This is a genomic window from Kribbella monticola, from assembly GCF_003261635.1.
Lineage (GTDB): Bacteria > Actinomycetota > Actinomycetes > Propionibacteriales > Kribbellaceae > Kribbella > Kribbella monticola.
Window position 1 is genome coordinate 115,344 of sequence record NZ_QFXK01000018.1, and the last position, 49,905, is coordinate 165,248.

The window sequence follows — 49,905 nt, forward strand, 5'->3', positions numbered from 1 at the left end:
CGGCGTGGACGGCGTACTGCGAACGGCTTCGTTCGGGTCGCGGAGCGCCGAGCGCCTGCGCACTCTGAGGGCTCACCAGCCGACCGGACCCTTGATGTGCATGGAGTTCTGGGACGGCTGGTTCGATCACTGGGGCGGTCCGCACCACACGACCTCGGTGGCGGATGCGGCCGCCGAGCTGGACGCGCTGCTGGCGGCCGGCGCATCGGTCAACGTCTACATGTTCCACGGTGGCACGAACTTCGGGCTCACCAGTGGAGCCAACGACAAGGGCGTCTACCGGCCGACCATCACGTCGTACGACTACGACGCTCCGCTCGACGAGGCGGGCCATCCGACCGCGAAGTACGAGGCGTTCCGCGACGTGATCTCCCGGTACGCCGAGGTGCCGGCCGCGACCCCGCGACCGGCCGTACCGGCGCCGGCGTTCCGGGTGACGCTCGGTGAACCGGTCCGGTTGCTGGCCAACCCGGGCCTCTGGGGAAGCTGGAGTGATCACCGCGAGGCGCCGTCGCTGGACGAACTCGATGCCCGGCTGGCGCTTTTCCGGACCGAGATCGACGTCGACGGTGCCACGATGCTCAGCGTCGGCGAGGTCCGGGACCGGGCGCAGGTGTTCCTGAACTCCGATCCGGTCGGCATTCTCGATCGCGAGCAGCACGATCAGGCGATCATGCTGCCGCGCGGACGGGGCCGGCTCGAGATCGTCGTCGAGGACCAGGGCCGGGTCAACTACGGTCCGCGGATCGGCGAGCCGAAGGGACTGGTGGGCCCGATCCGGTTGGGTTCGGAACCGTTGTCGGACTGGTCCGTCTGCGCGATCGACCTGGACGCCGTGCCCGGGCTCTGGGATTCGGCGGGCGTCCGCGAGGCCGGCGTTGGCGAGGCCGGTGTCGGCGAGGCGGGCGTCGGCCCGACTGCCTGGCGTACCACGTTCCTCGCCGAGGACTCCGTCGACCACTTCCTGCAGACCGATGCCTGGGGCAAGGGGTTTGCCTGGGTCAACGGTTTCTGCCTCGGCCGCTACTGGCGGCGCGGGCCGCAGCGCACGCTCTTCGTACCGGGTCCGGTGATCCGGGCCGGAAGCAACGAACTGGTCGTCCTGGAACTCAACGCGTTGTCGGAGCCGACGGCGCAGTTCGTACCGGGTCCGTCCTTGGGCCCGCTGGAACTGTGATCGGCTAGGCGGTCCGGTCGAGGACGCCGGTGCGGGCGGCGAGGGCGTTGCGGCGCCGTACGTCGAGGGGCGACGGGCGACGGGTGAGCCGCAGATCCAGCAAGGCGGCTGCTTCGTCACCACGGCCTGCTGCCGACAACGCGTAGACCAAGGTCTCCTCGACCACGTCGCGTTGGGCAGCACTGCCGCCCAGCGTCCGCAGGCGCGAGGGCAACGCTTCCAGGATCAGCAGCGCCGTCCCCCAGTCACCACCGACGACCGCGGCCAGGCCCGAGCACAGCGGCGCGACCACGTTTCGGAACACCGGGTCCGGATGGACTGCCGCGTTGCGGCGCAACTGGTCGAGCCCGGCGAGGTCATCGGCCGCCGCCAGCGTGACAGCGCTGTGCAGGGCCGCGAAACCCGTCGGCGGTTGTTGCAGCCAGCCGTCGGGAGCTGCCGCCACGACGTCCGCAACCGGCAGGTGGCCTGCCCAGGCGCCGGTCATCCGGCAGCGCCACAGCATCGCGCCGGAGTCGACCAGCACCCGGGAGCCACTCACGCCGGGCGGCGCCAGCTGCGTGAGATACCGCTGCCGGACCGCCTCGGTGTCACCCATCATCAGCTCGTGCAGGGCCGCATGCCAGGAGAAGTGCGCGCGATGGTTGGCCTGCGGACCGCGAGCCGCGAGCCAGCCGTCCAGCCAGCGAAGGCCTTCGACATGCGAGCCGGTCTCGTAGAAGACGTGCGCTCTGGCGTGCACCGCATGCCCGGACGACGGCTCCAGCGACAACGCGTACGACGAGAGCTGCTCGGCCTCGCTCCAGCGTTCCTGGTCCTGCCGGACGAACGCCAACTGACCGGCGTACCACCAGTCACCGCCGTACGCCGGCGCCAGGCTTTCCACCAGCTCGGCGGTCTCGGTCCCTGAAGTCAGCCCTCCGAAGGCAACGGTCGGGATGGCGACACTGACCGCCAAAGCGTCCAGTGGGTACTCGCGGATGTGCGTCAGCAAGGCGGATGCGCTGCCGTCGCCGATCCGGGCCGTGACGGCGTTGAGGAAGCTGCGTTCGCGGTCGTCGAGCAGACGACGCTCCCCTGCTGCTTGGGCTTGCGCAAGTTGCCCCGCGACGTCAACGTCTGCACCCCACTCGTGACCGAGCAGAGCCAAGGCCGCACGCCCCACCGCGAAGTCAGGGTCTTCCGCGACGGCGGCGACCACCAGTTCTTCGGCGCCGCCTTGCAGCCGCAGGAGCCGCCCCAGCGCCTCGTTGTAGATGGCTGCAGCATCGGCCGTGGTGGTGAGGCCTTGGCCATAGACGTCCAGTTGACGGCATACGGCCGGATGGTTGAGGTGGGCAACGACTGCGGTCGCCACATCGACTGCCTGTGAACGGATCTCCGGCATGGCGGTGGACTCCCACAAACCTCCACGGCGCAGGGCTCCCAGTGTCCAGAGCGGCGCACCACGGCCACTGGCTCCGAGGATGCGGCCGTCGTCGGCTGTTTCGAGTCCTAGTCCGGCGTCGCCGCTCCTGGCCAGGCCACCCGCCAGCAGCTCACGCAGGAGCGGGTCCACCTTCGCGTCGCCTACCGGGCCGGTGCAGTTGATCACTGCACCGACCGTCATGACCGTGCCGTCGCTGAGCAGTACCCGCACGGCGCCGCCGGTGTCTTCAGCCGTCACCACCTCGCCGGTGTGCTGACAGAGCCGCCCTGACTCCCGGACCACGGCCAGCCGCTCTGCCGTGACGGGCGCCATGCGATGGCGGTGCGCATCCCACGTCCGGGCGTCACTGCGGAGGAACTCCTGCTTGTCACTGGCCGGCAACCGCTTCCACACCTGCGAGGTGATCGGCCGCAGCCCGTCGATCGCGGCTCGCCAGTCACCAGTACGCCGTACCGTCTGCACGACGTGCCGAAGCAGGGCTGAGCGCAGTACGGCGAGACTCTCGGCTTTGGTGACCTCGGTGGGAGGTGGAACCGGCGGCGTCTTCTCCGAGCGGTGTACCGCCGGGATGATGCCGTGGCGCGACACCGCGTGCAGGCTACGACTCGGACGATCTGTTGCGAGCACTACGTCGACCATGGTGAGTCCGGTGCCCACCAGCAACAGGTCCGCATCCGGCAGGTTGTCGAGGGCGCCAGGCAGCCATGGGTCGGCGACGAAGCGGTCGGAGCTCTGCAAGCCCTGCGGAGCCCAGGCGACGCCAGGCGCCGTGCCGGTGGCCACGACAGCAGCGTCGGCGAACAGGGTCTCGCCTGAGTCGAGGTGCAGGACTACCTGCCGCCCGACGTGGTCTACAGCGGTCACCCGGGCCTGGATGCGCTCGAGCGAGCCGGCAGAGCGAGCCCTACTGGCCGCTAGGTGGTCGGCGAGATAGTCGCCGTACCGGGCTCGGGCCACGAAGGTGGAGGGCTTGATCTCGGCGTCGACGTGCGCGTGCAGCCAGTCGAGGAAGTCGTCGGGTCGATCGGGCAGCGCACTCATCCCGGCCGCGGGAACGTTCAGCAGGTGCCGGCCGTCCGGTGTCGAATAGGCCGCACCGCGGGCTGTGTCCGGCCCCGGATCGATCAGCACGACCCGCACCGCGTTCGTATCCAGCAGCCTGGCCGCGGTCAGTGCACCGGCGGCCCCCGCACCGATCACCGCGACCGTACAGCCGGCTTCCCCTTCGGTCATGCTGACCCACCCCCCACAGGCGTGAAACTCTACTGAACCAATAGACTTACTGGTCTGAAGGTAGCCGATCACGGCGGCGATCGCCAGCAGCATCCGGCGGGCGGGGGGCTTCCGGCGCGCGGTAGAAGCCGGCAGTAGTCCGGCCGGCATTGTGTGCTACCGTTTTCTCCGGTTGCAGTTTTGCAGTTCCACGTTCGTTTTGAGACGCCCGCGGAGTTTGTGATCCGCAGGGCGTTTTCTCATTTCCGGGCCTTGGTCCGATGTGGGAGGGCTCGTTCGGCAGCCCGGGAACCGGTATTCGCCGGGACTCGTCAACTCGCCCCACAAAGGAGCAGATCATGGCTAACGGAACAGTGAAGTGGTTCAACAGCGAAAAGGGCTTCGGCTTCATCGCGCAGGACGGCGGCGGCGCCGACGTGTTCGTGCACTACTCGGCGATCACGACGGACGGCTACCGTTCGCTGGATGAGAACCAGAAGGTCGAGTTCGACCTGACCCAGGGCCCGAAGGGCCCGCAGGCGGAGAACGTCCGCCCGGTCTGAACCACCGCGTGAGACAGGCCCGGCTTCGGCCGGGCCTGTTTCATTTCCCGGGCAGTTCGGACACCCAGCGCAGCTCCCCTTCTTGGACCACGTCAGTGCGGGTTAGGCCGATTGCCGCCGCCACTGCGGCCGACGCCCCGTGCTCCGGGTGGACGTGCGCGACGACCCGCCGTACGCCGTGCGCCTCTAGCCAGGTCGCCAGGCCCACCGCGGCCTCCTTCGCGTAGCCGCGGCCCTGCCACGCAGTACCGATGACCCAGGCGATCTCCGCCTCCTCGCCGGTGACCGTCGCCTGTACGTAGCCGACCAGGGCGTCGTCCTGCAGGGAGCTCACTACCCAGTTGAGCCAGTACTCCCCCGGCCGGTCCGGTCCCGCCACCTGTCGTTCGTACCGCGCCGCCAGCTCCTCCACCGTCGGCGGCTCGCCACCGGTGAACGTGTAGAGCTCGGGCGCAGCCAGTACGCCGGCCATCTCCTCGGCGTACTCCACGTGCAGCGGCAGCAATGCCAGTCGCTCGGTGTCGAATCTGGTCGCGATCATCGGGCAACGGTAGCGCCGAGCGGTCCGGCCGCTCCCTCCTCGGCCGATCCGCCCGGTGCCACTGCAGTGCGCAGGTGCTCAGGGCAACCGTGCGTTCGGGTGAAGGTCGAACCGTGGACTCCGGTGGTCGCCCGGCCGGTACGGCGTGATCCGCTCCTCGTAGTGCAGGTGCGGACCCACCGCGACGCCCAGGCGATCCCCCGTCTCCACGGTGTCCCCCTGCTGGACCTCCACCTCGGACACCTGGCCGTAGAAGTGCCAGATCGCGTTCGACTCGACCACGACCTGGTCACCTCCCGCCCGGACGACGACCCCCGCAAGCGTCGCCCGCACCGGCGTACCCGGCTCGGCACGGTAGTCCCGGCCCGGGTGCGGCCCGCGCTCCCCCGTCACCCCGAACTCGCAGGTCACTCTCGGGTTGTGCACCGGCGCCGCCATGTACCGATGGTCCGGGCGCACCTTCAGAAACCCTTAAAGCCTGCCGGCGCCGTCGGGTAAGGGGCCGGCTCGACGTCCAGCTCGGCCATCCGCTGCACGTAGGTGCGGTAGGCCCGACGGGCTTCGCCGTGCGCTCCACTGCGCTGGAACGCAGACACCAGTCCGAGGTGCGCGCGTTCGTCGTACTGGTCGCGCTGCAGGATGCGGAGCAGGTATCCGGCGGCTGCGTCCGGGTCGCGCTTGCTGCGATCGGCCAGGACGCGGGCAACACGGACGTACAGAGCCCGGGCTTCCTCACGCATCCCGGCGGCCCAGTCGGCGTACACGTCCTCTTCCAGGAAGTCGCCGCTGTACGACGCTTCGGCCGCACGCAACATCGCCAGGTCGTTGCTGTCGAGCCCAGCGCGCGCGTCCCGCAGGAAGCCCTCGACGTCGACGGCGGTCTGCTCACCGTCCAGCCAGATGGTCGCCCGGTCGGCACCGACGAAGCGGTCGGGGGTATACGACTTGTCAGGGTCCAGCACGGAACGCACAGTCGACAGCGCCACTGACAATCGTGGCGACGCGACCGACTCGCCCTGGTCGGGCCAGAGCAGGTCCAGTAGCTGCACGCGAGCCACTGGACGACAGCGACGGGCAACGAGGATCTTCAGCAGGTCCCTGGCCTTCTTGGACGGCCATTCGCCTAGCTGCACGGGTTTGCCGTGCCGCAGTACGCGGAAGCCACCGAGGCACTCGATGCGTACTGGAGCCGGCCCTGTCTCTTCACCGGCGGCCAGAGCGGCTGCGGCATAGCGAGTCGCACCGGCCGTGAGGAATTGCTGGTGAGCACGCAGTGCGAGGTCCCTGGCCTCCGGACCATGCGTCCGCCTGGACAGCATCAACTCGGCCCGTGCCTGCCCCAGCGGATCGCCCAGCTCAGTACGGATATTCAGTACTTCGTGCAGTGGCTCGGCCCCGCCGTCTGCTGCGGCAAGGAGTTCCAGCGCGTCGGCAAGACCTGCGCGATCTCGCCGCTTGCGACACAGGGCTGCTGCTCGCTCTGCAGCAGCAGCCGCCTCGGTCTTGTCACCGGCGTGCAGGCTCACCCAGCCGAGTGCAATCAACGCACTGGACTGACCGAGCACGGGCCCGTAAGCCACGGCCTGCTTGGCCATCTCGGCAAGCTCCGCCGCTCTCTCCGGCTCCTCCCCTGCAAGCACTCGCGCGAGACCGGCCAACGAGGGCACCAGCGACTGCATGTCCTTCGTCTCGTCGGCCAAGGCGATGGCTTCTTCGAAGCACGCCCTGGCCAACGCCCGGTCGCCACGCTCCCGGTACACCTCTCCGAGTACAGACAGGGGTTGTGCGACTCGCTTGGACTCCAGCTTCTGGTAGAGCGCCCTGGAACCTTCCAGCTCGCCAATAGCTTCGTCCAGCCGGCCCAGTCTCAGCAGCGCCTCGCCACGATTGTTCAGCGCGAGCGCACGGAACACCGCGAAGCCGGAGCGGTCAGCCAACTCCAGTGCACGGTCCAGCTCCTCGAGACCGAGCATGTAGTCGCCTTCGGCGATGTGGTGGGATCCACGGTTCACCCGGATGCGGATCGACTGCAGCAGATCACCTGCGCGCTCTGCATGGTCCAGCGCGCGCAGGTAATGGGAGGCGTTGCCGCGCGGGTCACTGTCGACTGCGGCCAGCATCGCCAGCACCGTGTGGACGATCGCCAGCGCGCGGTCGTCGCGAGACGCCTTTGCTGCCTCCTGAGCCGCTTCGATCAGGCTGCGGCAGTCGTCGAACTCTCCGCGCAACCAGTGCGCTCCGGCCCACCAGGCCTGCAACAGTGCCTCATCGGCCGGCTGCCCGCCGTCGATCCGGCCTCGGCGATAGGTGGCGATGGCAACATCCGTCCGGCCCCGCAGGTGATGGATCAGCCCCAGCCGCCAGGCGATCGCGACGGGGATCTCGCCCTCCGGACCGATGATCCGGTCGAAGCAGTCCTCCGCACCCTGCCAGTCGCCCAGCACCTGCCGGGCTTCGCCTTCCAGCTGATCCATCGCCGCGTCCCGCAACTCCTGCGGCAGCATGGTGACGGCAGCGACCACCATCTCCGCCAGACCACCGGCAACCATCGCGTGCCCGCGCTCGGTCAGCATGCGCGCTGCTTGGGCCGGGTCGACAGCCTGGAAGCACGCCAGTGCGTCCCGATGGTCCCCGACCGACTCGAACCAGCGTCCGGCCTGCTGGGTCAGCTCGGTGATCCCCGCGTCGTCAGTGGACAGCCGGTCGTTGGCGAAGTCACGAACCAGCGGGTTGAGCTCATAGCCGTCGGCCGCGCCGGCAGAGACGAGCAGGCCTCTCGTCCGAAGCTGCTGCAGGGTGTCGGCGCTCTCAGTGAGCCCGATCGCCTGGCACAGCTCCGCCCCGAACCGCGGCAGCACAGCGACGGCGGCCACCAACCGGCGTACGGACGCTGGCTCGGCAGCGAAGACCTCTTCTGCCAGGTAGTCGTACAGCGGCCCGTCCGAACGCAGTGCTCGTCGCAGCCGGGTGGATCGCTCGGCAGCCGGCACAGTCCGCAACGCCTCCACCGCAAGCCGCGTAGCAGCAGGCCACCCCTGTACTGCGGCTTGCAACGGCTCGGCGAGTTCATCAACCCCTTCACCCAGTACTGCGCGTAGCACCTCGAGGGTCTCCGGCACGGTGAAGGCGACCGCCGTCGCGTCGATCTCCAGCACCTGGCCTCGGCCCCGCAACCGGTCGATCCCGAACGGCAGCGCCGTACGGGAAGCCACCACCAAGTGCAGGGACGAGGGCGCCACCCGGACCAGCCCGTCGATCAGCTTGGCGGCCGGGTCGTGCGCATGGATCTCGTGGAGGTCGTCCAGGACGAGCACGAGGTCATCGTGCAGGTTCTGCTCCAGCGCCTCGGCCAGCACAGCGGCGTACGCGAGTGCTCTGGTCTCTTGCTCGGCGTCGGCGTCTGGGCCACGAGGCCCCTGGAGCTCGGCCGCTAGTACTGCGGAGAGTGCGGGGACCTGGCGTCGGAGTGCTTCCACCAGCGCCGTCACCATCGCCGCGAGCGAGCGGTCCTCGGCACGGACGGTGTGCCAGGCGCAGGGCCGTCCAGCGGCCCAGGAAGCGAGCAGCGTGGACTTGCCGAACCCAGCGTCCGCGACGACCGTCACCAGCCGCCGCTGCGCGCCCTCGTCCAGCAGCGCAAGCAGGCGCGGCCGTGCCACCGTCCCCTGCAAACCCGCGCCGTCCCCAGGCATCTGGCCACCTTCCCGTCCCCTGTCGCGAGATTAGTGTCGCGGAAGGGGCTTCCGATACAACAGCACCGTCAGTAGCCAGTTCGCAACGATGCCGGCACTGATCTCACGCCCAGGAACCGCCGCCACGCCCGCTCCGGAGCCTGCCGGGCGCGACGCTGTCGGCGTGTCGCCGTAGGGTGGGTGCCCATGAACGACCGGCTGGTGTGGATCGACTGTGAGATGACCGGACTCGATCTGGTGGCGGACGCCCTGATCGAGGTGGCGGTCCTCGTCACCGACTACGAGTTGAACGTGCTCGGCGACGGGATCGACCTGGTGATCGCGCCACCTCCCGGAGCGCTGGAGCAGATGGGCGACTTCGTCCGCGACATGCACACCGCCTCCGGCCTGCTCGCCGAACTCGAGCACGGGATCGAACTCGCCGACGCCGAACAGCAGGTGCTCGACTTCATCGCCGGCTACGTCCCCGACCCGCGCAAGGCCGCGCTGGCCGGCAACTCCGTCGGCACCGACCGCACCTTCCTGGTCCGCGACATGCCCAAGGTCGAGGCCCACCTGCACTACCGCAACGTCGACGTCAGCTCGATCAAGGAACTCGTCCGCCGCTGGTATCCGCGCGTGTACTACGCGACGCCGGCCAAGAACGGCAACCACCGCGCGCTCGCCGACATCACCGAGAGCATCGCCGAACTCAGGTACTACAGGCAGACCGTTTTCGTGCCTCAGCCAGGCCCCGACAGCGACACCGCGAAGGCCGCCGCCAGCGCCGTCTCGGGCCCGATTTCAGGGAACTGACGATCGTCGCTATGATTACCCAGCCGTCGCAGTCAGGACGGCAGCAGTACCGAACATGGTGGGTATAGCTCAGCTGGTAGAGCACCTGGTTGTGGTCCAGGGGGCCGCGGGTTCAAGTCCCGTTACTCACCCGGCTGGCCCGGCGTGTCTGCGGAAAGCGCAGACATTGCCGGGCTCTTATTTTGTGCGCGGTCGCTTCGCTCCGCGCGGGCGGGGGGCTTCGCCCACCCGCACCCCCCTTGCGGTGGCTGGGTTTGCTGGGATGGCGGGGGGCTTCGCTCGCGCCCTGGGGTGGTTGGGTTCGTTGGGACGGCGGAGGGCTTCGCTCGGACTCTTGGGGTGGCTGGGTTTGTTGTCGGCGTCCGGGGGCTGGGGGTGTTGTCGGCGGTTTGTCGGGGGTTGGACTGGGTGGGGTGCCAGGATCGGGTGGGTGAAGTCGGGCAGCGTTTGGTTCGGGTACGGGGTGGCTGTGCTGGTCACGTTTGTGATCGGGGCGGTTGCGTTCGGGGTGTTCGTGTTGTCCAAGGTGTTCGGAGGGTCGGCTGAGGAGTCGCCGGCGCCGTCCGTTGTGCAGGCCAGCCCGTCGGTCAGGGCTACACCGGTTCCGCAGAAGAGGGCTGCTCAGGTGTTGGGGGTGCGGGCCGTGGTGGCTGATGCCCGGCAGGTGGTGGTGACAGTGGCTACGCCGGTGGGGTGTGCGAAAAATCTGCGTGCGGTTGCTTATGCCGAGGGGGTCGGCGCGGTTGCGGTGCGGATCACTCAGGAGGTTGGTGCCGGCTGCCGGTGGCAGCGGAAGCCGGTGCTGGTGACGGCCAAGGCTCCGGTGGGTGACCGCACGCTGATCGTCAACGGCACCCCGTGGACGCCGACCGAGTCCGGTGAATATCAGCAGGCACTTCGCGCGGCCACGTCCTGACCGATTCCTTTTCCGGGTTCGCGCGGTCTACCTGTCATGACTGAAAACAACACCCGCCGGCTCTCTCTGTCCGCCCTCGTCTCGCTCAACGGCGTCATCGGCGAGCCGATGACCTGGGCCGGACCGTACTTCGGAGCAGGGAGCGCCGCCCACTCGCTCGCCGTCCTGGAGCGCAGCGACGCCTTCCTGATGGGCCGCCACACCTACGAGCTGTTCGCGCGACAATGGCCAACCGCGACCGGCCCGTACGCCGAGCGGCTCAATCGGATGCAGAAGTACGTGTTCTCGTCGACACTCACCGAGGCCGAATGGACCAACACGACCGTGGTGAGCGGGGACGTCGTGACCGCGGTGCGTGAGCTGAAAGAGGCCGGCGGCAACGAGCTGATGGTCTACGGGCACGGCCGGTTCGGACAGACGCTCGTGGACGCGGGGCTCGTGGACGAATTGACCCTCACCGTCGTACCGGTCTTCGTGCCCGGTGGCACGCCTTTGTTCCGCGACGGCGGGCTGGAACACCGTTGGGAGCTGGTCCGGGCCGGCGAAGGCCACGACCCGGGACTGGCGAGCCTGACCTATCGACCCGCAACCGCGGCGAAGGCCTGATGAAGACGATCTCCAGCGACGATCGCGACCAGTTCCTCGAGGAGACCGAGCAGTACCGATCCGAGTTGCTCGCCTATTGCTACAAGCTGCTCGGCTCGCTGCACGAGGCCGAGGACGTCGTACAGGAGACCTGCCTGCGCGCGTGGCGAAGCCAGGACACCTTCGAGGGCCGGTCGTCCTTGCGAACCTGGCTGTATCGCATCGCGACCAACCAGTGCTTGAACGCGCTCGGATCCCCGCAACGCCGCGCGCTCCCGTCCGGGTTGTTCGCTCCCAGTCCGGATCCGGGCACGACGATGGCGCCCGTCCAGAGCGAACAATCGTGGCTCGACCCGTTCCCGGGACCTGCCGCCGAGGCTGGGGATCCGGCCGACGTCGTCGCAGCGCGATCGAGTCTTCGCTTGGCGCTCGTTGCCAGCCTGCAGCACCTGCCAGGACGGCAGCGAGCGGTGCTCATCCTGCGGGAAGCTCTTGGGTACCGCGCGGCGGAGGTTGCCGAGATGCTCGAGACCTCCGTGCCTGCGGTCAAAAGCGCGCTGCAGCGTGCCCGGGCCACCCTGTCCGAAGTCGCACCGACCACGGAAGAAGTGGTCGAGCCCGACTCTCCGGAGGCGCGCGCGATCCTCGACCGCTACATGGCCGCCTTCGAGCATGCGGACGTCGAGGCGATGAACGACCTGCTCCGGTCGGACGCGAGGCTCGAAGTCGTACCGTCCGATGTCTGGTTCCAGGGCAAGACCACTTGCGTCGGGCAACTACGCGAGCGGGTCATGACCGAGCCCGGGCTCTACAAGATGCTGCCGACCATCGCCAACGGCCAGCCCGCGGCGGCCTCCTACTACCGCGAGACGATCGACGACGAGTTCAGGCCGTTCGCGATCTCGGTGCTCACCGTCGACCGCAGCCACATCGTCGCGATCACGGTGTTCGCCGACCCGGCCCTGGTGACCCGCTTCGGCTTCCCGGCCGAAGTGGAGGCAGCCGATGCGGGCCGGGCTTCCGTTCGGACGGGTGCCCCTGGGGCAGAATGACGAAATGCCGGACGACGAGACCATCCAGCGGGTCCGCAACCGCTGGGGCGAGGGCGACCGGCTGCGGATCGAGATCCTGGAAGGCGCCGGTCGGCTGCTGTCCGAACTCGGCGGCGAGGACGGCCTCACCATCCGCGGGGTCGCCCGGGCCGTCGGGATCGCGCCGGCCAGCATCTACCAGCACTTCGCCGACCGGGCCGCGCTGATCGACGGACTGGTGGAGTACGAGTTCAGCCTGCTGATGAAGGCGATGACGGCTGCCGACGAGAGTCTCGATCCCACCGACGTGATGGGCCGGGTACGCGCCCAGGTGCACGCCCACCGCGATTTCGCCGACGCCAAGCCGGGGCACTACCGGCTGCTGTTCGGGAAGGCCACCCGGCGGGCGATCCGCGGCGAGCGTCCCGTCAACGGCCCGCTGTTCGAGGTGTTCACGAGCTTCATCGAAGCCTTCGACCGCTGCGCCGAGGCCGGCTTCGCGCTCCGGGTACCCAGTCGGCGAGCCGCCTCGCTGGTCTTCGTAAGCGTCTACGGGCGGGCCGCCCTGCTGGACGGCGTACGGATCGAGCGGCCGGACGACGACTCGCTCGACGATCTCGTCTCGCTGATCTTCGCCTGACCTGCTCACGAAGTGTGACCTACCTCTCACTGTCTGGTACGACCATATCTAGATGCCTAACGTTTGTTCAGTAAGAAAACAATCGTTCGGTAACTCTGGGGAGTCGACGATGGCCGAGATCGTGGAGGAACTACCGACCTATCCGATGAGCCGCGGTCGCTGCCCGTTCGACCCGCCGCCCGAACTCGACCGGCTGCAAGACACCGAGCCACTGTCGCGGGTGAAACTGTGGGACGGCAGTACGCCGTGGATGGTGACCCGCTACGACCACAGTCGCCAGCTGCTCGCCGACCCTCGGATCAGTTCCGACCCGCGCAACGACGGCTTCCCGTTCTCGAACGCGGCTCAGTCGCAGAACCGCGGCCAGTTCAATGCGTTCATCGTCCGCGACGACCCCGACCACGCGGCCCAGCGCCGGCTGGTGACCGCCGACTTCATGATCAAGCGGGTGGAGGCGATGCGGCCGCGGATCCAGGAGATCACCGACGGCCTGATCGACGACATCCTCGCCGGCCCGAAGCCGGCCGACCTGGTCGAGACGCTCGCCCTGCCGCTCCCGTCCCTGGTGATCTGCGAACTGCTCGGCGTCCCGTACGCCGACCGCACACTGTTCCACCGCCTCGGCAAGACGCTGCTCCGGCGCGACAACACCGCCGAGCAGAGCCGGGCCGCCAGCGAAGAACTGCGGGCCTACCTGCGGGACCTGGTGAAGCGCCTGGACTCCGCGCCCGACGACGCTCTGCTCAGCCGCCTGATCGTGCAGCAGTTGCGTACCGGGCAGATGGGCATCGAGGACATCGTCGACATGGCCCTGTTGCTACTGATCGCCGGCCACGAGACGACCGCCAACATGATTGCCCTGGGCACCGTTGCGCTGCTCGAGCACCCCGATCAGCTGGCCGCCCTCCGCGACACCGACGACCCCAAGCTGGTCGCGAACGCCGTCGAGGAACTGCTGCGCTACCTGACCATCGTGCACAACGGCCGCCGCCGCGTCGCCCTGGACGACATCGAGATCGGCGGGCGGCTGATCCGCAAGGGTGACGGCGTGATCGTCGCGACCGAGATCGCCAACCGCGACGCCGAGGCCTTCCCCGACCCGGACAAACTCGACATCCACCGGGCCGCGCGGCACCACGTCGCCTTCGGGTACGGCGTACATCAATGCCTTGGGCAACCATTGGCACGCGTTGAGCTGCAGGTCGTCTACAGCACGCTCTACCGGCGCATCCCGACGCTGGCGCTGGCGATCCCACTCGACGAGGTGCCGTTCAAACACGACATGGCGATCTACGGCGTGCATGCGCTGCCGGTGACTTGGTGATGGGAGAGCTGGGATGAAGGTCGTTCTCGATCAGGACAGGTGCATCGGGTCGGGGCAGTGCGTCCTGTCGTCGCCCGAGGTGTTCGACCAGCGTGACGACGACGGCATCGCCGTACTGCTGGCCGAACAGCCTCCCGCCGATGCCGAGGAAGGTGCGCGGGAGGCGGCCCGGATCTGTCCGGCGCTCGCGATCACGGTGGCGGAGTAGCCGCGCGTGCTGTCCCGGGTGGTCGTCGTCGGCGCCTCGGCCGCTGGACTCACCGCGGCCGAGGCGCTGCGGCGTGAGGGCTTCACGGGTGAGCTGACGATCATCGGCGACGAGGTGCATTCGCCGTACGACCGGCCGCCGCTGTCGAAGCAGATCCTCCGCGGCGCCTGGGAGCCCGATCGGATCGTCCTCCGCCCTGACGCGCTCCTGGCCGATCTCAAAGCGTCATGGATGCTTGGTACGCCGGCGGCCGGACTCGATCCGATCGGGCGCAAGGTGGTGCTCGCGGACGGTCGTGAGATCGGGTACGACGGCCTTGTCATCGCGACCGGGGCGACGCCACGGCGACTGCCGTTCGGGCACGACCTCGCCGGCGTACATCTGCTGCGGACGCTCGACGACACCCTCGCGCTGCGGGACGGCCTGCGCTCAGCGCGCTCGATGGCGATCGTCGGCGCGGGCTTCCTCGGCGCCGAGGTCGCCGCGGTCGGGCGCGAGTCGGGGCTCGAGGTCACCATGATCGATCCCCTCCCTGCGCCGATGATCCGGCAGTTCGGCGCGGAGCTGGGCGGGTTGCTGGCACAGCTGCACCAGTCGCGCGGTGTGAATCTTCGTTGTGGCGTTGGCGTCAGCGCGTTGACGGGCGAGGGCGGCCGAGTCGCAGGTGTCGAGCTCTCCGATGGATCGCACGTGACCGCTGACCTCGTGCTGGTCGCGATCGGCGCGACCCCGGCGACCAGCTGGCTCGCCACCAGCGGGCTCCGCCTCGGCGACGGCGTGGAATGTGACCAGTACTGCGCCGCAGCGCCCGGCATCGTCGCGGCCGGCGACGTCGCCTCATGGCATCACCCCCGGATCGGGCGCCGCCGGCTGGAACACCGGATGAACGCCACCGAGCAGGCAACGATCGCCGCCAAGAACCTGCTCGGCGCGAAGATCCCGTTCGCACCGGTCTCCTACTTCTGGACCGATCAGTACGACGTGAAACTCCAGGTCTACGGCCGATCCGGCGACGACCTCGACTTCCACATCGTCGCCGGCGACCCCACCGAAGGCCGCTTCGCCGCCCTCTACGGCGACGGCCACCACGTCACCGGAGCCATGGCCTGGAACCTCCCCCGCCACGCCCGCCTCCTCCGCGCCCACGTCGCCAACCAAATCCCTTGGAAAGAGGCAGTCGCCCCCATCTCCACCAACGTCGGCGGCTGACCCACCGCGAGCAAACGCCCGACGGCGCCGCCCCGACACGAACTCAACGCCGGGCGGCGCTGATCCACCTGCGTGCGGCGGCAAGGAGCTTGGCGAGTCTGGTACGCCAGGTGGTCTGCGGTCGGGAGGGTGCGAGCGGATCGATCTTCCGGTGCACGAGTTTGCTCGGGTAGCTCGCCGCCTCACGTCCCGCCCGCGACGGGCGGCTGCTGGGACGAAGGCTTTTCGGCGTACGGCCGAGTGGCTGGTGGGCGACCGTCTGGCGTTTTCGGAGGACTCGTCGGTGCGCGGTGGCTCGTTCGGCATCTTCACTGGTCATCGGATCCACCTCCGCGCCTCCAGTGACCGTTGCCCACGGCACGCACACGTCCACGAGCGGGCTGTGACAGCGTTGTTACATGCCGTTGCCTGGTTGTCAGCGTGCCGAGCGGGTGATGCAGGTAGCGGGGAGGTCGAACCAGCGGAGGTGGTCGAAGTCGGCGTTGACGGCGGCCTCGTCGGCGGTCGGGGCGGTGTGCTGGCAGGCCGAGAGGAGTTGCCGGGCCTCGGCGAGGTAGTCGTCGAGGGCGGATTCCGGGGCGGTGTCGTTGTGGTGCGGATAGCGCAAGGTGCCGTCCGCGTCGTAGCCGACCTGGGACAACCGCATCGGCGGCTCGACCGGGCCGCGGTGGTGCTTCCAGAGACCGTTGGCCGGGTCGAACCGGTAGTCGCCCAGCAATCGCCAGCCGTCCCGCGCGACCAGCTTCACCGCTTCCACGACGTACGAGAAGACTGCTTCGGAGATGAAGTAGTTGAAGTTGACCCGGACCCAGCCCGGTTTGATTCCCTCGCAGCCGTGCATGATCTCGGCGGCGAACTCCGCCGACTGCTGCAGGTCGATCCCGAGCAGCGTGTGCCCGTACGGTCCCGCGCAGGAACAGCCGCCGCGGGACTGGATGCCGAACAGATCGTTGAGCAGGGCAACGACGAAGTTGTGGTGCAGATAGCGCCCGGACGGCGCCTTCACCACGAACGAGACGATCGACAGCCGCTCGGCGTCCAGGTTGCCGAGGATCTGGATGTTCGGCTCCTCGCGCCAGGCCTCCACCGCGCGGCGCAGGTACGCGTCCTCGTGCGCCCGGATCACCTCGATTCCGACCGCCTGCTTGAGCTGGAACACCAGGCCGGCCCGGATCGACTCGATGATGGCCGGCGTGCCGCCCTCCTCGCGATGGATCGGGTCGTCGAGATAGCGATGCTCGTTCGGGTTCACGAACACGACCGTGCCGCCACCCGGTACGTCGGGTACGCGGTTGTGCAGCAGGTCGCGGCGCACGACCAGCACACCCGGCGTACCCGGGCCGCCGATGAACTTGTGCGGACTGAGGAAGATCGCGTCCTTGTACGACAGCGGGTCGGCCGAGCGCCCGCCGTACATGTCGATCTCGATGTACGGCGCGGCGGCGGCGAAATCCCAGAACGACAAGGCGCCGTGCCGGTGCAGGAGCGCGGAGACCCGATGGGTGTTGCTGACGATGCCGGTGACGTTGCTCGCGGCGGAGAACGAGCCGATCTTGAGCGGCCGCTCGGCGTACCGGATCAGCTCTTCCTCGAGGCGCGGGATGTCGATGTGCCCGTCGGAGTCCTGGCCGATCGTCACCACGTCCGCGATCGACTCGCGCCATGGGAGCTCGTTGGAGTGGTGTTCGTACGGGCCGATGAAGACGACCGGGCGGCGCTCGGGCGGGATCTGGCCGGTCAGCTGGTACTCGTCCTCGAGGCCGGCCGGGATCCGCAGGCTGAGGACGCCGATCAGCTTGTCGATCGCGCCGGTCGCGCCGGACCCGCAGAAGATCACTGCGGTCTCGTCGTCGCCCCCGACGCTGTCGTGGATGATCTTGCGGGCGTCCTCGCGCAGCCGGGTGGTCTGCAGACCGGTGCCGCTGGACTCGGTGTGGGTGTTCGCGTACCGCGGCAGCACTTCTTCGCGGATGAAGTCCTCGAGGAAGGTGAGGGCCCGGCCGGACGCGGTGTAATCGGCGTACGTGACCCGGCGCGGGCCGTACGGACCGGGCATCACCTGGTCGTCGCCGATCACCGACGACCGGATCCGGCTCAGCAGCGGGGTGTCCGGCGGCATCGCCAGCGCCTCGCTCGGTGCGGTCTCCTGGATCGTCATGGCGTCAGGGTAAGCCGGTTCGTGAAGTTCGTCTCCTGCCAATCGTCGGTGCGCTTGGCTAGGGTTCTCAGCAGTCGACGGTGAGGAGCTGGGGATGACGTTTTCCGCGGAACTGTGGGAGCGCGGCGCCGCGAAGGTGTACGAGGAGATCCTGCGCCACCCGTTCATCACCGGGCTCACCGACGGGACGCTGGAGCACTCCGCCTTCCGCTACTTCATCATCCAGGACAGCCACTACCTGCGGGCGTACTCGCGCGCGCTCACCCTCGTCGCCGCCCGGGCGACCCACGAGGACGAGGTGCGTCTCTTCGCCACCCACGCGGCCGAGGCGATCGCGGTCGAGCAAAGTCTGCATTCGGAGTTGCTCGGCTCGCTGGGCCTCGAATCGGCCGACGTCGACGCTGCCGGGTCACGGCCGACGACCACGGCGTACATGTCCTATCTGACGGCTGTCTGCGCGACGGGCACGTACGCCGAGGCGGTGGCCGCCGTGCTGCCCTGCTACTGGATCTATCGCGACGTCGGCCGGGAACTGCTCAAGCGGTCGTCGCCCGATCCGGTCTACGCGCAATGGATCTCGACGTACGGGTCCGAGGAGTTCGACGCGGTCGTAGAGTCGGTGCTGGCGGTCACGGATCGGCTCGGCGGCGACGTCGGGCCGGCTGAGCGCGAACGGTGCCACCGGCACTTCTCCACCACCACCAGGTACGAGTGGATGTTCTGGGACGCCGCGTACCGCGAGCTGGATTGGCCGGCCGGATGACAGATTTCTACGACGTCGTGATCGTCGGCGGCGGCCACAACGGCCTGGTCGCGGCTGGATACCTGGCCGGCGCGGGGCTGTCCACGCTCGTGCTGGAGCAGCAGGGGCACACGGGCGGCGCCGCGGTGAGCCAGCAGGTGTTCCCCGGCGTCGACGCCCGCCTGTCGCGGTACTCGTATCTCGTCAGCCTGCTCCCCGACAAGATCGTGGCCGACCTCGGCCTGTCCCTGGAGCTCCGGTCCCGCTCCGTCGCGTCGTACACCCCCGTACGCCGGGGAGGGCGCGACCTGGGTCTTCTGGTCGACCGTCCCGAGGGCGCCGCGACCCGTGCGTCCTTCACGGCGTTGACGGGCAGCGACGCGGAGTACGACGCCTGGTCTGCCTTCTACGGGTCTGTCGGGGAACTCGCTGCCGTGGTCGCGCCGACGCTGCTCGAGCCGCTGGTGCCTGGTGAGTCGTTGCGTCGCCAGGTGGACCCGGCGTTGTGGGAGGCGCTGGTGGAGCGGCCGCTCGGAGAGGTGATCGAGCAGCGGTTCACCGACGACACGGTGCGGGGTGTGGTCGCGACGGACTCGGTGATCGGGACGTTCGCCGGCCTGCACGACGAGTCGCTGATCCAGAACCGGTGCTTCCTCTACCACCTGATCGGCAACGGCACCGGCGAATGGCGGGTGCCGGTCGGCGGTATGGGTGCTGTGACGGATGCTTTGGCGACTGCCGCCCGGCGGGCTGGTGCGTCGCTGGTGACGAACGCCTCGGTGACGTCGGTCGAGGCCGACGGGAAGCGCGGCTCGGTGACGTGGCTCGGCGGTGACGGTGAGCGTTCGGTCGACTGCTCCTTCGTACTGGCCAACGTCGCGCCGGCCACACTCGACGGTCTGCGCGGGCGGTCGGTTTCTGCTCGACCGGAAGGATCCCAGCTCAAGATCAACCTGCTGCTGTCACGGCTCCCCCGGCTACGCTCGGGCGACGACCCAGCGCGCGCCTTCGCGGGCACCTTCCACATCGACGAGGACTACTCGCAACTCGAATCGGCTTATGTTGAAGCCGCCGGTGGCTCCCTGCCCGCAGTACCGCCGTCCGAGGTCTACTGCCACTCTTTGACGGACCCGTCCATCCTGAGCCCTGCCCTGATCGCCTCCGGGCATCACACCCTGACCGTCTTCGGCGTTCACTTCCCGGCCCGATTGTTTGCCTCCGACAACGATGCCGCCCGCAACGAGTCCGTACGCCGCGTGCTGGCCGGCCTGGAGTCGTACCTGGCGGAACCGCTCGAACCCTGCATCGCCCGCGACGCCGACGGCAACCTCTGCATCGAGGCCAAGACGCCGTACGACATCGAGGCATCCGTCGGCATGCCCGGCGGCCACATCTTCCACGGCGACCTGCAGTGGCCCTGGCTCGACAACTCCGCCGACACCGGCCGCTGGGGCGTCGAGACCGACGTCGCCAACCTCCTCGTCTGCGGCTCCGGCGCCCGCCGAGGCGGCGCCGTCAGCGGCATCCCCGGCCACAACGCCGCCCAGGCCGTCCTCGAACTACACCCCTGAAACTCGCCCCCCGAACCGATTTCGCATCCCCCCATCCGCCCTGCTACGATCCTCTTCGTTCGAACACAACAGAACATGCGCCGCTAGCTCAATTGGCAGAGCAGCTGACTCTTAATCAGCGGGTTCGGGGTTCGAGTCCCTGGCGGCGCACCGGCATCGAGGCTCAGGCAGACATCGCAATCTGTTCCTGGGCCTTTGTGCTGTCCGGGAAGAGATTTCCCACGATCCACGGGCAGCGCTCTCCGCTTCAGCAGATCTGGGCAGTTGGTGATGTCGGCCACACCGAGGCTGACCTTCGTCTGTGGTTGCCGCGAGCGTTGACGGTGGCATCGTGAAGCTGTAGCTGAGCCGGCGGTGGAGTTGTTTGTTGGGGGTGCGGGGTGGCGACGTGCTTGTCGCCACCCCGCAGGGGGCAGGCCTCAGGGGCTGCCGGGTCGGGTCAGTTGGGGAACCAGTTGCGCATCTGGGTCACCTCCTTTCTTCTGGTCGGGCGTGAGTGGGCTCGGGTGAGCGGCGTACCGATCGAAGTACTCCGAGCACACTGAGGGTTCCGATGGCCCCGGCTCCGCAGATCACTGTGTAGGCGGGGGTTATCTCGGCGACGGCGCCGCCGGTCGCCATGCCGAAGCCTTGGAGAGTCATGATTCCGGCGCCCAGCAGCGACATCGCCTGACCTCGCTGCTGCTCGGGCACCGCTTGGACGAACCACCGGTCCATGCCGAGGGTGTAGGCGGCACACAGCCCGGTGGTGAACATCAACGCGATCGCCAGCGGCAAGGCGGGATGGGTGACGAACGCGATCATCGGCAGGAGGGACAGGGCGGCGAGCGGAAAGACGATGCGGTCCCGGGTCGCGGGTGTGAGGAGTGTGCCGGCCAGGATTTCGCTGATCACGTTGCCGGCCGGCATGGCCGCGAGGAACGCGCCGAATCCGGCCGAATCCGCTCCCAGCCCGGTCGTGTAGGGGGCGGCTGCTCCTTCGGCGACGACGAAGAACATCGGCGGGATCCACCACAGCAGCAGCAGTGCACGGATGCGTGGGTCGCGTAGTAGCTGCCCGGTCGAGGTGAGGCTTTGGTACTTCGCCTTAGTCTCCGCCTTGGTCTTCGCCCTGGTCTTCGCCTTGGTCTTCGCCCTGGTCTTCGCCTTGGTCTTCGTCGTCTTGGTCGTGGTGTTTGCCGCGGCGGCGGCGGGTGTCCGGGCGGGCCGTTCGCGGGTGCCGAGGCGAAGCAGCAGGGCGGAGCTGAGGAAGGTGGCGACGGCGACGCAGAGGGCTGCGCGGGGTGGTAGCCAAACCAGGGCGAGACCGCCGAGCCCGTAGCCGACGATCTGGGCGCTCTGCGAAACGATGCGTACCAGCGAGCGGCCGAGTATGTAGAGGTCGTCCGGCAGGATGTCGACGAGGCTGGCCGCACGAGTGCCGGTGAACAGCGGCGAGATACTCGCGGCGATACACCGCAGTACGAACAGCGCCGCGAGCGGTGCCCGCGGGACGGCCATCGTGGCCATGCAACCCGCGCTGAGTAGGTCGCAAGTGACGAGGAGTCTGCGCGGCGGGTGCCGGTCGGCCAGGCCGGACAGCAACACTCCGCTGAGGGAGTAGGGCAAGAACCCGAGCGCGAAGATCAGCGCCGTCAGCAGCGCTGAGCCGGTCTCGCGAAAGACCAGTACGGCCAGCGCGACCTCGGCGAAAACCCCGCCCAGGACCGACAGGACATGGGCGGCAAAAATCGCCCGGTACTCCCGGACGGCGAAGACGGCGCGGTACCCGTTGCCCGCAGCGTCCCGCGTACGACGCCCGCCGCTGCGCGCTCCGAGCCGGGTCACCCTTCGATCACCTTGCCGGCCAACGGTTCAACGCGCCCCGGCAGGCTCGGCTCGCTCAGCACCCGGCTCCCCAGCCCACCGTCATACCAATCTCCTCGTCGCCGCACTCGATCTCAGACTAATATCCACTTCATATGATATGCAATAGATATTATCAATGGGTCATCCGTGCGAACGGTCAGTTCCCTCCGCGCTCATGGAAAACGCGAGGTGGCACCGGTGTCGGGCTAATGTGTGCGATGTGACCGGGACCGCGGTGGAGGGCGACGAGTTCGTACTGCGCGCCGATCAGTACCGGCCGGAGTTGCTGGCCTACTGCTATCGGATGCTCGGATCGTTGGCCGATGCCGAGGACGCGGTGCAAGAGACCTACGTGCGCGCCTGGCGAGCCTTCGACTCGTTCGAAGAACGGGCGTCGTTGCGGACCTGGTTGTACCGGATCGCGACGAACACCTGCTTGAGCGCCTTGAGGCACCACGGCCGGAGGGTGCTGCCGTCCGGGTTGGGTGCTCCGAGTCAGGACTCGTCCGCGCCGCCGAACTCGGTGGACACGAGTGTGAGGTGGCTGCAGCCGTTTCCCGATGACTGGTTGCCGGACTCGAGCGATCCGGCCGCGATCGTCACAGCCAGGGACACCGTGCGGCTCGCGCTCGTCGCCAGTCTGCAGTACCTGCCACCCCGCCAGCGCGTAGTACTCATCCTTCGCGAGGTGCTCGCCTGGAGTGCCGCTGAGGTTGCCGAGCTGCTCGACATTTCGGTTGCGGCCGTGAAGAGCGCTCTGCAGCGGGCTCGGGCGCGGCTGGACGATGTGGCGCCGGTCGCGGACCAGGTAGGCGAGCTGACCGAGCCGCAGCAGCGCGAGCTGCTCGACCGCTACGTCGCCGCGTTCGAGACGGCCGACCCCGCAGCACTCGAACGGCTGCTGCGTGCCGATGCCACGCTCGAGGCTCCGCCGTTGCGGCGTTGGTACTCCGGCATCAGGTACTGCATGCCCTACATGGGACAGCACGTGCTGGGTTCGCCCGGGCACTGGCGGATGCTGCCGGCCAGCGCCAACGGCCAGCCCGCCGTCGCCGCCTACTACCGCGGTGCGGATGGCAGCTATCTGCCCTACGGGATCGTGGTGCTCACGGCAGACGCGGACGGGATCTCACGCATCACCGCGTTCGGCGACGCAGATCTGGTCACGGCATTCGGCTTCCCGGCGGTCCCGCCAGACGCGTGACCCGTCCCACGGGCCGCTGTCGAGCACGTGCGGGTGGGTTGTCACGAAGGTCGGTCGAGAATTTCTGAGCTAGACCGATTCCTTCTGGCGGTGCGGTTCGTCTGTAGTGCGACGTTGCCGAACAGTCGGCAACACCACACACGGAGGTTCGTCATGCGAAAACTGACCGTTTCGACCCTGGCCTCGCTCGACGGCGTCATCCAGGACCCAGGCGGGTTCGGCGAGACCGACCAGGGCGGTTGGGCAAACCAGTACTTCACCGACCAGGCGCAGCAGGAGGCGCTGGACCGCCTGCTGGCCAGCGACTACTTCCTGATGGGACGGACCACCTACGAGCTGATGTACCGGTCCTGGGGCAACGTCAAAGGCGGCGGCCCGTACCTCGACCGGACGAACGAGATTCCCAAGCTCGTCGCATCGAGAACCCTGACCGGGTCGCTGCCCTGGAACGCGACGGTGATCCAAGGCGACGTGGCCGAGGAGATCGCCAAGCTCAAGCAGCAAACCGGTGGGGACATCGAGGTGTACGGCAGCTCCACGCTGGTGCAGACCCTCATGAAGCACAACCTGATCGACGAATACCGGGTCGCGGTTCACCCGCTCGTTCTGGGCGGCGGGACGCGGCTGTTCGTCGATGGTGGTGTCCGTACCACGCTCCAGCTCAGCGAAGCGCGGAAGCTCGAATCCGGCGTGGTCGAGCTGGTCTATCTGCCCGCAGGCAAGGAGTGAACAGCATGCAGATCGGTGTGATCGGCGCGACCGGCAACCTCGGTCGACGCGTGGCCGCAGAGGCAGCGCGGCGCGGACATCACGTCACGGGCTTCACGCGCGACGCGTCACGGCCGCACCCCGAGGTACCGGTCGCAACCTGGAGGAGCATCGATGTGCTCGACCCGGAGAGCGCAACAGCTGCGATCGGCGGTCTCGACGTACTGGTCAGCGCCTATGGGCCGGGCAACGCGAGCCAGGACTTCGACGACACCATGCGCCGGTCGATCGAGGACCCGTCGACCTTCGCCCGGGTGGCGGCCACGCTGCTGAAAGCACTCGATGCACATCCGTCGATCCGGCTCATCGTCATCGGCGGAACCGGCAGCCTGGAGATCAGCCCTGGGGTGGTGATGGCAGACCGGGCCGACCACATGCGTGCTGATCTGGAGAAGATCGGACTGCCGGGCGACTACATCGTCGCGGTCGAGGGACACCGTGCCGCGCTGAACACCTATCGCCTCTCCAACCGGCTCTGGACCTATCTCAGCCCGCCGGAGTACGCCTTCCCCGGCGAACGCACGGGCCGCTTCCGCCTCGGTGGCGACCAACTGCTCACCGACTCGGACGGCCAGAGCCGCATCTCGTTCGAAGACCTCGCAGTCGCGGTCATCGACGAGGCCGAGCTACCGGCTCATACTCAACGGCGATTCACCATCGCCTACTAGCAGTGGCGATCTCAGGAGTCTCCAGGAAGCCAGGGCGGTTGCAACCTGAGGCGTCGCAGCCTTGTCCGCGGCCCGCGTCGGTAAGATCATACGTATGGCGAAAGACTCGATTCCCGCTGCGCAGTTGATGCCGCGACGTCTGCCGGTGGGTCGGCTCGGGGTCTCGGTCGTCGCCGAGCTCGTGGATCTGATCGTGACTGGCCGGTTGAAGGAAGGCGATCTGCTGCCTCCGGAAGGGCCGCTGAGCGAGCACTTCGGGGTGAGCCGGACGGTGTTGCGCGAATCGGTGAAGCGCCTCGAGGAGAAAGGCCTGGTGACCGTCTCGCAAGGCCGGGGTACGCAGGTTCGGGCGCCGGGGTACTGGAACATGCTGGACCCGGTGGTGTTGTCTGCCCTGATCGACAACGACGAAAGTCTCGGCGTCCTCGACGAGTTGACGGTCGTGCGCGCAAGCCTTGAGTCGGCCATGGCGGGGGCAGTGGCCGGTTCGCACACCGCCGACGAGCTCAGGCGGCTGGAGAACGCGTTGACCGCCATGCGGGAAAGCGAGTCGGAGACCGACTCGTTCCGGCAGGCGGATGTGATCTTCCATTACGCGGTGATGGAGATCTCCGGTAACCGGCTGGCGGAGAACATCGCCAAGCAGATCTACAAGCGCGCCGTGGAGTCCAGCCGCTATCAGGGCATCAACCCGCCCGACGCGGTGGCGCTCACGCTCAAGGAGCACGAGGCGATCGTCAAGGCCATCGCGCGCAACGACGTCGCCGCCGCCGAGAAGGCGATGCTTGCTCACATCCACGTGGCGTGGGAACGCCGGCGGCCGTCCGACCACCCTCCCCGCTCGCGCAGCCGCAAGCGGGGTCAGAAGAGGCAGTAGACCTCGGCGGCATTGTCACCGAACACCCGACGGCGTTCCGCCTCGGACAACCCGGTGAACAGGCTGTCCACAGCAGACTTCCACGCGGCCGCTCCCCCGCCGAGTTCGGCCAGCGGCCAATCGGAGCCGTACAGGAGGCGATCGGGTCCGAACGCTTCGAGGGCGATCGTCACCCGATCGGCCAGGTCCTCGGCCCGCCAGGAGCCCGGAGCCAGGCCGGACACGAGGCCCGAGACCTTCGCGACGACGTTCGGGCGACGAGCCAGTTCACGCAAGCACGCTGCCCACTCGCTCGCGTCCTCTGCAGGGCCGGGCGGGCCGCCCAGGTGGTCGAGCACGAAGCGCATTCCCTCGTGCCGGCCACTCACGAGCGCCGCCTGCGGAAGTTGCCAATCGCGGACGACGAGGTCGAAACACAGGCCAGCACGATCGAGTGCGTCGAGGCCGAGAGCAACGTCCTCCCGCAGCAGCCACTCGGGATCCGGGTCGATGTGCACCAGATGGCGCACCCCCACGACGGGAACCGTCGCGTTCCGGCGGATCCGGTCGAGCTGGGGACCGACCTCCGCGGTGAGGTCGACCCAGCCGACCAGACCCGCGACCACCGACGGGTCCAGCTGGGCGAGCCGGACGCTCTCCGCCAGGCTGTTGCTCGCCTGGACGACGACCGCGCGATCGAGTCCTGACGCTTCGAGCATGGCACCGAGATCGGCCGCGCCGAAGTCACGGTCGATCGGTGCCATCGTCTGCGGATCGATCCAGTCCTGCGGGTCCAGAGCGCGATCCCACAGGTGCACATGGGCATCGATCACCCGAGGTGCCACACTTCGTCGATGGGTTGCCACAGCGCGCCAGGAGTCCTTTCCTCGGCAATCCTCACCTGGCACGGATCGGTGTGCGTCCACCATTCCTGCGAGACCGGGTCAGCCGCGATCCGGCGCATGTCCGCGTCGTGGTCCTCGCCGACGTACTCGTAGTACGCGAACAGGATGTCGCCGAAGACGAAGATGCTGTAGTTGCGAATGTTGCATTCGACAAGCTTCTGCTCGACGCCCGGCCAGACGGCACTGTGCAGCTTCAGGTACTCCTCGCGCTTGTCGGGACGTACTCCGACGACGAAAGCCCGGCGCTCCGGCTCGCGCGTCACGAGACGGGCCTCAGCGGTACGGCGGGAACGTCGATCACGTCCGGCTCGGCGACCAGCCGCAGCGCAGCCCGCTCCGGCCGGATGTGCGGTCCGGTCGAGGCGGGAACGACCGCCCCCGAGTCGCCCGGCGCCAGCTGGGACTCGTCCACCACGATGCCGATACCAGGTCGGTCACCCAAGATGATCCCTCCGTCGTCAAAGGTCTGGTCGACGTCCAGTCCGACCGGGAAATGGAGATCCTGGACCTCGTAGGTCAGCAGGTTCGGTACGGCGGCGGCCGCGTGCGCGACCGGGTTCGCGTTGTACGCAACGGGACTCACGGGCAGATCGTGACCATGCGCCAGCGTTGCCACCCGGAGGAAGTGGGTGATCCCCCACACGTTGCCCACCTGGACGACATCGAGCGCCCTGGCGTCGAGCAGCGGGCGATACTGCTCGAGCCCGGTCAGGTTCTCGCCACTGGCGATCGCCGCCCGGACCTTTCCCCGCAACGCGGCCATCCCGGCGGCATCCCACCGGCGCAGCGGCTCCTCCACCCAGGTGAGGTCCAGACGCTCCTCGATGGCGGCCACGTACCGGGCGGCCTGGGCGTGGTTCCAGCACTCGTTCGCGTCGAACATGAGGGCGGGCCGGCGGGAATTGCGGCTCAGTACGTCGCGCATGATCTCCAGCCGGGGCAGGTCGCGGTCCAGGTCGCGGCCGCCCTTGAGCTTGCCCGCCTTGAACCCGCGGTCCGCGAACCGGCCGTAGAGTTCGCCGAGCTCCTCGTCGGTCAGGCCGTACTCGAGGCCGGACGCGTACCCCGGGACGAAGCGTTCGCGCGCACCGAGGGTCCGCCAGAGCGGCTCGTCGGCCGCCTTGGCCTTGAGATCCCACAAGGCCATGTCGATCGCCCCGATCGTGCCGAACACCGGACCGGAATGACCGGTCTTGAACACCCAGTCGAGCATCCGGTCGTAGAGGGCGACGGCCGCTCGGGGGTCCTCGCCTTCGACCGCTGGGAAGACGCGCGCGATGTCGCTGTGCGGGCCGAGGCCGACTCCTTCGATACCGGCATCGGTCTCGATGATGAGGACGGGGACCGGTGTGGTGTTGCCACTCTGTACGCCGTTGACGTCGCCGGTGACTCTCCCCCAGTCGTGAACGGTGCTCAGGCTGCGATAGCCAGTGATCTTCATGGGCAGTTCTCCTTGCGAGCCGGGGCGGTCATTCCTTGGTTCCTCCCGCCGTCATTCCATCGACAAGGAACCGTTGAGAGAAGAGGAAGACGATCAGCACCGGCAGGATCGACACGATGGTCGCCAACGCCAGGGTGGGCAGCTGGACGGAGTCCGATCCTGCCGAGCTGGGATTGAACGCGGGGGTCGCGGCCAGCAGCGAGGTGAGGCCGACCTGGATGGGATAGCCGTCACTGGAGGGCAGCATCACGAACGGCAGGAAGAAGTTGTTCCAGTTCTGCACGAAGCTGAAGAAGGCGACCAGGGCAACGATCGGCGCGGCCAGCGGCAGCGCGATCCGGGCGAAGACCTGGAATTCCGTGCAGCCGTCGATCCGGGCCGCCGCCAGCAGATCACGCGGGATGCTCGTCGAGAAGTAGATGTAGGTGAGGTAGACGCCGAACGGAAAGAACGACATCGGCAGGATCACCGACAGCGGACTTCCGATCAGACCGAAGCTGTTCAGCTCGAGGAAGATCGGCAGCACCAGCGCGGTGCTGGGAATGAGCATCACGACCAGGGTCAGCACCAGGAGCACCCTGCGGAGCTTGAACTCGGTGAGCGCGAGGGCATATCCCGCGGGGATGCTGACGAGGAGCGTGATCACCAGCGCGCCCACCGAGTACACGGCGGAGTTGGCGATCCAGGTCGTGACCGCACCGTCCTGGAAGTCGAACAGCTGGTGGAAGTTGGCCACGAGGTCGTGCCAGGTGCCCACCGAGAACGGGTTCGAGACGGTCAGCGACTTGGCGGACTTCGTGACCGCGAACAGCAGCCAGACGATCGGAATCGCGAAGAAGCAGACGAAGAGAAGCGTCACGACGCCCGCGACGGACCGTCCGCTCCATCCTCGGAGGTTCGCGCCGCGGCGTTCGACGGAGAGTGCCGGCATTCTCATTCCTTCTCGAAGAGGCCACCGCGGGTCACGAACACCCAGGACAGCAGGAGCGCGACGACCAGCAGGATGAGGGAGATGGCAGCAGCGCCGTTGAAGTCGTTCTGCTGGAACGCGTACTGGTAGGCGAGCTGGTTGAGCGAGTAGTCGTTGGGGACCACCGCGTTGCTGGCCTGACTGAGCAGTTGCGGTTCCACGAACAGCTGGGTGCCGGCCGCCAAGGACATCACTCCCATGTAGGCGATCCACTTGCGAAGCATCGGAAGCTGGATCTGCAGCGCGGTCTGTACGGCGTTCGCCCCGTCGACCTGGGCTGCCTCGATCACTTCCGTGCTGATGTTGTTCAGGGCGCCGTACATGATCACGATCCAGCCGCCCGCTCCGGTCCAGAACGCGATGATCGCGAAGATCGCCGGCAGGTGCCCGGGCTGGATGACCGCTACGAAGCTGTCGAACCCGAGCCCTCGGAGCAGGCCACTGACCGGGCTGGCGGTGGGATCGAGGACGAACAGCCAGAGCAGGACGCTGGATGCGCCGGCCAGAGCGCCCGGGAGGTAGTAGACGAAGCGCAGCGCGGTGCTCGCCCAGCGCAGGCGGACGGAGTGGACGAGCAATGCCAGGCCCACGACGAAGACCACGAGCCCGACCAGCCAGATGACCAGGTAGGTGGTCACATGAAGCACGGCCGGCCAGAACCGGAAATCGCCGACAACCTTCGTGAAGTTGGCGAGACCGGCGAATCCGCCGTCGGTGTTCGTGAAGGCCAGCACCACGGCGTACAGAGAAGGAACCACTCCGAAAGCCAGCGCGAGCAGGGCGTAGAGCGAGACGAAAAGGTAGCCGATCCGGGTGCGACCGGGCGCCCGGCCGGTGGGCCGGACCGGTCGCCGGCGCTCGGTGGCGCCGGCGACCAGCTGGTCGCTCGGTGGAGCGATGGTCATGTCAGTTCACCGTGTATCCGTTGACCTTGGCCTGGTTCTCGATCGCCTGCTGCCAGGTCGGCAGCAGTTCCACGATCGACTTGCCTCCGGTGACCGCGGTGGTCACCGTCTTCGCCCAGATCGCTTCCTGGCTGAAAGTGCCGTAGCCCCACCCGTCCCAGATCTGCGAAGCGGCGGTGACCACCGGCTCGAGCGAGGTCGCGAAGTACTTGCTCGACTCCTGCTTCGCGACCCACTTCTCGGCGGCCGGCGCGTAGGCGGGGTAGCCCGGCGCGACATTCACCTGGTAGTCGTCGGCGGTGGTGACGAACTCGACGAACTTCGCGGCCGCCGCGAGGTTCTTGGAATGGCTGGAGATGAACCACGTTCCGCCACCGACATTGCCGGTGACCGGCTTGTCCTCGCCCTTCCACGGGAGGGGCGCTGCGATGCCGAGCTGGCCGGCGGGCACGTTCAGCGACTGCGGGTTGTTGAAGATCGCCCCGGCGTACCAGGCGGGGCCGGGCATCATCAGCACCTTGCCGGAGTACTTCTTCACGAACTCCGGGGTGAAGACGCTCACTACGGGGACGGTTCCGTTCCCGCGGAGGGTGTCGAGCATCGACGCTGCCCGCTTGCACTCGTTCGTGTCCGTCTTCACCGTGACCGCCTTGGGGCCGGTGACGCCATTGGCCTGGCACTTGCTGGCCCAGAAGAAAACCTCCGGTGTCCACGCGTCGCCGGCGGTGCCGATGATGTAGCCGGGATGCTGCTTCGCCACCTTCTCTCCGAGCGCCTGGTACTCCTCCCAGGTGGTCGGTACGGCGTACCCGAACTGATCCAGCAGCTTCTTGTTGTACCAGAGCACGGCCTGGGCGAGGTCGTTGCGAAGGCAGTACACGTGGCCGTCCACCGTGCAGGGGTTGAGCGATCCGGCGGTGAACTTCGCGAGCGTGTCACCAGGGACCAGACCTTTGTCCAGCATGCCCGCGAAGGCCTCCTTGCCACCGCTCTTCTGACTGGCCCAGGCCGCGTCGTTGTTCTGGGTGGAGAAGACGACGTCGGGCCAGCCGCTGCCGGCCCGATCGAAGAGCTGCATCTTCGTCCGGAACGAGTTCGACCCGTTCGCCGAGCCGTCGTAGGCGACGACCTGGATCTTGGTGTCCGGATTGGCCTTCTGGAACGCCTTCGCGGCGGCCTGACGGTCGGCGTCCACCCAGACCGTGATCGTCGAAGAGGTTTCCTGCTTGGCTTCGGGAAAGCCGTACGACCCGCTCGCCGAGCTGGTGCTGCTGCCGCATCCGGCGAGAGCCAGGAGTGCGGTGGCGGCGAAGACCCCGGCGACGGCCGCCGCCGACCTGCGGCGGAGCTGGATCGCCCGGTTGATTCCGACCATGAGATGTCCTTGTCTTGTGGACTCCGGTGTGGACCCGGAGTGGACCACTGCTAGAGAGCATACGTATGACGTTTTATCATTGCCGTCGTCGGCGCAACAGAGGTCAGCGGCCGAGCCACCCACCGTCGACCGGCAGGATCGCCCCGGAGACGTAGCGGGCGGCGTCCGAGGCGAGGAAGACGGCCGCGCCGGCGATGTCCTCCGCCGTTCCCCAGCGCCCCGCCGGGATCCGCTCGAGGATGGCGCGCGACCGGTCGGGGTCGTCCTGCAGCGCCTGGGTGTTGTCGGTGGCGATGTAGCCCGGAGCGATGCCGTTCACGGTCACCCCGCGGCCCGCCCATTCGTTGGAAAGGGCGCGGACCAACCCCGCCGTACCGGACTTTGCGGCCGTGTAGCCCGGGACGTTGATGCCGCCCTGGAACGACAGCAGCGACGCCGTGAAGATGATCCGGCCGTTCCCGGCCTGCAGCATTCGCCGGCCCAGAATCTGGCTGAGCACGAACGTACTGGTCAGATCGACCTCGAGCACCTCGTCGAACCACTCGAGCGGGTGCTCGGCGGCCGGAGCACGGCGAATGGTTCCGGCGTTGTTCACGAGGATGTCCACCTGGCGGTCGCTCGCGGCCAGCCCTTCGGCGAACTCGGTCACCTGGGCGCGATCGGCGAAGTCGACGCGATACCCGGCGAAGTCGCGGCCCAGCCGGCGTACCCGGTCCTGGATCGTCGACGCCGCCGGGTCGAGGGTCGCCGACACCGCGACGATGTCGGCACCGGCGGCCGCCAGGGCCTCGGCGACCGCGAACCCGATCCCGCGCTTCGCGCCCGTCACCACGGCGAGGCGCCCGGTCAGATCGAAAGGATTCATCAGGCGTTCAGCTCCACCAGCAGTTTCATGGCCCGTCCTGCTTCAAGGACCTCGAAAGCCGACTGGATCTCGGCCAGGGACACGGTGCTGGTCACCAGCTTGCCGGTCGGTATGGTGCCCTCGGCAACAAGTTCGGCAGCGCGCTCGAAGTCGCGCCGTTGATAGACCCGCGCACCGAGGATCCGCAACTCCCGCCAGAACACGCGATGGAGGTCCATCGGCCGCGGTTGTGGGTGGATCGCCACCACGACGAGCGTCCCGCGGACCTTGACCAGATCGGTGGCGCCCTGTACGGCGGCCGCGGAGCCCGAGACCTCGAACACGACGTCCGCGCCCGCGCCCCCGGTCCACTCCTGCACCCAGGCGGCCTGATCGACGGACGAGGGATCCAGCGTCGCGAGCCCGATCTCCGCCGCGGTGGCCCTGCGAGCAGGGTCGATCTCGGCGATCACCACGTCCGCACCGGCCGCGGCGGCGACGATCGCGATCAACACACCGATCGGGCCCGCGCCGATGACGACCGCCTTGTCCCCTGCCCCGAGCTCTGACCGCCGTACGTCGTGTACTGCGACTGCCACCGGCTCCACGAGAGCGGCGTCTCGTAGGGAAACGGAGGACGGCAGTCTCACCAAGGTCGACGCCGGGACGTTCCAGTACTGCTGGAGCGCCCCCGGGCTGTCGATTCCGATGAAGTTCAGGTGCTGGCAGATGTGCTCGTTCCCGGCGCGGCAGGCCGGACAGGTGCCGTCCCATGCCAGCGGCATGACCGTCACCGGGTCACCGATCGACCAACCCTGCACACCGGCACCCAGCTCGACGATCGTGCCCGACATCTCGTGCCCGATGGTCGCCGGCTTGGTGACGCGGCCGTCCATGTCGCCATGGAAGACGTGCAGGTCGGTGCCGCAGATGCCGACATAGGCAACGGCGATGCGGACCTCTCCCGGACCGACAGCGGCCGGTTCGCGCTCTTCGACCGTCATCGTCCGGTCGCCTACGTAGTTCGCCGCCAACATCGCTTCCCACTTCCTCTTCGCTTCGGCACCGCCGTCCGGCAGCGTAACCCACAATTCTTGCAAACGTAATACGTATGCTGAAAAGCTTCCAGCATGCACACCGACGAACTTCGGAACGCGCCCCTGCCCACCCGGCGCCTGCGCACCGGCCACCACCTCACCGAGCTGGGCCTGGGCGCCGCCCAGTTCGGCAACCTGTTCACGGAGACGACCGACGAGCAATCGACGCTCGCCGGCCAGGCCGCACTCGGCGAAGGGATTCGCTACTTCGACACGGCACCGCACTACGGCCTGGGCCTTTCCGAACACCGCCTCGGACAGGCCCTGGGCGACACCGCCGTCCTCATCTCCTCGAAAGTGGGCCGCCTGCTGACGGACAGCCCGGAGACGGCCGACCGGCTCGACGACGACGGATTCGTCGTACCTGCGACCAAACGGCGGGTCTGGGACTTCAGTCGGGACGGAATCCTCCGATCGGTCGAGCAGTCACTGTCGCGACTCGGCCGGGACCACCTCGACATCGCCTACCTGCACGATCCGGACGACCACTGGGAGTCGGCCTCGACCACCGGGATCGCAACCCTGGTTGAGCTTCGGGAGCAAGGCGTGGTCGGTGCGATCGGCGCGGGCATGAACCAGTCGGCGATGCTGACCGAGTTCGTCGAGCGGACGGACGTCGATGTCGTCATGGTCGCCGGCCGGCTCACCCTCCTCGACCAGTCGGCTCTCCGCGACCTGTTACCCCTCGCGACGAAGCGCGGTATCGGAGTGGTCGCCGCGGCGGTCTACAACTCCGGCCTGCTCAGTACGTCGACCGTGGACAGGTCGGCGTACTACGACTACGGACGTGCGCCGAGAGCTGTCGTCGAACGGGCCACCGCTCTCGCCGAAGTGTGCGAACGGCACGGCGTCAGCCTTCCCGCGGCGGCCGTCCAGTACCCCTTGCGTCATCCCACGGTGGTGTCGGTGGTCACCGGAATGCGCACCGAGGAGCACGTGCGGAGTACGGCAAACCGGTACCGCGAAGACGTCCCGGAATCGCTGTGGGAGGAGCTGCACGCGAGCGGCCTCGCGCAGGATCCGACCCGGACCAGCTAGGCGCATTCGGAGCCCACGAACCCTTGTCGCAAACATCATACGTATGTTAACTCTGTCTCGGATACCTCCGACAGGAAGCGATCGAACATGACGTTGACGTCTGAATCACGACGCTCGATGACCAGGCCGAGGAGGCGCAGCTCAGTCGTCCTCGCGCTCCTCGGCACCGCAGCGGTCATCGCGTCAGCGGGGCTCAGTCCGCTGACTGCGCAGGCCGCGCCGGCGACGGTCTACTACACAGCGCCGGACGGCAAGGACTCCGGTCACTGCAGTCAGTCCAAGCCCTGCTCGCTCGAACGAGCTCAGAAGGTGGTCCGGCCGGCCGCGAAGCACGGCGACGTGACCGTGAAACTTGCCGATGGCAACTACCGGCTCAGTACGCCGCTCCGGTTCTCGGCCGAAGACGGCGGCGGCGAGCACACCATCCGCTGGACCGCCGCTCCCGGCGCCCATCCGGTCATCACCGGCGCGTCGAAGGTGACCGGCTGGTCCCGCTCCGACGCGGGCTCCGGGATCTGGGTGGCGAACCCCCCGACCGGTCTCGACACCCGCCAGCTGTACGTGAACGGCGTGATCGCTCCGCGTGCCGCCATCCGGGTCGCCAACGCGGACGTCACCCCGACGGCAACCGGTCTCACCATCAACAACCCCGCCCTCAGGTATCTCGCGACGCTGCCTGACCAGGGACGGATCGAGTTCGAGTCGCTGGGCGACTTCACCAACCGGTATTCGCCGGTGCAGAGCATCAGCCCGACCGAGATCACGATGGCGCAGCCGGCCTGGGACAACAACACCTGGGGCTGGGACACGGTCCAGAGATCCTTCCTGGCCGGACCGAGTTGGTACCTCGACAACTCGCTGAGCTTCCTCACCCAGGTCGGTCAGTGGTACATCGACCCGACGGGCGGGAAGCTCTACTACAAGCCCGCCGACGGCGTCGATCCGAACCAGCTCGACGTGGAGCTGCCTCGGCTGCAGTCCCTGATCAGCATCGGTGGCACGTACGACGAGCCGGTGACCGGACTCGCCTTCGACGGCATCCAGTTCTCCGGCACGTCATGGCTCGGCCCGTCCGTCGACGGGTACGCCGACCAGCAGAACGGTCTCTTCCTCAAGGGCGCCTACGACTACCGTCCCGCCGACGCGTTCACGAGCTGCTCACGCGGCTGCGAGATGTTCGAACGAGCCCGTACGACGTGGTACCAGGAACCGGCCGCAGTGCAGGTGTCGGCCGCCAGCCACATCTCCTTCACCGCGAACACCTTCACCAACCTCGGACAGTCGGCACTGGGAATCGGGAACGACTCGAACGCCACGCTGACCGGACTCGGACTCGGCGCCGCCGACATCGAGGTGGCCGGCAACCGGTTCGTGGAGAACAGCGGCCACGGGGTCGCCGTCGGCGGTGTACTGCCCGACGCGCATCACCCGAGCGATCCGCGGATGACCAATCAGAACATCCTGATCGAGAACAACACGATCAACCGGGTCGCGGTGGACTACAAGGACAACAGCGGCATCCTCAGCACCTACGTCACGAACGCCCGCATCCTCCACAACGAGGTCTCCAACGTCCCGTACGACGGGATCGACACCGGCTACGGCTGGGGCATCAACGACGCCGGCGGCTCGAACGACTACGTCGACCGGGGCTACTACAACTGGAACCCGCTCTACTCGACGCCGACCACTCTCAAGGACAACCGCGTCGAGGGCAACCTCGTGCACAACACCAAGGCACGCTTCGCCGACGGCGGATCGGTCTACAACCTCTCCGCCAGCCCGGGCACCGTGGTGGACAAGAACTACCTGTTCAACATCTCGGGCGTCGGCCTGTACCTCGACGAAGGCTCGCGCTCGATGACGTACGAGAACAACGTGGTCCAGGGCGGTTCGTTCGTGTTCACCAACGCGGGCAGCCTCCGGAACAACACCAGCGACAACCTCATCCAGAACAACTGGTACAACTCCGGCGGAATCTCCGCACCCAACGCCGCCGCACACAACAACAAGCTGATCAACAACGTGAAGATCAGCGGCGCCAACTGGCCCGCGGGCGCGCTTGACGTGATCTGCGCCTCCGGGGTCGCGCCGCAGTACCGGACGTCGCTCAACGCGAACCAGTTCGGCTTCAGCGGCTGCCCGGTCAGCGCACCCGTCAGCCCTGAATTCGCCACGGCGTCCACGGTCAGCTCGTACTTCGGTCAGCGCGGCGGAGCCTTCGGGATCGCGGCCGCCGGGGCCGACGTCTGGGGCGCCGGCGGGCAACACGACGACCAGTTCGGTTCGATCTACCGGGCGGGCTCGTTCGCAGTACAGGCGAGCGTGTCGGCCCGGGTCGTCTCGGTCAACGATGCGAACGCCTGGGCCAAGTCGGGAGTCATGGTCCGCAACGACATTTCGAAGCCGGGAGCCTCGGCCGGGTACGCCGTCGTTGCCGCCACCGCCCGCAACGGCGTCGTCTTCGAGTGGGATTCCAACGGGGACGGCTACCTCGACACCGACGCCCGTGCGAGCGTCGACAGCTACCGGCCCGTGTGGGTGAAACTCGACCGATCCGGTACGTCGTTCAGCGCCTCGTACTCCTATGACGGCCACAACTACGTCCCGATCGGTACGCCGGTGACGCTGGCCACCGCTGCAGCCAAGCAGGACGCGGGGATCTTCTCCACCTCGCACGACGGGACCCAGTCGGCGATCAACCAGTTCGACTCCGTCAGGTTCGCCGGCTAGGTCAAGTCAGCCACCGAAGCCACATTGACTGACCGGCCGCAAACTGCAATCCACTGACGACTGCAGGCCTTCCCACCGGTGGGAAGGCCTGCAGTTGCAGTCTTCGTGGACTTCGGGCAGCCGGTGTGTTTCTCAGAGGCTGCGGGCGACGATGTCGCCGTGCGCGGTGGTCGCCTGGATGGCCAGGTCGGCAGCACCGTCCGCGTTCTTGAGCGAGTTGGCGATCCGGCCGAGGGTCGTCCCGGCGTCCAGCGAAGCCGAGACCCCGTGGGCAGCGTCGATCGACACGTCACCGGACTGAGTACGCAGTACGACCGCCCCGCGGTGGGCCTCCGCGATCCGGATGTCGCCCTTGCTGGTGGTGATCTCGGCCGGCCCGTTGAGACGATTGACCGACACGTCACCGGCAAGCGCGGTGAGGTGGACGCTCGCGGCCTCGTCGACCTCGATCGTGCCGTACGCACCGTCGAACGCCACAGCGCCGAAACGGCCTACCGCCCGGAACTCCGCGGCGGCTGCCTTCCCCTCGATCGTGGAGTCGGTGGGCAGCTGGACGGTGACGTCGACGGACCCCGAGCTGCGGAAATACTGGGTCTTGCCCGAGGCCAGGACCCGCAGTACGCCGTCGGCATACTCGACCGTGGTCTGCTCCGCGGCCTTCACGTCGCGGCTCTTCGAGGCGTCGGCGGGAAGGACCTCGACGGTGATGTCGGCCTGGTCGGCGGCGACGAGGCGGACGCGACCGGCCGGGATGTCCAGTACGGCGGAGATCGGGGCGTCGGCGCGGAAGGTCTGCATGATGTTCTCCTGAAGGTTCGCCCGGGGGCCTCCGCTGATGGAGACGCCTCCGGTGGCTGTGACCGGTGTGCTGGTCACGAGAACTACGATCGCCCGCCGTACTGACACCACCCGGCCAGCGACCTGACACACCCCTGACACCACGGCCTCCTGCGAGGCTTGGTCACAAGAGCGATCGTGGTATGGCACGGCGAATCGCTGTAGCCGATGGCTGAAAACAAGGAGGTCCCTGATGAAGGCGATCGTTGTGAAGCCGAGGCCAGGCCGCTGACGGTCTCGCGGTGGACTTCGTCGTTGAGGCCGACCGCGCCCAGTTGAGCGAGCTCGCGCGCCGGGTCCAGGACGGCAGGCTACGCACGAACATCGGTACGACCACGACGCTCACCGACGCCGTCGCCGCTTTCAACACAACCGACCGAGCCAAGGGAAAGACCGTCATCACCGTCAGTCCCTGACGACCTCCGACCAGGCGGCAACCCTTAGCACCGGCGAGGCATTGCAGGCTTGAATGTTAGTGACTAACATTTGGGAATGGCGTCGAAGAGAGAGCAGACCCGAGAGCGGCTGTTGACGGCTGCGTTGGAGTTGTTCACCGAACGCGGGTACGACGGGACGAGCGTCGGGGAGATCGCGGCTCGCGCCGGGGTGACGGAGATGACGTTCTTCCGGCATTTCCCGGCCAAGGCGAGCCTGCTGGTGGACGACCCGTACGACCCGGTGATCGGCTCCGCGATCGCCGAGCAGCCACCCGCACTGGATCCAATCACTCGCACCGCGCGCGGAATCCGGTCCGCCTGGCAGCAACTCCCCCAGCCGGCGGTCGAGGAGGTACGGGTCCGGCTCCGCATCGTCGCTCAGACCCCTGCCTTGCGGGCGAGTATCGCTTCCGGGACGGCCGCCACCGAAACGGTGATCGCGGGCGCTCTGACCGACGCCGGTACGCCGCGCAGTGAAGCGTTGATCGCTGCGGCGGCGGTGATGGCTGCGCTCAACACCGCGCTGCTCGAGTGGAGTCTGACCGACGACAACGACCTCGGGAAGGCGATCGAGGTCGCGCTGGATGTCTTGGAGGATCGGCGTGGCTGACTCCATGGTCGATGCACGCGGGCTCATCCGCACCTTCGACGACGGCACCGGCGTACGCGGCGTCGACATCTCCGTCGCCCGCGCCGAGATTCACGCGCTCGTGGGGCTGAACGGCGCCGGAAAGTCCACGCTCATGCGGCTACTCCTCGGCATGCTCAGACCGACGGCCGGCACGATCACCATCGCCGGCCGCTCCCCAGCCGACACCGACTGGGCAACCGTCGGGCATCTCGTCGACTACCCCTTGGCCTACAGCGAATTGACCAGCCGGCAGAACCTGACCCTCGGAGCCAGGCTGCACGGCGTCACACCCCACCAGATCGCGAGCATGGTCGAGGCTGTCATCGCCGAACTGCACTTGACGCAGTACGCCGATCGCCGCGCGGGCAAACTGTCGCTGGGCAACCGGCAGCGTCTCGGCCTCGCCTCGGCACTCCAACACGACCCGGCCTTCATCGTCCTCGACGAACCCACCAACGGCCTGGATCCCTCCGGCGTCATCCTCCTCCGGGAGGCACTCCTGCGCCGGGCCGGCAACGGCGCCGCAGTACTGGTCAGCAGCCACCATCTCGACGAGGTCGCCCGGATCGCCGACCGCATCTCGGTCATGAACGCCGGACGGATCATCGGAGCACTCGACCCGCAAGGCATCGACATCGAGCGAGCGTTCTTCGACCTCGTGTACAGCGACGACGTGGCCGCATGATCATCGGGCTCGTCACCGAGTTCACCAAGCTGGCGCACGCCACCGTGGTGCGAGCCACCACTGCGCTCGTCGTACTGGGCATCTCGCTGCTCTGCTCCGCGATGCTGCTCGCAGTCCACACCGACGATCCCCAACTCGCGGCCAAACTCGGCCCCCTCATCGACCCGGGCGGCTGGATCGGCTATCTCACCGTTGCCATCCAGGTGACCGGGGCAGCCGGGTTCGTCGGGTACGGCGTCGTGCTCAGCTGGCTCTTCAGCCGCGAATTCGCCGACGGCACCATCACCGGCCTGTTCGCGATCCCCGTCCCCCGCCCCACCATCGCCGCCGCGAAACTCGTCGTCTACCTCGCCTGGGGACTCATCACCGCCGCGTGCCTCCTGGCGGCACTCGTCGTCCTCGGACTCGCCAACGGCCTGGGCCCCATCCCGGCCGACGCCGTACCGGTCATGGGGCGGCAGTTCGCCCTTTCCCTGTTCACGATCATCCTCGCCACTCCCGCGGCATGGGCAGCCACGCTCGGCCGTTCAGTACTCGCCGGAATCGGCACGACCATCGTCATCCTCGTCCTGTCCCAGGTCAGCGTCATCGCCGGCGCCGACGGCTGGTTCCCCTTCGCCGCCCCCGCCCTCTGGGCGATCCACAGCGACATCACCGTCGGCCCCCTCCAACTAGCACTCGTCGTCCCCGTGGTCGCAGTCAGCGTCACCCTCACCCTCCACTCCTGGCAACACCTCCAACTCGACCGCTAGGCCGGAGGTGGGGGCGGATCGGAGTACCAGCGCCACCAGCTGACACCGCGGCGGCGGGCATCTCTCGTCAGGAGGACCATCGCGAGCACGGTTGTTGCCGAGCCGCCGGCAATCAGCTCACTGGCGAAGCGCGGCGTATCCCGGTTCGCCAGCCACAGTTCGGCGTCTGCTGCAGCAAGAACAGTCGTCGTGTCGGACGGGTCGTAGAGGATGGCCAGTGGCGGGGAATAGCGGCTGCCCGCTGCAGGCGGGTGCATGCCTTCGGGTACGCCGTGAGGATTCTCGTCGTCGAAGTCCGACAGCGGGACAGTACGCGGCATGCCATCAACCCGGAGGGTCACGAGGACGTCGCCGACGATCGGTGAGCCTCGGTTCGGGTAGACGTCCAGCTCCACCTGATCAGCGGCGGTCGGGACACCGTTGGCGAGCAGGTCGCGACTGGTCATTTGCCGAGTGTGGATGTCGATCAGGACACCGAGGCCGACGAATGCCACCACGAGCGCCGGAACCCCAAGCCAGGTGGGTCCGCGGCCGGGCCAGTCGACTCGTCCGCCCATGGTCGCGCCTCCTCTCAATGTTCACGGACTTGCCGGGGTCAGGACAGGACGAAGTAGCGCAGCCATAGGTAGGGGGCGGCGGTGAGGATGGTGATTGCGGTGATGACGACGCCTTTGCGGGTGAATTCCCAGAAGCTGATCGGGTAGCCGGCGCGCAGGGCGATGCCGATGACGACGACGTTCGCGCTGGCGCCGACGGCGGTGGCGTTGCCGCCGAAGTCGGCTCCCGCGGCGAGCGCCCACCACAGGGCGTGCGCGTGGGCGTGGTTGGTCACGCCTTTGGTCAGTTCGAGCACGACCGGGCTCATCGTCGCGACGTACGGGATGTTGTCGACGATCCCGGACAACACCGCGGACACGAACAGGATCAGCATCACCGCGACCAGCGGCCTGCCCCCGGTCGCATCGCCGACCACTTCGGCGAGATTGGCGATGACGCCGGTCTTGACCAGAGCGCCGACCATGACGAACAGGCCCGCGAAGAACAGCAGGGTCTGCCATTCGACGCTGCCCATGTAGTCCTTGGTCGGGACCTTCGAGATCAAGACGAGCAGGCCGGCTCCGAGCAGCGCGACGACGGCCGGCTCGACGTGGAACAGTGCGTGTCCGACGAAGCCGATCAGTACGGCGAGCAGGACCGCGCCGCTTTTGATCAGCAGCCGGGAGTCCTGGATCGCTTCCCGCTCGTTCAGCCGCAGAACGTTGTGGACTTTGTCCGGGTCGACGGCGAAGGAGCCTTTGAACAGCCGGGGCAGGACGAGCGTGAACACGGCCAGCTCGATCGCCACCAGCGGGGTGAGGTGGATCAGGAAGTCGTTGAACGTCAACCCGGACCGGCTGGCGATGATGATGTTGGGCGGGTCGCCGATCAGCGTGGCGGTGCCGCCGATGTTCGAAGCCATCACCTCGGCGATCAGGAACGGCACCGGATCGACGCCCAGCCGTTCACACACCAGCAGCGTCACCGGCGCGATCAGCAGCACCGTGGTGACGTTGTCCAGGAACGCCGACGCGATCGCGGTGATCAGCCTAAGCAGGATCATCACCCGCAGCGGCGACCCCTTGGCCCGCTTGGCCGCCCAGATCGCGACGTACTCGAACACACCGGTACGGCGGAGTACGCCGACGATGATCATCATGCCCAGGAGCAGGAAGATGACGTTCCAGTCGACGCCGGTCTCCTGCGAGTAGAACGCGTGCTCGGAGTCGGTGACGCCGAAAGCGAGCAGCACTGCCGCCCCACCGAGTGCCGCCAGCAGCTTGTGAGTCCATTCGGTCGCGATCAGCACGTAGGCGACGACGAATACGACGACAGCGATCACTGTCATGTGATCACCTGGGCAGCGGTCAGTGGGGTGTGACGACCAGTTCCAGCAGGCGGGACGCGGTGATCGCGCCGATGATCTTGCGGCCTTTCATGACCGCGACCAGTGGGCAGCGTAGCCGGGCCATGATCGCCGCCACCTCGAGGACGGTGTCGTCGTGGTTCACCACCGGCAACTCCACCGGGTCCGACGGCAACAACCGCCGGACGGGTACGTTCGCGAGCTTGTCGGCGACCTGGTCGGCCAGCGATTCGTCGATCACCCGGGCCAGTGATGGGTCGTCCTGGACATAGCTCGGCACGAGGAACCGCACTACCTGCGAGGCCGGCAGAACCGAGTGCGGCTCGCCCTTGGAGTCCACGACGATCAACCCGGGCAACCGGCGTACGGCAAGCAACTCCACAGCCTCGCGGGCAGCCGAATCCAGACCGACCACCGGAAACTCTTCGGCCATCTGCTCTGCGTGCACACCCGCACCCTACGCCGCGACCGCAGCAACCACGCCGCACCAGCTCATACGCGATCATGAGCGCCACACCGCCTCCAGAGTCGTCAACCAGCCCGCACTCCCAACAGGGACGGGCACTGCCGACCAGACTTCCCGGCGCTCCAGCCCCAACCCTGCCCCATCGACAGGCCCGAGCGCAAACAATCTCCCTTGCTGCAGGCAACGAACGCTGCAACGATCAGGCAACCAAGCCGGCAGCGTGTAACACCCACGCCCACTCCGCAGATACAACCAGTGAGTCCGAACCACCAGCGGCGCACGCAGGCGACCGCGGACTCAACAAGGTGTGCCGGGAAGCCTGGTCGGCGACGGATTCAGCGACCCCGCGAAAGGCACCCGAAGATGCACACCAGCAACGTGAAAGTCCTCCGCGGCCCCCTCACCTTCTGGGGATGGAAAGCACGCCTCGTCCTCGACGGCGACACCGTCACCATCGAGGAAGACGGCGGCGGACGGAGCATGGTCGTCGGCCTCGCCGAGGTGAAGCGGGCATCGTTCAACTCCACCAACGGTCTGTGGGCTCTCCGGCTCCGCGACGGCAGACGGCTCTGGCTGCAGTCAGCAGGAGCACTCCTCTCCGCCGACCGCACCCCGGACGGCGAAACAACCAACCGCCTGATCACCGCGCGCCTGATCCACCACAAGATCCGAGTCTTCGGCGTCTGAAACACCAAGCCCTGTCGACGGTCAGCCCTCTGAGGGGTGGCGACGGGTTACTGCGTGGGGCCGGTTGTCCGGTCCGCCGGCTGGACCCGCGCCAGGTCGGGGTGCCTTCGCCGGTACGCGGCCACGGCGACGACGCTGAGGGCCCAGAGCGTGATGCCCATTCCGCCGACTGCGAAAAGGCCGTCCAGCGCGTCTGTGAACGGGATCGTGACGGCTGCCGCGGCGAAGCTGGCGCCTCCGACCGTGCCGAGGACGGCGGTCAAGCGGTTGCCGAGGTTGCCCGTCACGCCGGCGACGAGGGCGAGCAGCGCGATGCCGAGCGCCCATGGGGCGTCGGCGAGCGTCTCGTCGACAGTCATGAAGACACTCAGCGCGCTCGACCGCCCATCGGCGATGGAGTCGGCGCCCAGAGGTGCGAGCAGGTGGGGAACCATCGCGGATGTTGTCAGGGCCGAGACCACGACCATCACACGGACGATGCGTCGGGTGATCGGCGCCAGCTCCGGGCGGCCCCGCAACCGTAGGAAGGCGACCGTGAACAAGGCGAACGCGGCCAGCAGGCCCAGGTGCGCGGGGTACCAGCTGCTCTGGAGCAGCATGTGGTGCAACTGGGCGACCTTGTTGCCGGTGCCGTTGTCATTGGGGTGCAAGGCCCCGCCGAGGTTGAACGCCACCGCGGCGCCGGCCAGGGCGGCGATGGTCCCGCCGTCCAGGGTGAGGCGGCGCGAGCGGGCGGGCGAGTCGAGGTTGGTGGTCATGACCTTTCCCTTCGTTGGAGGGCTCCACGATCTGCCGACGCCCGTGTTCGCCGGTACGGGGTTGTCCCTGTAATTGCGAAGCAGGGTGTTTCCGGTACGGCGGCTGTCGTTTGTGTCACGATCAGTTGCGTGACGAAGTCAGCTCGGCGGGAGATGCTCTCGCTGGTCGCTGCGAGCTTCGCGTGTGTCTTGGTCGCGGTGGGCTTCACCCGGGGTATCTGGTGGAGCAACCTCCACAACGGCATCCTCGGCATCACCCTCTCTCTGGTGGGTGCCTGGTTCGCGGCCGAGCGGCCGCGCAGCCGCGAGGGCGATCTCTTCCTGGCCGCCGGCCTGGTCGAGGCGGTCATGTTCGCCGGCCGTCAGATCGGCCACACGGCAGCCGGAACCGGCTCCTCATGGCTGGGCTGGCTCGGTGTTTGGCCGATCGTCGTCGGCATGCTGGTGACGACCTTCGCCGTGGTCTGTTTCCCCGAGGGTCACCTGCCCTCGCGCCGGTGGCGGCCGGCCGTCGTGGTCGCCTGCGTGCTCGCCGCGGTCTCTGCCATGCTCTCCGCCCTGTGGCCGGTCGAGTGGGCGTCGGCAGGGCTCACGGGACCGCCGCCGTTCAGCCTGCCGGGACGGGCAACGGCTGCGGTCGTCTGGCAGATCGTGGCCCATCCGCTGTACCTCGTGCTCCAGATCTCGTGGGTCGTCGCGGTTGCGGTGCGATGGCGCACGGGCCGCAGCCGCGCACCGCTCCTCGGTCTGCTCCTCGGAGTCGCCATCGCCTTCGTGGTGCTCGTGGTGGGGGTGATAGCGGTGGGCTCGACGACGCCGGGGCTGGTCACGGTGTCGCTGATCCCGCTGGTCGCTGGGTGGTCAGCCCTCTACGGCCACGTGCTCGGGCGGTACCACGCGCTGTCCTGGCTCACGGATGCGCACAAGCGGCAGGCAGAGCTGCCCACGGCGCTGGCCCGGACCGCCGCGGAGGCGCTGGACGCACCAGGAGCCACCGTGTGGATGGGCGACGAGTCGGCGCTGCACGCCGTGGGCGTTTGGCCCGAAACCGACGACGACCCCGCGCCGTGTCCGCTGGACGCGCTTCCCGAGCGCGCGTGGCCGGTCAGTTCCGGCGGTCGGGTGGTGGGCGCACTCGTCGTACCAAGAGTCACGGTCCTCACGCGCAGTGAGGAGCGGATGATGCAGGACCTCGGTGCCCAGGCGGCTCTGCTCCTGGACCGGCTCACGCTGGCCGAGGTGGTTCGGCGGGAGACGAGCGCCGGCCACCTCCAGCACCTTTCACCGCGGGAGCGTGAGGTCCTCGAGCTCATGGCGCGCGGGCTGAGCAATGCAGCGATCTGCCAGGAGCTGCACCTGAGTGTGAAGACGGTCGAACCGCTCATCGGCACCGTCTTCCGCAAGCTCGGGTTGCACGCCGATCCGACCGTGAACCGCCGTGTGCTCGCGGCCCTGGAGTACCACCGCGGCTGACGCCAAGACCTCAACCCGCGTGGACCAAGCCGATTGGCTCTCGGACTCCCGGAGTACCGACGCAGGTGAGGCTCGCTGCTGTGCGCCCCGGAAGAGAAATTTGCTCTGGTACTGCGATTGACGATGAGCATGGTCGAACCGGCTCCGCCGTACGTCTTCGCCAGGGGTCTCCCCACCGGCAGCCCTTAGTTGATATCGAATTCGTTGCCTTCCGGGTCGGTCATGGCGACGGCGTAGTGGTCCAGGCCTTCTTCGGTGAGGGTGTTCAGGCGGGTGGCGCCGAGGGCGACGAGCCGAGCCGCCTCGGCATCGACACGTTCGCGCCTGATGTCGAGGGACGAGCCACGGCCGCCGCTCGCGTTCACGTCGATATGGATGCGGTTCTTGACCGTCTTCTCGTCAGGGACGATCTGGAACCAGATCCGCGGCCCTTCACCGTTCGGATCCGCGATGCTGTCCGCACCGATTCCGAGCTCTTCCTCCGGCACACCGATCGACCGGTAGAAGTCGTCCCAGGAGTCGAATCCCTCCGGCGGCGGCTCGATCACGTAATGCAACGCCTCTGCCCAGAACCGAGCCAACGGCTCAGGCTCCCGACAGTCGATCACCAGTTGATATGACACTGCCATCAAAAACCTCCAGGAGTTGTCCGATTTCTCAACCCTGGCAGGCCGCGCCGACATTTCCGGATCGACTTGAGGAAGCGCCGGCCGGTGAGGGCTTGCAAGATGCAGAGCAGCGTGATCAATAAGTTGTGGTGACGGCGTCTGGTGGGGTGGGGATTTCGCGGTGGTGGCGGTTGCGTTCGGCGGGGGTGATGTGGTGGGCGACGATGGCGACCGGGCAGGTCATCTCGGCGATGGTGCGGCGGGCGATCGGGTCGCCGATGGGCAAGGGGCCGGTGTGAGCGCCAATGACGAGCAGAGCGGCGTGCTCGCTTTCCCGGGCCAAGGTGGCCACGACGGGACGGGTGGTCAGCAGCCTGGTGACGTTGACCTGCGGGTACTCCTCGTCCCAGCCGGCCAGCGTTTCGGACACGGTCAGAGCGGCGCGTTCGTGCCACGTGCCGTCGTCCACTGCCAGCCTTCGGTACGGAACGTGGTGGGAGTGCACCACCGTCAAGTCGTTGCCATGATCAACGGCGGCCCGGAACGCGAACTCGACCGCTTCCAGTGACAACGACGTACCGTCGATCCCGACCACGACGCCGTGCTCGGCCGGGTTCGGCCGCCAGCCGGCCGGTACCACGACCACCGGACAGCCGGCCCGCCCGGCCAGCGCGAGGTTGCCCTGCGCGGAGATGACGCCGGCCGGACCATGGTCGTGCTCACGCGCGACCACCAGCATCCGCGCGGAACGCGCCGCCTGTTGCAGCACCTTCAACCGCGAACCCTCCCGGGCAACCGCGCCGACCTTCAGCTCGTCACCGCATTGCCGCCGCACCCGCGCGAGCGCCACCCGCAACCTCTCCTCGGCCCCCTCCGCCGGCGCCAGCGGGTCATACAGCGGCATCATCGGGGTGTACGTCGAATACCTGTGGTACGGCGCGATCAGCACCAGCTCAGCTCCGGCATTCAACGCGACCTCACCGGCATAGCCGACGGCACGCAACCCATCCGCACTGCCGTCGACCTCGGCCACGACAGGTCCCGTACGCGTCCAGCTACTCATCTCAATGCCTCCTCCTGGCTATCACCAGCATGCTCGGCCACACCCCGTACGCCGCAGGGCCACCAGACCCCTTTTCAACGGGCCTGATGGCACCCCAGCCACAACCTCAGAACTCGAAGACCAGCCGGGCAGGAACCTGACCGGCGAGTACCTCGGCCACGGACTCGTTGACCTGTTCGATGCGGCGGCCCTCGGCGATCACCTTGGTCAGACCGGCGGCGTGCATCGCGAAGACCTCGGCGAGGTCCTGCCGCGTCCCGACGATGGAACCCACGATCGAGATGCCCTTGAGGACGGTCTCGAAGATCGGGATCTGCATCGTTCCCTCGGCCGGCAGCGCCACACAGATCAGCCGGCCACCCGGGCGCAGCGACCGGAAGGCCTGCTCGAAGGCACGCGGCGTCACCGCGAACGCCAGCGCGACGTCCGCACCACCGAGCGCCTGGATCGCCTCGACGGGATCTTGCCGGCCGGCGTCGACGACGTACGTCGCACCGAGTTCCTTGGCCAGATCGAGCTTGTTCTGAGCCAGGTCGACACCGATCACCGTCGCCCCGACGATCCGCGCGTACTGCACGGCCAGGTGACCGAGGCCGCCGACCCCGAACACCGCGACCTTCTCGGTCGGCTGCACGTTCGCAACCTTGACCGCCTTGTACGACGTGACGCCGGCGCACGTCAGCGGTGCAGCATCGAACGCGGTCACACCGTCGGGTACAGCAACGGTGTACTTCGCGCTGGCGACCGCGTACTCCGCCCAGCCACCGTCGACGGAATAGCCGCTGTTGGTCTGCGACTGGCACAACGTCTCGCGGCCGTCGATGCAGTAGCGGCACTCGCCACAAGCACTGCCCAGCCACGCGATCGCCACCCGATCACCCACCTGATGGGACGTGACCCCGTCCCCGAGTCGCTCGACGAGCCCGACGCCTTCGTGACCCGGCACGAAGGGTGGCTGCGGCTTGACGGGCCAGTCGCCGTGCGCGGCGTGGATGTCGGTGTGGCAGAGCCCGCAGGTCTCCAGCCGCACCAGGATCTGCCCCTCCCCCGGCGCCGGAACGGCCCGGTCCTGGATCTCCAACGGGGCACCGAATTCGGTCACTACAGCGGCTTTCATGATGTCGTCCTACCTGTCGTTCGGGAACGTTGACAGTTCGACTCTCGCCGCAAGCCACCGATCACCGTAGAGCCCGATGTCCCGGTGCTGCGGCCAAAGGTCCCGCCCTCGATCGATGACAGGGGGGTGGGTGTCATCGCTCGTCGTTGGGCGGGCGTACTACGACGACTGGGCAGGCGGCGTGGTGGAGCAGGTTCTGGCTGACCGAGCCGAGGAGGAGGCCCCTGACCCCGCCGCGACCTCGCGAGCCGACAACGACCATCGAGCAGCCGCTGCTGCGTTCGGTCAGTACTACGGACGCGCGGCCGGTGACGACCTCAGCTCGCACCCGCACACCCGGATACTTGTCGCGGTACGGCGCGAGGCTCTCGGCCAGCCAGTCCCGCAACAGCTTCTCCGCCTCGTCGATCGACACCTCGTTGCGGGCGAGAGGCTGCCAGCAGTAGACGACTTGCAGGTCGCTGCCGGTCCGCTGCGCCTGTTCGAAACCGAACCGCACGGCAGAGTCGGAATCGTCGGAGCCGTCCGTGCCGACCAGGATCGGCCCGTCCGCCGGCGTACCACGGACCACGACGACCGGGCACGGCGCCTTCGCCGTCACCGCGGTCGCGACCGAACCCAGCACAGCAGCACCCAGCTTGGTGCTGACCCTCGACCCGAGCACGATCAGCTCCGCCTGCGGCGCCTCGGTCAAGATCGCGTCCGCCGCCGGATAGTTGGCCAGCCAACCGGAACCGTTCTCGTAACCGAGCCGGTCACGCACTATGTCGACATCAGCATCGAGCTCGGCCTGATACCGGTCCGCCTGCGACGCAGGAACAAATCCCTCCGCCCCGATCGCCGGCCACTGAGCCACCTGGTCCAGGTAGGCACGAACGATCCGTACGCCGGTACCGCGCGCGGCCGCCGCCTGGATCCCCCAGCGCAGCGCCACCTGGCTCTCCGGCGTCCCATCGACTCCGACCAGCACAAACTTCGGCTCACTCTTCATGATCATTCCTTCGGTCGCTCGGAAAAGGTCGGGAGACTTCTTGGCCGGCAAGGCATCTTGGCGCCGCTCAGCCGAGGTGATGACCGCCCGGCAGCTGAGGCGTTCGGGCCCGGTCGCCACCATCACTGGGTCAGTAGGTCGGTACTACAACGTCGGCAGCCGGCTCGACGGTGCGCAGGCGTTGTGCGCGCTCCTCGGCTGTCACGCGATGCGGGACGATCGCGACCGGGCAGGCCATTGCGGCGACGGCCCGGCGTGCGATCGGATCGCCGATCGGGAGCCGGCCGGCCCGCGCTCCCAGGACGACCAGCCCGGCCTGTGCACCCTCGTGGACCAATGCCTCGACCACCGGCTTGGCTGTCAGGAAGCGCGTCACTTTCACCTCGGGGTACTCGTCGGCCCAGCCGGCCAGCGTCTCCGACACGGTCAGGTCGCCACGGCGTACCCAGGAGCTCTCGAGGTCGCCGTCGGCGGGGTCGTGCCGCGGCGCGTGCTGCGCGTGCACCACGGTGAGGTCACCCTCGCGATCGGCGGCCACCCGGAAGGCGAACTCGACCGCCTCCAGCGGGCAGAACCTTCAGCCGGGCGCCCTGTTCCGAGACCGCCGTGATCTGCAGGGTGTAGCCGTAGTGATGGCGGATGTGCGCGACAGCCGCGCGCAAGGCGGCGTCGGCCATCTCGGCCGGCGGCTTGGGCTGGTAGCCGGGCGTCATCGGGTTGTACGAGCTGTGCGCTTGGTAAGGCGCCACAAGCACCAACTCGGCGCCGGAGCGTACTGCCTCCAGGCAGGCGTAGTCGACTCTGCACAAGGACCTTCGACCCCACCCCGGTCCGGTGGCTACGAGGTCCAGGCACAGCCATCGGCGGTCCAGGCACAGCATTGGATGGTGCCGTGCGGCTGGAGTCCAACCAGCCGCACGGCACCGTGCTGGAACTACGCGCGCCCCTCCACGCCGGCCCCAGCTGATCTGGCGTTCTCGTCGGCGAGGTGCACGACGGCGACCGGGCAGGTCGCGTGCTGCAGAACGCCGCGCGCGACCGAGCCGAGCAGG

At 67.9% G+C, this 49,905-nt stretch carries 51 protein-coding genes and 2 tRNA genes (1 of these 53 cut by a window edge); 26 read left to right on the top strand and 27 right to left on the bottom strand.

Annotated elements, in window-relative coordinates; all coding sequences use genetic code 11:
• On the top strand, positions 1-1,177 hold the 3' portion of the coding sequence (locus DIZ26_RS08825; protein ID WP_112239217.1) for a glycoside hydrolase family 35 protein. Its footprint begins 596 nt before the window's first position; only the last 1,177 of its 1,773 coding nucleotides appear in the window; its start codon lies beyond the left edge, outside the window; it ends in the stop codon at positions 1,175-1,177.
• Positions 1,178-1,181: 4 nt separating this feature from the next.
• On the opposite strand, the gene DIZ26_RS08830 is transcribed toward DIZ26_RS08825, so the two are convergent.
• Positions 1,182-3,839, bottom strand: a complete 2,658-nt coding sequence (locus tag DIZ26_RS08830) for an FAD/NAD(P)-binding protein (protein ID WP_112239218.1) — start codon at positions 3,837-3,839, stop codon at positions 1,182-1,184.
• A gap of 338 nt (positions 3,840-4,177) precedes the next feature.
• On the opposite strand from DIZ26_RS08830, the gene DIZ26_RS08835 reads away from it, so the two are divergent.
• Complete coding sequence (locus DIZ26_RS08835; RefSeq protein ID WP_112239219.1) at positions 4,178-4,381, top strand: cold-shock protein; 204 nt, start codon at positions 4,178-4,180, stop codon at positions 4,379-4,381.
• Between the two features lie 40 nt (positions 4,382-4,421).
• On the opposite strand, the gene DIZ26_RS08840 is transcribed toward DIZ26_RS08835, so the two are convergent.
• The 3 genes from DIZ26_RS08840 to DIZ26_RS08850 form a co-directional block, all read right to left on the bottom strand.
• Positions 4,422-4,922, bottom strand: coding sequence for a GNAT family N-acetyltransferase (locus DIZ26_RS08840; protein WP_112239220.1), 501 nt, complete (start codon positions 4,920-4,922; stop codon positions 4,422-4,424).
• A gap of 78 nt (positions 4,923-5,000) precedes the next feature.
• Entirely contained in the window at positions 5,001-5,360 is a 360-nt protein-coding gene (locus DIZ26_RS08845; RefSeq protein ID WP_112239221.1) for a M23 family metallopeptidase, read from the bottom strand.
• 23 nt (positions 5,361-5,383) lie between these two features.
• Positions 5,384-8,614: a tetratricopeptide repeat protein gene (locus tag DIZ26_RS08850; RefSeq protein WP_112239222.1), complete on the bottom strand. Its 3,231-nt coding sequence runs from the start codon at positions 8,612-8,614 to the stop codon at positions 5,384-5,386.
• A 186-nt stretch (positions 8,615-8,800) separates the two neighbouring features.
• On the opposite strand from DIZ26_RS08850, the gene orn reads away from it, so the two are divergent.
• From orn to DIZ26_RS08895, 9 genes are all read left to right on the top strand, one after another.
• Positions 8,801-9,409: an oligoribonuclease gene (gene orn / locus DIZ26_RS08855; RefSeq protein ID WP_112239223.1), complete on the top strand. Its 609-nt coding sequence runs from the start codon at positions 8,801-8,803 to the stop codon at positions 9,407-9,409.
• 58 nt (positions 9,410-9,467) lie between these two features.
• Positions 9,468-9,540: transfer RNA gene (locus DIZ26_RS08860), tRNA-His, on the top strand.
• A 299-nt stretch (positions 9,541-9,839) separates the two neighbouring features.
• Positions 9,840-10,325, top strand: coding sequence for a hypothetical protein (locus DIZ26_RS08865; RefSeq protein WP_112239224.1), 486 nt, complete (start codon positions 9,840-9,842; stop codon positions 10,323-10,325).
• 36 nt (positions 10,326-10,361) lie between these two features.
• Complete coding sequence (locus DIZ26_RS08870) at positions 10,362-10,931, top strand: dihydrofolate reductase family protein (RefSeq protein WP_112239225.1); 570 nt, start codon at positions 10,362-10,364, stop codon at positions 10,929-10,931.
• Positions 10,931-11,962, top strand: coding sequence for a sigma-70 family RNA polymerase sigma factor (locus DIZ26_RS08875; RefSeq protein ID WP_112239226.1), 1,032 nt, complete (start codon positions 10,931-10,933; stop codon positions 11,960-11,962). The genes DIZ26_RS08870 and DIZ26_RS08875 overlap by 1 nt, the downstream gene beginning before the upstream one ends.
• Before the next feature lie 4 nt (positions 11,963-11,966).
• Positions 11,967-12,581 carry a TetR/AcrR family transcriptional regulator gene (locus tag DIZ26_RS08880; protein ID WP_198675997.1) on the top strand — a complete coding sequence of 205 codons (615 nt, stop codon included), beginning with the start codon at positions 11,967-11,969 and terminating at the stop codon, positions 12,579-12,581.
• A 109-nt stretch (positions 12,582-12,690) separates the two neighbouring features.
• A complete protein-coding gene (locus DIZ26_RS08885; protein WP_112239227.1) occupies positions 12,691-13,905 on the top strand; it encodes a cytochrome P450 in 1,215 nt (404 codons plus the stop codon).
• Positions 13,906-13,918: 13 nt separating this feature from the next.
• On the top strand, positions 13,919-14,113 hold the full coding sequence (locus DIZ26_RS08890; RefSeq protein WP_112239228.1) for a ferredoxin: 195 nt from the start codon (positions 13,919-13,921) through the stop codon (positions 14,111-14,113).
• A 6-nt stretch (positions 14,114-14,119) separates the two neighbouring features.
• Positions 14,120-15,322: an NAD(P)/FAD-dependent oxidoreductase gene (locus DIZ26_RS08895; RefSeq protein ID WP_112239229.1), complete on the top strand. Its 1,203-nt coding sequence runs from the start codon at positions 14,120-14,122 to the stop codon at positions 15,320-15,322.
• Between the two features lie 43 nt (positions 15,323-15,365).
• Here DIZ26_RS08895 and DIZ26_RS37405 read toward each other — a convergent pair whose 3' ends face one another.
• Together DIZ26_RS37405 and DIZ26_RS08900 are read right to left on the bottom strand one after the other, a co-directional pair.
• Positions 15,366-15,641 carry a hypothetical protein gene (locus DIZ26_RS37405; protein ID WP_157979655.1) on the bottom strand — a complete coding sequence of 92 codons (276 nt, stop codon included), beginning with the start codon at positions 15,639-15,641 and terminating at the stop codon, positions 15,366-15,368.
• 96 nt (positions 15,642-15,737) lie between these two features.
• On the bottom strand, positions 15,738-17,480 hold the full coding sequence (locus tag DIZ26_RS08900) for an aminotransferase class V-fold PLP-dependent enzyme (protein WP_112239230.1): 1,743 nt from the start codon (positions 17,478-17,480) through the stop codon (positions 15,738-15,740).
• A 94-nt stretch (positions 17,481-17,574) separates the two neighbouring features.
• Between DIZ26_RS08900 and tenA the strand changes: the two genes are divergently transcribed.
• From tenA to DIZ26_RS08915, 3 genes are all read left to right on the top strand, one after another.
• Positions 17,575-18,243: a thiaminase II gene (gene tenA, locus DIZ26_RS08905; protein WP_112239231.1), complete on the top strand. Its 669-nt coding sequence runs from the start codon at positions 17,575-17,577 to the stop codon at positions 18,241-18,243.
• The gene (locus tag DIZ26_RS08910; protein WP_112239321.1) at positions 18,240-19,793 is read left to right on the top strand and encodes a phytoene desaturase family protein; all 1,554 of its coding nucleotides are present in this window, start codon (positions 18,240-18,242) and stop codon (positions 19,791-19,793) included. The genes tenA and DIZ26_RS08910 overlap by 4 nt, the downstream gene beginning before the upstream one ends.
• Before the next feature lie 77 nt (positions 19,794-19,870).
• A tRNA-Lys gene (locus DIZ26_RS08915) sits at positions 19,871-19,943 on the top strand.
• A 318-nt stretch (positions 19,944-20,261) separates the two neighbouring features.
• Here DIZ26_RS08915 and DIZ26_RS08920 read toward each other — a convergent pair.
• Complete coding sequence (locus DIZ26_RS08920) at positions 20,262-21,620, bottom strand: MFS transporter (protein WP_112239232.1); 1,359 nt, start codon at positions 21,618-21,620, stop codon at positions 20,262-20,264.
• 241 nt (positions 21,621-21,861) lie between these two features.
• Here DIZ26_RS08920 and DIZ26_RS08925 point away from each other — a divergent pair, with 241 nt between their 5' ends.
• The 4 genes from DIZ26_RS08925 to DIZ26_RS08940 all read left to right on the top strand — a co-directional run bounded on the left by DIZ26_RS08925 (position 21,862) and on the right by DIZ26_RS08940 (position 25,158).
• Positions 21,862-22,845: a sigma-70 family RNA polymerase sigma factor gene (locus tag DIZ26_RS08925; protein ID WP_232828209.1), complete on the top strand. Its 984-nt coding sequence runs from the start codon at positions 21,862-21,864 to the stop codon at positions 22,843-22,845.
• Between the two features lie 153 nt (positions 22,846-22,998).
• Positions 22,999-23,574, top strand: coding sequence for a dihydrofolate reductase family protein (locus DIZ26_RS08930; protein ID WP_112239236.1), 576 nt, complete (start codon positions 22,999-23,001; stop codon positions 23,572-23,574).
• A 5-nt stretch (positions 23,575-23,579) separates the two neighbouring features.
• Complete coding sequence (locus DIZ26_RS08935; protein ID WP_112239238.1) at positions 23,580-24,281, top strand: NAD(P)-dependent oxidoreductase; 702 nt, start codon at positions 23,580-23,582, stop codon at positions 24,279-24,281.
• Positions 24,282-24,342: 61 nt separating this feature from the next.
• The gene (locus DIZ26_RS08940) at positions 24,343-25,158 is read left to right on the top strand and encodes a FadR/GntR family transcriptional regulator (RefSeq protein WP_198675998.1); all 816 of its coding nucleotides are present in this window, start codon (positions 24,343-24,345) and stop codon (positions 25,156-25,158) included.
• Here the strand turns inward: DIZ26_RS08940 and DIZ26_RS08945 are convergent.
• The 8 genes from DIZ26_RS08945 to DIZ26_RS08980 form a co-directional block, all read right to left on the bottom strand.
• Positions 25,143-25,970 (bottom strand): amidohydrolase family protein, encoded by an 828-nt coding sequence (locus tag DIZ26_RS08945; protein WP_198675999.1) that lies wholly within the window; start codon positions 25,968-25,970, stop codon positions 25,143-25,145. The genes DIZ26_RS08940 and DIZ26_RS08945 overlap by 16 nt on opposite strands.
• Complete coding sequence (locus DIZ26_RS08950) at positions 25,967-26,305, bottom strand: L-rhamnose mutarotase (protein WP_112239244.1); 339 nt, start codon at positions 26,303-26,305, stop codon at positions 25,967-25,969. Before DIZ26_RS08950 ends, DIZ26_RS08945 begins: the two co-directional genes overlap by 4 nt.
• Positions 26,302-27,483, bottom strand: coding sequence for a mandelate racemase/muconate lactonizing enzyme family protein (locus DIZ26_RS08955; RefSeq protein ID WP_112239246.1), 1,182 nt, complete (start codon positions 27,481-27,483; stop codon positions 26,302-26,304). The genes DIZ26_RS08950 and DIZ26_RS08955 overlap by 4 nt, the downstream gene beginning before the upstream one ends.
• 28 nt (positions 27,484-27,511) lie before the next feature.
• Entirely contained in the window at positions 27,512-28,414 is a 903-nt protein-coding gene (locus tag DIZ26_RS08960) for a carbohydrate ABC transporter permease (RefSeq protein ID WP_198676000.1), read from the bottom strand.
• A 2-nt stretch (positions 28,415-28,416) separates the two neighbouring features.
• Positions 28,417-29,358, bottom strand: a complete 942-nt coding sequence (locus DIZ26_RS08965; RefSeq protein ID WP_112239250.1) for a carbohydrate ABC transporter permease — start codon at positions 29,356-29,358, stop codon at positions 28,417-28,419.
• Between the two features lies 1 nt (position 29,359).
• A complete protein-coding gene (locus tag DIZ26_RS08970; RefSeq protein ID WP_112239252.1) occupies positions 29,360-30,733 on the bottom strand; it encodes an ABC transporter substrate-binding protein in 1,374 nt (457 codons plus the stop codon).
• A 103-nt stretch (positions 30,734-30,836) separates the two neighbouring features.
• The gene (locus DIZ26_RS08975) at positions 30,837-31,598 is read right to left on the bottom strand and encodes an SDR family oxidoreductase (RefSeq protein WP_112239254.1); all 762 of its coding nucleotides are present in this window, start codon (positions 31,596-31,598) and stop codon (positions 30,837-30,839) included.
• Positions 31,598-32,581 carry a zinc-dependent alcohol dehydrogenase gene (locus DIZ26_RS08980; protein WP_232828210.1) on the bottom strand — a complete coding sequence of 328 codons (984 nt, stop codon included), beginning with the start codon at positions 32,579-32,581 and terminating at the stop codon, positions 31,598-31,600. The genes DIZ26_RS08975 and DIZ26_RS08980 overlap by 1 nt, the downstream gene beginning before the upstream one ends.
• A 126-nt stretch (positions 32,582-32,707) precedes the next feature.
• On the opposite strand from DIZ26_RS08980, the gene DIZ26_RS08985 reads away from it, so the two are divergent.
• Together DIZ26_RS08985 and DIZ26_RS08990 are read left to right on the top strand one after the other, a co-directional pair.
• Positions 32,708-33,712 (top strand): aldo/keto reductase, encoded by a 1,005-nt coding sequence (locus DIZ26_RS08985; protein ID WP_112239258.1) that lies wholly within the window; start codon positions 32,708-32,710, stop codon positions 33,710-33,712.
• An 87-nt stretch (positions 33,713-33,799) separates the two neighbouring features.
• Positions 33,800-36,445, top strand: coding sequence for a right-handed parallel beta-helix repeat-containing protein (locus DIZ26_RS08990; RefSeq protein ID WP_198676001.1), 2,646 nt, complete (start codon positions 33,800-33,802; stop codon positions 36,443-36,445).
• Between the two features lie 132 nt (positions 36,446-36,577).
• Here the strand turns inward: DIZ26_RS08990 and DIZ26_RS08995 are convergent, their stop codons facing one another.
• Positions 36,578-37,243, bottom strand: coding sequence for a DUF4097 family beta strand repeat-containing protein (locus tag DIZ26_RS08995; RefSeq protein ID WP_112239323.1), 666 nt, complete (start codon positions 37,241-37,243; stop codon positions 36,578-36,580).
• 281 nt (positions 37,244-37,524) lie between these two features.
• Between DIZ26_RS08995 and DIZ26_RS09000 the strand changes: the two genes are divergently transcribed.
• The 4 genes from DIZ26_RS09000 to DIZ26_RS09015 all read left to right on the top strand — a co-directional run bounded on the left by DIZ26_RS09000 (position 37,525) and on the right by DIZ26_RS09015 (position 39,787).
• Positions 37,525-37,698, top strand: a complete 174-nt coding sequence (locus DIZ26_RS09000) for a zinc-binding dehydrogenase (protein WP_198676002.1) — start codon at positions 37,525-37,527, stop codon at positions 37,696-37,698.
• Between the two features lie 76 nt (positions 37,699-37,774).
• Positions 37,775-38,329 (top strand): TetR/AcrR family transcriptional regulator, encoded by a 555-nt coding sequence (locus tag DIZ26_RS09005; protein ID WP_198676003.1) that lies wholly within the window; start codon positions 37,775-37,777, stop codon positions 38,327-38,329.
• The gene (locus DIZ26_RS09010) at positions 38,322-39,035 is read left to right on the top strand and encodes an ABC transporter ATP-binding protein (RefSeq protein ID WP_112239262.1); all 714 of its coding nucleotides are present in this window, start codon (positions 38,322-38,324) and stop codon (positions 39,033-39,035) included. Before DIZ26_RS09005 ends, DIZ26_RS09010 begins: the two co-directional genes overlap by 8 nt.
• On the top strand, positions 39,032-39,787 hold the full coding sequence (locus tag DIZ26_RS09015; RefSeq protein WP_112239264.1) for an ABC transporter permease: 756 nt from the start codon (positions 39,032-39,034) through the stop codon (positions 39,785-39,787). The genes DIZ26_RS09010 and DIZ26_RS09015 overlap by 4 nt, the downstream gene beginning before the upstream one ends.
• Here DIZ26_RS09015 and DIZ26_RS09020 read toward each other — a convergent pair.
• The 3 genes from DIZ26_RS09020 to DIZ26_RS09030 are packed head-to-tail and all read right to left on the bottom strand — an operon-like array spanning position 39,784 to position 42,138.
• The gene (locus DIZ26_RS09020; protein WP_112239266.1) at positions 39,784-40,344 is read right to left on the bottom strand and encodes a hypothetical protein; all 561 of its coding nucleotides are present in this window, start codon (positions 40,342-40,344) and stop codon (positions 39,784-39,786) included. The two genes, DIZ26_RS09015 and DIZ26_RS09020, sit on opposite strands and share 4 nt — an antisense overlap.
• A 38-nt stretch (positions 40,345-40,382) precedes the next feature.
• Positions 40,383-41,672, bottom strand: coding sequence for an ArsB/NhaD family transporter (locus DIZ26_RS09025; RefSeq protein ID WP_112239268.1), 1,290 nt, complete (start codon positions 41,670-41,672; stop codon positions 40,383-40,385).
• A gap of 19 nt (positions 41,673-41,691) precedes the next feature.
• The gene (locus tag DIZ26_RS09030; RefSeq protein ID WP_112239270.1) at positions 41,692-42,138 is read right to left on the bottom strand and encodes a CBS domain-containing protein; all 447 of its coding nucleotides are present in this window, start codon (positions 42,136-42,138) and stop codon (positions 41,692-41,694) included.
• A 381-nt stretch (positions 42,139-42,519) separates the two neighbouring features.
• Between DIZ26_RS09030 and DIZ26_RS09035 the strand changes: the two genes are divergently transcribed.
• Positions 42,520-42,843: a hypothetical protein gene (locus DIZ26_RS09035; protein ID WP_112239272.1), complete on the top strand. Its 324-nt coding sequence runs from the start codon at positions 42,520-42,522 to the stop codon at positions 42,841-42,843.
• A 47-nt stretch (positions 42,844-42,890) separates the two neighbouring features.
• Here the strand turns inward: DIZ26_RS09035 and DIZ26_RS09040 are convergent, their stop codons facing one another.
• On the bottom strand, positions 42,891-43,601 hold the full coding sequence (locus DIZ26_RS09040) for a hypothetical protein (RefSeq protein ID WP_112239274.1): 711 nt from the start codon (positions 43,599-43,601) through the stop codon (positions 42,891-42,893).
• Between the two features lie 129 nt (positions 43,602-43,730).
• Between DIZ26_RS09040 and DIZ26_RS38230 the strand changes: the two genes are divergently transcribed.
• Positions 43,731-45,074, top strand: coding sequence for a LuxR C-terminal-related transcriptional regulator (locus tag DIZ26_RS38230; RefSeq protein ID WP_232828211.1), 1,344 nt, complete (start codon positions 43,731-43,733; stop codon positions 45,072-45,074).
• Positions 45,075-45,259: 185 nt separating this feature from the next.
• Here the strand turns inward: DIZ26_RS38230 and DIZ26_RS09050 are convergent, their stop codons facing one another.
• The 7 genes from DIZ26_RS09050 to DIZ26_RS38840 form a co-directional block, all read right to left on the bottom strand.
• Positions 45,260-45,703 carry a VOC family protein gene (locus tag DIZ26_RS09050; protein ID WP_112239276.1) on the bottom strand — a complete coding sequence of 148 codons (444 nt, stop codon included), beginning with the start codon at positions 45,701-45,703 and terminating at the stop codon, positions 45,260-45,262.
• A 115-nt stretch (positions 45,704-45,818) separates the two neighbouring features.
• On the bottom strand, positions 45,819-46,745 hold the full coding sequence (locus DIZ26_RS09055; RefSeq protein WP_112239278.1) for a universal stress protein: 927 nt from the start codon (positions 46,743-46,745) through the stop codon (positions 45,819-45,821).
• 106 nt (positions 46,746-46,851) lie between these two features.
• Positions 46,852-47,862: an alcohol dehydrogenase AdhP gene (gene adhP, locus DIZ26_RS09060; protein WP_112239280.1), complete on the bottom strand. Its 1,011-nt coding sequence runs from the start codon at positions 47,860-47,862 to the stop codon at positions 46,852-46,854.
• A 133-nt stretch (positions 47,863-47,995) separates the two neighbouring features.
• Entirely contained in the window at positions 47,996-48,853 is an 858-nt protein-coding gene (locus DIZ26_RS09065; protein WP_198676004.1) for a universal stress protein, read from the bottom strand.
• 130 nt (positions 48,854-48,983) lie between these two features.
• Entirely contained in the window at positions 48,984-49,391 is a 408-nt protein-coding gene (locus tag DIZ26_RS09070; protein WP_157979656.1) for a universal stress protein, read from the bottom strand.
• On the bottom strand, positions 49,369-49,662 hold the full coding sequence (locus DIZ26_RS09075; RefSeq protein WP_112239286.1) for a hypothetical protein: 294 nt from the start codon (positions 49,660-49,662) through the stop codon (positions 49,369-49,371). The genes DIZ26_RS09070 and DIZ26_RS09075 overlap by 23 nt, the downstream gene beginning before the upstream one ends.
• Before the next feature lie 125 nt (positions 49,663-49,787).
• The gene (locus DIZ26_RS38840) at positions 49,788-49,904 is read right to left on the bottom strand and encodes a universal stress protein (protein ID WP_408610219.1); all 117 of its coding nucleotides are present in this window, start codon (positions 49,902-49,904) and stop codon (positions 49,788-49,790) included.
• Position 49,905 lies beyond the last annotated feature (1 nt).

Coding starts and splice junctions, on each gene's coding strand:
- DIZ26_RS08830 (WP_112239218.1), bottom strand. CDS start 3,839: ATGACCGAAGGGGAAGCCGGCTGTACGGTCGCGGTGATCGGTGCGGGG.
- DIZ26_RS08835 (WP_112239219.1), top strand. CDS start 4,178: ATGGCTAACGGAACAGTGAAGTGGTTCAACAGCGAAAAGGGCTTCGGC.
- DIZ26_RS08840 (WP_112239220.1), bottom strand. CDS start 4,922: ATGATCGCGACCAGATTCGACACCGAGCGACTGGCATTGCTGCCGCTG.
- DIZ26_RS08845 (WP_112239221.1), bottom strand. CDS start 5,360: ATGGCGGCGCCGGTGCACAACCCGAGAGTGACCTGCGAGTTCGGGGTG.
- DIZ26_RS08850 (WP_112239222.1), bottom strand. CDS start 8,614: ATGCCTGGGGACGGCGCGGGTTTGCAGGGGACGGTGGCACGGCCGCGC.
- orn (WP_112239223.1), top strand. CDS start 8,801: ATGAACGACCGGCTGGTGTGGATCGACTGTGAGATGACCGGACTCGAT.
- DIZ26_RS08870 (WP_112239225.1), top strand. CDS start 10,362: ATGACTGAAAACAACACCCGCCGGCTCTCTCTGTCCGCCCTCGTCTCG.
- DIZ26_RS08875 (WP_112239226.1), top strand. CDS start 10,931: ATGAAGACGATCTCCAGCGACGATCGCGACCAGTTCCTCGAGGAGACC.
- DIZ26_RS08880 (WP_198675997.1), top strand. CDS start 11,967: ATGCCGGACGACGAGACCATCCAGCGGGTCCGCAACCGCTGGGGCGAG.
- DIZ26_RS08885 (WP_112239227.1), top strand. CDS start 12,691: ATGGCCGAGATCGTGGAGGAACTACCGACCTATCCGATGAGCCGCGGT.
- DIZ26_RS08890 (WP_112239228.1), top strand. CDS start 13,919: ATGAAGGTCGTTCTCGATCAGGACAGGTGCATCGGGTCGGGGCAGTGC.
- DIZ26_RS37405 (WP_157979655.1), bottom strand. CDS start 15,641: ATGACCAGTGAAGATGCCGAACGAGCCACCGCGCACCGACGAGTCCTC.
- DIZ26_RS08900 (WP_112239230.1), bottom strand. CDS start 17,480: ATGACGATCCAGGAGACCGCACCGAGCGAGGCGCTGGCGATGCCGCCG.
- tenA (WP_112239231.1), top strand. CDS start 17,575: ATGACGTTTTCCGCGGAACTGTGGGAGCGCGGCGCCGCGAAGGTGTAC.
- DIZ26_RS08910 (WP_112239321.1), top strand. CDS start 18,240: ATGACAGATTTCTACGACGTCGTGATCGTCGGCGGCGGCCACAACGGC.
- DIZ26_RS08930 (WP_112239236.1), top strand. CDS start 22,999: ATGCGAAAACTGACCGTTTCGACCCTGGCCTCGCTCGACGGCGTCATC.
- DIZ26_RS08935 (WP_112239238.1), top strand. CDS start 23,580: ATGCAGATCGGTGTGATCGGCGCGACCGGCAACCTCGGTCGACGCGTG.
- DIZ26_RS08955 (WP_112239246.1), bottom strand. CDS start 27,483: ATGAAGATCACTGGCTATCGCAGCCTGAGCACCGTTCACGACTGGGGG.
- DIZ26_RS08960 (WP_198676000.1), bottom strand. CDS start 28,414: ATGCCGGCACTCTCCGTCGAACGCCGCGGCGCGAACCTCCGAGGATGG.
- DIZ26_RS08965 (WP_112239250.1), bottom strand. CDS start 29,358: ATGACCATCGCTCCACCGAGCGACCAGCTGGTCGCCGGCGCCACCGAG.
- DIZ26_RS08970 (WP_112239252.1), bottom strand. CDS start 30,733: ATGGTCGGAATCAACCGGGCGATCCAGCTCCGCCGCAGGTCGGCGGCG.
- DIZ26_RS08975 (WP_112239254.1), bottom strand. CDS start 31,598: ATGAATCCTTTCGATCTGACCGGGCGCCTCGCCGTGGTGACGGGCGCG.
- DIZ26_RS08980 (WP_232828210.1), bottom strand. CDS start 32,581: ATGACGGTCGAAGAGCGCGAACCGGCCGCTGTCGGTCCGGGAGAGGTC.
- DIZ26_RS08985 (WP_112239258.1), top strand. CDS start 32,708: ATGCACACCGACGAACTTCGGAACGCGCCCCTGCCCACCCGGCGCCTG.
- DIZ26_RS08990 (WP_198676001.1), top strand. CDS start 33,800: ATGACGTTGACGTCTGAATCACGACGCTCGATGACCAGGCCGAGGAGG.
- DIZ26_RS08995 (WP_112239323.1), bottom strand. CDS start 37,243: ATGCAGACCTTCCGCGCCGACGCCCCGATCTCCGCCGTACTGGACATC.
- DIZ26_RS09005 (WP_198676003.1), top strand. CDS start 37,775: ATGGCGTCGAAGAGAGAGCAGACCCGAGAGCGGCTGTTGACGGCTGCG.
- DIZ26_RS09015 (WP_112239264.1), top strand. CDS start 39,032: ATGATCATCGGGCTCGTCACCGAGTTCACCAAGCTGGCGCACGCCACC.
- DIZ26_RS09020 (WP_112239266.1), bottom strand. CDS start 40,344: ATGGGCGGACGAGTCGACTGGCCCGGCCGCGGACCCACCTGGCTTGGG.
- DIZ26_RS09025 (WP_112239268.1), bottom strand. CDS start 41,672: ATGACAGTGATCGCTGTCGTCGTATTCGTCGTCGCCTACGTGCTGATC.
- DIZ26_RS09035 (WP_112239272.1), top strand. CDS start 42,520: ATGCACACCAGCAACGTGAAAGTCCTCCGCGGCCCCCTCACCTTCTGG.
- DIZ26_RS09040 (WP_112239274.1), bottom strand. CDS start 43,601: ATGACCACCAACCTCGACTCGCCCGCCCGCTCGCGCCGCCTCACCCTG.
- DIZ26_RS09050 (WP_112239276.1), bottom strand. CDS start 45,703: ATGGCAGTGTCATATCAACTGGTGATCGACTGTCGGGAGCCTGAGCCG.
- DIZ26_RS09055 (WP_112239278.1), bottom strand. CDS start 46,745: ATGAGTAGCTGGACGCGTACGGGACCTGTCGTGGCCGAGGTCGACGGC.
- adhP (WP_112239280.1), bottom strand. CDS start 47,862: ATGAAAGCCGCTGTAGTGACCGAATTCGGTGCCCCGTTGGAGATCCAG.
- DIZ26_RS09065 (WP_198676004.1), bottom strand. CDS start 48,853: ATGAAGAGTGAGCCGAAGTTTGTGCTGGTCGGAGTCGATGGGACGCCG.